Here is a 45,775-nt window from a genome sequence, read left to right as displayed (position 1 = left end):
CCCCCCCCCCGCGTTCCGACTATAACCGATTTGATTTGTAATGATCATCGAGGGAATGCTGATAGTGGGAGAGCGGCTGATGTGCACGAAGGGAATGAACGATCATGGATCGATCACAAGAATCCAATCTCCCGATCAAAAAAAGACCGCAAAGCGTTTCTTAAAGAAAGCTTTGCGGCCTTCTCTCCTTTCCCCCGTGATTAAGTTGAAAATTTCGTTTAAATAGTTTAAAATTTCGAATGGTTAAAGATGTCTGCGCAGCATTCCTTATACTCTATTCCAGATTGGCGTGTCTTTTGAACATGGTATTGGAGTCCAATCCTTTTTTCTCCATGCATCTTAATATGACCGCATCATAAAACAGCAAGAGGGTTTGCTCAAAAAGCGATCCCATCGGCTGTATCGTTTTGTATCCGTTATCTGACTGGTCTTTAGGCGAGCCAGGCAATTTGACCGTGATATCAGCCAATTGTCCAATGGTCGATTCAGGGAAAATGGTCACTAACGCTACGGTTGCCCCTAAGCTTTTCGCTTTTTCAGCCATGGAAACTAAACTTCTCGTTTCCCCTGAACCCGATCCAATGATCAAAATGTCGTCTTGTTCTAGGTTAGGGGTGATGGTTTCGCCTACGACATAGGCGTCTAGCCCCATGTGCATCATTCGCATCGCAAAAGATTTGGACATAAATCCAGATCTGCCTGCGCCAGCTACAAAAATTTTCTTTGCTTCGAGAATCTCATTCACCAATTTTTCCGCTTCTCCCGCGGCGATTAAATCGGCTGTCCGATTTAACTCTTTGATGATTTCTCCTAAATATTGCGTAGCTTGCATCATTCATTCACCTTGTTGGATCATTTTTTTCATTTCAGCAGCTACAGCGCGTTTGTCTTCTTGGCCAGTAATACCGCCGCCTACGATGATAAGATCAGGTTTTGCTTTAATGACTTCAGGCAATGTGTTTAATTTAATGCCGCCTGCGATCGCAGTTTTTGCGTTTTTCACGACACGTTTGATTGTGGCAAGGTCTTCAAGAGAGTTTTTGCCGACTGCTTGAAGATCATAACCTGTGTGTACGCAAATATAGTCGACTCCAAACCCATCTACTTCTTTCGCTCGTTCTTCTAAATTTTTAACCCCGATCATGTCCACCAATATTTTTTTGCCTTGTTTTTTAGCTTCTTCCACAGCACCTTTGATGGACAAATCTTCAGCAACTCCAAGTATCGTGATAATGTCGGCTCCGGCTTCGGACGCTTTCATGACTTCATATGCGGCGGCATCCATGATTTTTAAGTCTGCCAATACTTTTAAGTGAGGAAATTCTTGTTTGATTTCTTTTACAGCTCTAAGACCTTCATTAATGATAACTGGAGTGCCGATTTCTACAATATCCACATACTCCTCAACTTCTTTTACTAATTGTTTCGCTTCTGGAATGTTTACGAGATCCAATGCTAATTGTAATTCCATGAATCCTTCACCTCTCATAAAAATTTTGCAGGTTGCATAAGCAGTAGTATTTTTATGTGTTTATCTCTTACACACTGATGAGTATACTATGTATGTTTTGTCTTTAAAAGTACGCACTTTATTTTTACATAGTATCAAAAAATACACTATTGTTCATTATGTATACTATTTGGGAAAGAGTGGCTCTCCATTTCCAGACAAATTTTATTTTGAAATGGCCCAAAAATAAGAAAAGCAATATGCTATCCATTGCTTGTGGCATTAACTGAAGAACTGTTTCTTTGTCAAGCCATATGTAAAAAGGGCTATCTCATCTTTGTGAGACAGCCCTAAAACGCCGGATTTTATTTCCTGAGTTCGACAGTTTTGAGGCCATTTCAGGCAAATGAACATGGCCAAAATGCTGTGATATCGCGGTAAAGCTGGCCGTACGAAATGCCCGTCAGCTCAAGCAGTTCTTTTTTCGAGATCAATTCTTGTTCCATGAGCCGCACACCCCCTTCCTTTTGTTAATTGCAACATAACATTGTTACATTACAAAGAGAGGCGAAAACAACAGCGCCATACGCATGGCAAAAAACGAACCAAAGCGGTTGACAACTTGTCAGCTGGCTCATTACAATGAAACCAATTTCCGCCGATGATCAGGCGATGGACATGAGGAAAGGAGAGTCAGCAGCATGAATTCGATCTTACAAAAACAGCTAGCCACCGCAGCGAAACAAACCGAAGCGGATCTCGTTGTCAAAAACGGGAAAATCGTCAACGTGTTCACGCGCGAAATCATCGAAGGAGACCTCGCCATTGCGGAAGGAATGATCGTCGGCATCGGGCGCTATGAGGGAAGGAAAACGATCGATGCCGAAGGGCGTTATATATGCCCGGGGCTGATTGACGGACACGTGCATATCGAATCGTCGATGGTGCCCCCGAGCGAATTCGCCCGCGTCGTTCTCCCGCATGGCGTGATGACCGTCATTGCCGATCCGCACGAAATCGCCAATGTCGCTGGCGTCCGCGGCATACAATTTATGCTCGACGATGCGAAACGGACGCCGCTCGATGTGTATATGATGCTGCCGTCGTGCGTGCCCGCCACTTCGTTCGAACATGCCGGAGCCTCCTTATCCGCTGCGGAACTGGCGCCGTTTTTCAACGATGAACGCGTTCTCGGATTGGCGGAAGTGATGGACTATCCGTCATTAAGGGAACAACACTCGTCGATGCTCGACAAACTGGCGCTCGCGGCAAACGCCAACCGCCTCATCGACGGCCACTTGGCCGGCCTTGATGCCAACGCCATCAACGTCTACCGAAGCGCCCGCATCCATACGGACCATGAATGCGTCACCGCCGACGAAGCGCTTGAACGCGTTCGCCGCGGCATGTACGTGCTCATTCGCCAAGGTTCGGTCGCCAAAGACCTCGAAAAGCTTCTTCCTGCCGTCACGGAGTACAACGCGCGCCGCTTTTTGTTTTGCACAGACGATAAACATCTCGACGACTTATGGTTCGAAGGCAGCGTCGACCACAACGTGCGGCTCGCTGTTCGCGCCGGTCTCGACCCGCTTCTTTCGATCCAAATGGCCACTTTAAACGCCGCCGAGTGCTACCGGTTGCCGACGAAGGGAGCTGTCACCCCGGGGTATGACGCCGACTTTTTGTTCGTTGAGGATTTGGAAACGCTGAAAATCTCTCACGTGTTTAAATCCGGAAAACAGGCGGCCGAGCAGGGGCAGGCCACATTCCGTTCCGAACGATCGGCTTGCGGCATTGAACCAACATTGCGGCAATCCATCCGTTGCCAACCGGTCACCGAAGCCGATCTTTGCATTCCGATGCGGAAAGGAAACAAAGCCCATGTCATTGAGATCATCCCAAACCATTTGCATACGAACCATCTTGTCACCGAAGTCGATGTCCGGGACGGGGCCTTTTCCCCTTCGGTCGAGCGGGATTTGCTGAAGCTTGTTGTCGTCGAACGCCATCGCGGCCTCGGCATTGGCCTTGGCATCGTCCGCGGTTTCGGATTCAAAGCAGGCGCCATCGCTTCTTCCATCGCGCACGATTCGCACCACACCATCGCCGTCGGCACAAACGACCGCGACCTCATCGTCGCCATTGAACAGCTCCGCCAACAACAAGGCGGGCTTGCCGTCGCCAAAGACGGAGCGGTGCTCGCTGGATTACCGCTTGAGATCGGCGGATTGATGACAAGAAAAGATTATACTGAAGTGTTAAATGGATTGAAACAGATCCATGAAGCGCTGGACTCGCTCGGCTCAAGCCATGCCTTCAACCCGTTTATCACACTGTCCTTCCTCGCCTTGCCGGTCATCCCGGAGCTCAAGCTGACCGACCAAGGGTTATTTGATGTGAACAAATGGGAATTCATTCCTATTGAAGCGGTTTAAACCCTCCTATTTGTGCTGACGCTTCGAAGCGATAAGATTTGGCGAGCACCCGCCTTACAGAAAGCTGCCACTTAAAGCCGACCCGCCAAAAAACCAAGTCCCTTCATCTCCTCCATTTATCAGCCAAGGGGATGAAGGGATTTTCTTCGCCCCGCCTATTTTTCTCTTTTTTACAGCGCCATGCGGCATTGGCATAAGCACATTCCTGCATGATTGTAAAGCAGCAACATGGTCGAAAGGAAGGTGCAAGGAAATTGATCACCATCAGCCTTTGCATGATCGTTAAAAATGAAGAAGATGTCCTTGCCCGCTGTTTGGACAGCGTCCGACATCTCGTGGACGAGATCGTGATTGTGGATACAGGGTCGACCGATCGCACGAAAGAAATCGCCCGATCCTACACCGCACGAGTCATCGACTTTCCTTGGAGCGATGATTTCTCTGCGGCGAGAAATTTCTCCTTTTCCCACGCCGCAATGGACTATATTTTTTGGCTGGACGCAGACGATATCCTGCCGGCAGAAGAGCAAACAAAATTTCTCACACTGAAGCACACCCTTCCGTCTGACATCGATTCAGTCACCATGATTTACAGCCTTGCCCAAGATGAATATGGGAAGACGATTTCGAGCGTCCGTCGAAACCGCCTCGTCAAACGGTCCAACCGCTTCCGATGGCATGGGATGGTTCATGAATATCTAGAAGTATGGGGAACGATTCTCAACAGCGATATTACCATTATTCATCAACCGAACCGCTGCGCTTCAGATCGAAATTTGCAAATTTATGAAAGGCAGTTGGCACAAGGAGCAGAATTTTCGCCAAGAGATCTCTTTTACTTCGCCAACGAACTGTTCGACCATCAACAATACGAGCGGGCCATTCAGTATTATGAACAGTTTTTGCAGACAAAAAAAGGGTGGGTGGAAGATTGCATCGCCGCCTGCGGAAAGTTGGCAGACTATTTTTACGCACTTGGTGATGAAGAACAGGCATTTCGATATGTGTACCAATCTTTCGAATACGATACCCCTCGGGCTGAATGCTGCTGCCGGCTCGGCTATTACTTTCTTCAGCGCAAGCAATATCGGCTTGCCGCATTTTGGTACCATTTAGCCACTCAGCTCACAATGCCTTCCGACAGCTGGGGATTTGTTCATCATGCTTGTTGGACTTGGCTTCCCCACTTGCAGCTTTGTGTATGTTACTTTTACATGGGCGAGTACGAGTTAGCATACCAACATAACGAAAAAGCCAAACAATACGTTCCTCAGCATCCCGCAGTGTTGCACAACGAATGCTTGCTGCAATCCATTCTCGCCGCCGAAAGCACGTTCCACCAAGCCGATGAATCGCGATGAAAGGAGGTTATGCCGCTTGTCTGACCGACGTCCTATTCGAGTAAAATGTCTTTCCCCTTTATGCGGAACATGGCCGCCGATTGTAAAAATCTATACCGGACCAACAGGACCGACGGGGCCTACAGGACCCACCGGACCTCAAGGACCCACGGGACCCATCGGACCCCAAGGACCCACCGGACCTCAAGGACCGACTGGACCTACGGGGCCTGCTGGAGCAGGAGCCATCATTCCATTCGCTTCTGGAACAACGGTTGTGTTGACCGCCACTATAGCTGATTTGGCCGACACCGCAAGTTTGATCGGATTTGGCAACGCTGCTTCGAGCATCAGCTTAGTAGGGGGAACGATAAACCTTGGCGGGACATCGAATTTTTCCTTTACCGTCCCGCGTTCAGGAATCATTACTGCTGTCGCAGCGAATTTTTCCGCCACAGCGGGCACAGCGCTTTTAGGAACGGCTACGATCCGCGCTCAATTGTATATCGCCACTTCTCCATCCAGCAACGTATTTTCGCCTATTCCCGGCACGCTCATTACATTAACGCCGTCGATCACCTTTCCCATCTCCCTAGTCCAAAACGCCAGCGGCATTGTCACAGGATTAAACGTGCCTGTTAATGCTGGCGACCGGCTGCTCATGGCGTTTTTCACCACCACTTCCGGCCTTTCAATCGCCGCTTCCGTCATGGGGTATGCGAGTGCAGGAGTGGCGATTAGTTAGCGCCTCACTGTGATACCAGGGATGCGCTCATTGGAGCGCTCAACTAAGGCCGCTGCAAACAAGCGGCCTTATAATCCCTCTCCGTTCAGATTAAACAAACATTAGAACAAAAAGGAATTTTCCTTTTTGAAAATTTAAATCCCTCTCCGTTCAGATCAAACTTGTGAAGGAGACGAATCATGAATTTGAGGCAACGCACTTTAAATCCCTCTCTGTTCAGATCAAACCCTATCAGTTACAAAATAATATTTATTGATGTAGCAAGCAATTCACGCTAATGCCTACGCATCAATTATACCGTATTTTGCAGTAAAGTAATAATCGTGTTTTTAATGTTACGCAAATAATGAAGCACTGCCCTTGATAAATCAAGATTTCTCCCATTCGTCCGCTAAAATACGGTTCACTGCAAATTCTTAAAGCTTAGAGGACTGGTGAAAAACGACCGATTTCCCCGAACCCGTTGCTTTCGGCTGAAAGAGAAACGTTGATTTTACAGGACTTCTCAATTTGAGAAGAGGCTTTGTTTTCTGCAATTTTTCACTAAATCACCAGTCTTCTAGAATGCCGGTGACAAACTGCTGTCACGAGCAAATCAACGGTATTTCGCCAAAAAGAAGGCTGATTCCACAGTTTTTCTCTAATTGAGAAACATGTGGAGATGGGAGTATTTTGTACTAAATCACCAACCTCTTAGTTCATCAAGCCTTCCTTTTTCTCAAAATACACATGCAACCGATACTCGCAAATCTCTTTTGTCCAGTTGTACAATATTTCTTCGTGTTCGCGCGCAATGGAAAACTGGAGAGCAAACACGTTGTTTTCAAAGGAAATCAGCCCCCTTGAACTGCCGCTCCATTTCGTCATTGGCATGCGGGCGATCAGTTTGCTCACCTTTTCCTCGTCGTACTGCCAAAGGCGTTTCGTTTCCCCATCGGAAAAATCAATGCGCTTCCGATATTCTTTTTCCGTTAAGTACCGGTGAAAGAACGCCGCCGCTTGTTGCGGGGTAATTGGCTCATGCCAGCCCGATGACCCGCGCTCCAGCATAGCTTTTAGGACCACCATTTTGTAGCTTTTCGACATCACCGTGCGCTCCACTTCAACAAGCCATGGTTCGTATTTTCGGAACACTTCCTTTTCCAGCTCCGACAACTCCCCTGCCCAATATAAAAAGCCGACATAAGATCCGAACTCTTGTTTGTATTCCGCTGCTTCACTTCGGCCATGGAGATGCAGTTCCAAATACGTCGGCCGTCTGCCAAGCTCCTGTTTCAGCTCCCGATAATCAGCAAGCAGCCGTTCTTTGCGCGGCTGGCGTTTTTTCTGCATCTCTTCGAGAAGATGGATGGCTTGTATATCAAGATGCAGTTCGCACGTTTCTGGAACGGTTGGCACAATGGGTTCCCGCGCCTTTTTCTTTGTCTCATCTCGCCACGTATCAAACAGACGCAGTTTGACATCCGCATTGCGGTAGTTTCCGATTAAGTCGATAATGACGCAATAGTCTTTCCCTTCATACAGCCGCAGCCCGCGCCCGACTTGCTGGGTGAAGACAGTTAATGATTCCGTCGGCCTTACAAATAAGAGCGTATCAACGGAAGGAATGTCCACTCCTTCATTGAATAAGTCCACGGTGAAAATAGCGTCCAATTCACGGCGCTCCAACATGGCAATGGCCTGCTGGCGCGAAATGACCGTCTGCTTTGAATGAAGGCTGACCGTCCGGTAGCCGCGGCGTTGGAAATATTCGGACAGGAAATCAGCTTGCCTGATCGATGAACAAAAAACAAGCGTCCTTGTTTTCTTATACTTCTCCCACGCTCGCAAAATCTTCTCTGCCATCTCCTCGCGAAGCTGCACTTGAAGCAATTCTTCCTCATCATAGCGATTGCCAAGCCACTTGATTTGCGAATAGTCTGTGTCGTCGTAGACCCCGTAATAATGGAAGGGAGCCAACCAACCGCGCTGCACCGCTTCGATAAAATCGATGCGATACGCGACATTTCCGTCGCAAAGGGCGTATACGTCTTTGTTGTCGCTCCGATCTGGAGTAGCAGTGATGCCAAGCAAAAATTTCGGCTGAAAATAACAAAGGACGCGGTCGTACGAGCGGGCCGCCGCATGATGGAACTCGTCGACAACAATCAAATCAAATGCGTCCGAGCGAAACGAATGCAAATGTTTTTTCATGCTCAACGTAAAGATCGAGGCAAATACCATGTCGGCATCTCTGTCTTTTTGGTTGCCATCGTACAGTCCTGCTGTCCGATCAGGAATCACGCGTTCAAACGAGCGCTTCGCTTGACGAAGAATTTCCTCACGATGGGCGATAAACAGCACCCGCGAAAAGCGGCGGGCAAAAAAGGCGGCCAAGTATGTTTTCCCGAGCCCAGTCGCCATGACCACCATCGCTTTGTCGTATCCTTCTTCATAGGCTGCTTCCAGCCGCTCCAACGCCTCAACTTGGGCAAAGCGCGGCTGGATCATTCCGTATGGCGCCGCCGCTTCATGGACAACATCGGTCTTGTCCGTCATCTCCTTCTCTTGCTTCTTCTCCGTTTCCGTCGGAAGCATCAGCTCAATTTCCTCAGTCTCCGCCCATATGCGGGCCAAATTGGGGTGCCGCTGATGGCAGCTTTGATACTCGTTTTCATAGTCAGCAACCGTTTCTCGATTGACCGGCACGGTTTCCGGGGCGTAAAACAGCTTTAAAAACTGCTCCATTGCTTCGGCAAATACATCCTCATCAACGCTCTTATCCAATCCAAGGTTCCACTCGACACCTTCAGTGAGCGCTGAACGGGACAAGTTGGAAGAACCGACAATGAAGTAGCCGCCTTCTGCATCTTCAAACAGGTACGCTTTCGGATGAAAGGATATGCCCTTGCTCCGATACAAGCGAACTTCAATGTCTGGATGGACGGATATGAGCTCGCGCAGCGCCTCTGGCTGGGTGACAAACAAGTAATCACCAACGCAAATTTTGATATCCGCCTCCCGCTCTGCAGCTGCCCGCAAACTGTCCTTCAACAGGTGAACGCCGGACTTCATGGCAAACGATGTCAGTATGTATATCGTCGACGAGCGTCCTATCTGTTCCTGCAACTTGTCGAGGAGGCGGTTGGAAATCAACTCCACCTTACTCATCGTGAACCTCAATCAAGAAAATTTTCTCCCGAAAGCCGCCGCGCTTCTCTGCCTTTTGGGCGCGGATTTGTTCCACTTGTTCGATCGAAGCGCCATGGCATTGGGCTAAAGCATGAATAATTTCCAATACATCTGCGAGTTCTTCAAGAGCCGCCTCATCCGTTTTCGCTTGGACGTATTCCTCAAGCTCCTCAAACGCTTTTTTCTGCAGTTCCTTTCGGTACTCTTCATCACCAAGTATGCGGGCGGTGAACGTTTTTCCTGACTGTTCAATAATGGTGGGAATGCGGTCACGGACGAGTTTGTTGTATATTGGCATGTTCATTCCTCCATTTACAAAACTATACTACTATTTTACAAAATTCCGCTTTTTTTTCATAGGACAGAACATACAGGAGACCATCATTTCTAAGTCCTATTGCGCTGTCGCAAAATGAAAACACGAAAAAATTCACATACTCCCCCCTCCCTCATCCCATACTAAAGAAAAATCGACATCATTCGCATCCAGGGGGCGATCATGGAACAATGGATTCTTTGGCTGCTTGCTGCGCTAGGCATCGGTTTGTTGGGGCTCAGCTTCCGTTTTCTTCCAACAAGGGAAGGTTCGATCGTGGCAGGGGCCGGGCTGCTCGAGTATCCGGTCCGTTTTTTTTGCTTCTTATACAAATAACAGCGTCATTTTTGAATATCTTCTCTATCCGGTTGTCAGTGTGTACGTCTATGCCACCTCGCGCCGGGCGCGCTGGCCGGGTGTGGCGGCGCAATGCGCGGGGTATGCGGCGGTGCTGACGGCCCTTGAGGTTGTCTTTGAACGGCATACGGATTTGATCGAATATCATGGTTGGAAGTGGGAATACTCACTCGTTACAATGTTTCTGTTGACGTTGGCCGTTCGGTTGCTCGCAGGGCGAATGCTGAGACGAAATGAGTGAGCCAGCATGTCTATTTTTGCCCATTTGGCGCTATACATATAGTATCATGTCCAAAAGGAGGCAAACGGGATGGTGCTGTTTGACATCAAACACCGCCTGTATTATGAAGCCATCAATTCCGCGCGTCCAAAAATGGCGCCGATCCGCCAAGACCGGGCGTGGGGGTATGTATGGAAGAACGTAAATGGCGAGCGGGTGAAGTTTTGGATCGATTTCCAGCGCGGACAGTATCTCTATTTTGAATATGGACGAAAATGGTATCGAGTGAAGTATTTGCAGGCGAACGGGCGGAAATCAGGCGAAGACATATTGAACGGGGCGATGATCGATTTGACGGTGGATGGGCATCGGCTACTGTTCATGAAAGGGCGCATCGGCCGTGAGACGGCGCACGCGATGTAAACGGGGGCTGCGCCTTGGGTGCCCTGCATGAATCGGTCTACAGCCGCGCTTGCGCCCATGCCTGATCAAACGCCCGGTGGATCTATGACATTCTGATCGGCCGCACAGCACAGGCTGGACAACAGAACCCCTGACAGGAGAGGATGAAGACATGGATCGAATCCACTTATGGGTGTTGCTGGCGCTGGGCCTCATCCTATTGGTTTTCAGCTTGCGCAAACCGCCCATTAAAGACGTGATTCTCGTGTTTTTATTGAAAGCTTATTTTTCCACCTTTTTCGGTGTCATTGTGGTCGAAAAGCATTTGCTCGACTATCCCGTGAGGTTTTTGGGGCAATACTTCGACACGAGCATCTTGTTTGAATACTTTCTGTATCCGATCATGTGTGTGTATTTTTATCGAACATCGTACCATTCGAGCTTTTTCGGCATTGTCGGACAATGCGCCTTGTATACAGCCGCTTTGACATTCGTGGAAGTTCTTTATGAAAGGCATACCAATTTGATTCGATATCATGCGTGGACATGGATGCATTCGTATGTAACCATTTTCCTTCTATCGTTTTCTGTTCGGATGCTGATGAAGTGGATCAACCGCCGGGAAGAGTCCGTCCACTGGCGTCCATGACCTCACCAAAGCGCCCGAACGGACAAGAGGCAACGACGGCTTCCCGCCAGAAACCGTTTGCGGCTGGACGAATGTCCGTATGCGAACACGCGAGATCCTCTTGGCGGCAGATGTCAAAGCAAGCATACAGGCGGCAAAGAGCGCCTCGGTCTCCTTGCCGCCTTCTTTTTATGCCCACCACATCTCCGGCAGTTCTTCTTTGAACAACACCTTTTTCAAGAGGGCGACGGCCTTTGACAGCCCTTCATCGATCGAAGCGAGCATATCTTCGTGTTCGATTGACAGCACGTAGTCGTAGCCGACGGCGCGCAGGGCGCTGACGATGTCGCGCCACATTTTTTCGCTTTGCCCGTAGCCGACGGTGCGGAACACCCATGAGCGATCGAGAATTTGGCTGTAATGTTTCGTATCGAGCACGCCGTTTTTGCGGATGTTCGCTTCATCTAAGTACGTGTCTTTCGCATGGACGTGGAAAATCGCTTTTTCGCGGCCGAGCAGTTTGATCGCCTCAACCGGGTCGATGCCTTGCCAAAGCAAGTGGCTCGGGTCAAAGTTGGCGCCGATCGCTTCACCGACGTGTTCGCGCAGTTTGAGGAGCGTTTCCGGGTTGTAGACGACGAAGCCCGGATGCATTTCAAAGGCGATTTGCGTGATGCCGTGCTCCTTGGCGAACGCTGCTTCTTCACGCCAGTACGGGATGACGACTTCTTCCCATTGCCATTTTAAAATTTCCAAGTAATCCGGCGGCCAGGAGCACGTGACCCAGTTTGGGTATTTGGCGCCGGGATGGTCGCCCGGGCAGCCGGAGAAGGCGTTGATGACCGGGACTTCAAGCTGCTCAGCGAGCCTGACCGTTTTCCTCCATGTATCATGCGACTGTTTCGCGAACGCTTTGTCCGGATGAAGCGGGTTGCCATGGCAGCTTAAGGCGCTGATCACAAGGCCGCGGTCGGCGACGGCTTTTTTCAGAGCTTTGATTTTTTCCGGCTGGTCCAAAAGTGCATCAGGATCGCAATGGGCGTTGCCCGGGTAATTGCCGGTGCCAAGCTCAACGGCCTCAATGCCCATGGCGGCGACTTTGTCGAGCATGTCTTCCAACGGCAGCTGTTGATACAAGACGGTAAATACGCCTACTTTCATCTCGTTCTTCTCCCCTTTCTAGCGGTGTGAAGCCGGCCGGTCGGCGGCCGGCCCCCCCGTGTCGTTTTGTTTTGGCGCGCCGTTCGCGCCCGTGCTGGCCGCGCTGACGCCGCTTATTCCGCCACCCGCACCCACCGTTTGGTGCGATGGCTTTCCAAAATGGCGTCAACGATCGCCATCGTGCGATGGCCGTCGGCGATCGTCGCAAACGGCAGTTCCCCGAGCGCCTCGCCGCGTTGTTTCCGGATGATGGCGCTGTAAAAATCACGGAACAGGTTTTTCAGCCCGTCCGGCCAGCCTTCCTCATGGCCGCCCGGATAATGGGCGTAAGCGGCGGCTTGCGGCGACAAGAGTGCTGGGTCGCGGACGATTTCTTCGTTCGGGCCGTTGCGGCGCCCGACCCAGAGGCGGTTCGGGTGCTCTTGGTCCCAGGCGAGCGTCATGGCATCGGCGGCGATTTCAAAATAGAGCCGGTTTTTCCGGCCGGCGCTCACTTGGGAAATCGTAAACGCCCCATGGGTGCCGTCGTCAAAATGGACGAGCACGCTGCCGCCGTCTTCGGTGTCAATCTGGACTGGCTCCGCGTCTTGGTTGTTGCCGGATGTAAACGTGCTCCCTTCCTGTTTCGGCTTGTAGCGAACCGGATGGACGGTGCGCAAGTCGGCGAACACTTCGACGATGCGTTTTCCGAGCACGTATTGCACTGTGTCGCACCAGTGCGAACCGATGTCGGCGATGGCGCGCGACGGGCCGTTTTGCGCCGGCTCAAGCCGCCAGTTGTAGTCGGTGTCATACAAGAGCCAGTCTTGCACATAGCCGCCGTACACGAAATGGACGCGCTTCGCCTCACGGGCAAGCCGCTCTTTCACCTCGACAACGAGCGGGTAGTGGCGGTAGTTGAAGCAGACCGCGCTAAGGCTTTCGCTTTGTTCAGCGAGCCGCTTCAATTCCGCCGACTGTTCGCTGTCCATGGCGAGCGGCTTTTCCGACAATAAATGTTTTCCCGCCTCAAGCACCGCCTTGTTGATGGGAAAATGCGAAACGTTGCGCGTGCAGTTGTGAACGGCTTCGACGTCCGGGTCGTCAATTAAAGCGCGGTAGTCGCCGTATGCTTTCGGAATCCCGAACCGGCGCGCGGCTTCCTCTGCTTTTTCTTGGCTGCTTGAGGCGATGGCGACAATGTTCACCAACGGCAGGCGTCGAAGCGCCTCAATATGGGAAGAAGCGGAAAAGCCCGTGCCGATAATGCCGACGTTGATCGGTTTCACTGCGTCACTCCTCCTTGTTTCGCTTTGATCGGCTCCAGCGGCTTGACGTTGCCGAAGACGATTTCCCCGCGGTTGACCGGCGCGGCCCAGCTTACGGCGTTGGCGATCACTTTCAGCACATCCGGATGATGGTACGTCGGGTACGTTTCATGGCCAGGGCGGAAGTAGAAAATTTTCCCTTTCCCGCGCGTAAACGTGCAACCGCTGCGGAACACTTCTCCGCCTTCAAACCAGCTGATGAAAATCGTTTCGTCCGGCTCTGGGATGTCGAAAAACTCGCCGTACATTTCTTCCTGCTCAAGCTCGATGTACGGTCCGATTCCTTCCACGATCGGATGGCCCGGGGCGACGACCCAGAGACGCTCTTTTTCATCGGCTTCGCGCCATTTCAAATTGCATGTCGTCCCCATCAGCTTTTTGAAAATTTTCGAGAAATGGCCGGAATGAAGGACAATGAGCCCCATTCCTTCCAGCACGCGGCGGTGGACGCGTTCGACAACCTCATCTTTCACTTCATCATGGGCGATATGCCCCCACCAGACGAGGACGTCGCACCGGTCGAGCACCTCGTCGGTCAAGCCGTGCTCCGGTTCGTCCAAGACAGCGGTCGCGGCGTCAAATCCCGCTTCAGCCAGGTAGCGCGCGATGACAGTATGCATGCCTTCCGGATAAATGGCTCTTACCTGTTCATCTTTCTTTTCATGGCGAAATTCGTTCCAAACGACGACGCGGATCGGTGTGGTCATTCGCTGATCCCCCTGGTTCTTTCGGCCTGCCTGTATGCGGCTAGGCCGAGTGTTTTTTGGAATGTTTCTCCATGTTCGCGGCTCGTTGGGATGCCAGTGCGATTCATGGAGCGTTTCTCACCATTCGATGCGGACTTGCCGCCCTTGTTCAGATGATTCGTAAATCGCTTCCAACACTTTAGCGATCGTAAGCCCTTGTTCAGCGGTGCAAAGCGGCGGCGTGTTCTCGGCGATGCTCGTCAAGAAATGGTCAAGGAGCGCCACCCGCTCGCTCTGGTCATCAAAATGGAGCGTGACATCGGCCGGAACGCCGTGTTCGTTGCGGAACCATTTCACTTCTTGGCGGTTTCCGGCGATATTCCACTCCCAGCGCACGCCGCCTTCCGTGCCAAGAAACTCGACATATGCCCGCTCTTCTTCAATATGCGACGCCCAGCTCGTCTCAAGCAGCACCGTCGCGTCGTTTTCGAGCTGGATGAACGCCGAGGCGAAATCTTCGACCGTATAGGCGGCATCAGGCGCAAACGATGTTCCCGGCCATGCCCCTTGGCGGCGCGGGCCGAACTTCGCGTACGTTTTCCCCGTCACCGCGACCGGGTTCGGGTTCCCGAGCAGCCAAAGCGTCACATCGAGCATATGGACGCCCAAATCGATGAGCGGGCCGCCGCCGGAGCGTTCGCGGTCAAAAAACCACGCCCCCCATGCGGGAATGCCGCGGCGGCGCACCCAACCCGTTTTCGCGTAATAAATCTCACCGAACGCGCCAGATTGGATTCGCTCATGAAGCCATTGCGCCGCTTGGCGGAAGCGGTTGTTCAGCGCCACCATAAACTGCTTGCCTGATTCGTCTCGGGCGCGGATGATGGCGTCCGCCTCTTCCGCTTTGGTCACCATCGGCTTTTCGCAAAGAACGTGTTTTCCGGCCCGCAAACTGTCGACCGACACTTGGGCGTGCAAAAAATTCGGCACGGTAATGATGACGGCATCGACATCTGGTGAAGCGAGCAGTTCCTTGTAGTCGCAATACACTTCACGGATGCCGTACGTTTTCGCTTTTTCCACAGCCGCTTGTTCATTGACGTCGCAAATCGCCTGCAAGACGGCGCGCTCCGAAAGGTTTAGCGCCGCCTTGATGTGTTCATTGGAAATCCCTCCGGCTCCGATCAAGCCGAGGCGGATTGGAAGTGTGTTTCCCATGTCCTTTTCCCCCTTGCGCTCATTTGTTTTCTCTGTCCCATATGCTCCACCGATTCGCCGTCCGTTTTCTAAGTGATGTAATCGATTACATCACCATGCTAAAAAATCCGCCCGTTCCCCCGCACCGGACAGAGAGCGCTGTCAGCCCCTTTGCCCAGAGCGCTCTCCTCCACACGAATCGCGAATGACGAGCCGATCGGGAAGAACAAGCTGACGCCGCCGCGCGCTCGTTCCTTCAATGAGCGCAAGCAGCAATTCCATCGCCTTTTGCCCGATCTCAAACATCGGCTGGGCGATCGTCGTGAGGCTCGGTTCAAAAATCGAGGCCATTTGAATGTCGTCAAATCCGACAACGGCCACATCGTCGGGAACGCGTCCGCCTCGATGGCGAACCGCTTTGATCGCCCCAATCGCCATCTCATCGTTGGCGGCGAAAATCGCTGTCGGCGGCTTCTCAAGAGCGAGCAGCTTCAATGTCATGTTGTATCCCGATTCGTAGGAAAAGTCGCCTTCTTGCACAAGCGCGGCATCGACGTCGATGTCATGCTGCGCCAATGCTTGGTAGTAGCCGCGCAGCCGGTCGCGGCTTAAAATGATGTTCATTGGCCCGGACAGGTGGGCAATGCGGCGATGGCCGAGACGGATCAAGTGTTCTGTCGCCTTGCGGGCGCTGCTGATGTTGTCGATCGAAACGGTCGGGATGTCCGCCCCTTCCAAATACTCGCACGCCAAGACGATCGGAAACTGCCGCGCCATCTCTTCCACCAGCTCTTTGCGGATGCGGGCGGTCAAAAAAATCATCCCGTCGACTTGCCGCTGCGGCAGCAAATTCAAATACTGCTCCTCAAGCCGGACATCGTTTTGCGTATCGCCAAGCAGCACCTGATAGCCGTGCTCGAGGGCGACCGCTTCAATGCCGCGCAGCACCTTCGAGAAAAACGGATTCGTAATATCGGGCACGACGACGAGCACCGTCTCGGTCTCCATCCGCCGCAAATACCGGCCGAGCACGTTCGGCTGGTAGTTCAGCGCTTCAATGGCTTCGAGCACGCGCTGCCTTGTCTCTTCAGTGACGTTGCCCGCGTTGCGCAGCACGCGCGACACGGTGGCCGTCGATACGTTCGCCCGTTTCGCCACGTCTTTTATGCTTGCCATTCGTTATAGTCCTCTCAGTTATGTAATCGATTACATTTTCATCGTATATGAAAGACAGGGCGGTTGTCAAGCGTTGTTTTTTCGATCCGTCTTAGACATGGTTTGCCCCTTTCTCATATAAAGAAATGGATTTTTATCATCCCGCACCGGGAAGACCTCCACTTCCACGCATAAGCGTAAGTATGGGATGAATCGATGCCCCCACCTTCAAGCGCAAGCGCAGGTGGGACAGCGTTCAACACTTCGTCTCTATAAAAGACGTATCACATGATGAATCCAAGCATTGTCCAAGACTAGCGCACCCCCGCTCTTTCGACAAGAACCAAAAGTTCAGGAACATTTGTGGTGCTGGCAGGTCGGTGCTTGGATGACGGGAAGCCAATACAAAACAGAATCTTGGCAAAATGGGGTATACTGAAAATGAGAAAGTCGAGTTGAAAAAAGAGTTTTTGCGCATGTTGGTGCGATTGGAGCTGGATGAAGCGAGGCAGCGGCTGCTCTTGGGCTTTTTTGAAACGTATGTGAAGTTTGTCGGAGGAGGAAGAACAGCAACTGCAAAGAGAGGTGAAGGCGATGGAAACGAAAGAAAGAGAAAAAGTGTTGGAGCTGATCATTTCCTATGAGCAAAAAGGAAGGAAAGAAGGATTGGAAGAAGGGATCAAACGCGGGATTCAACAAGGGATCAAGCAAGGAATGAAACAAGGAATGAAGCAACTAATCCGCAACATGGCGCGCAAAGGAATGACGGTGGAAGACATTGCCCGGTTGGTGGATCTTCCAGAGAAAGATGTTCGGGGATTGCTTGAAAAGTAGGGAAATCAAAAGCAAGTGGATGGCCCTGGAAAATACCCAAGGAAGACGGTTGGCGGCGACAAGCGGCCAACCGATCGTCGTACGAACGGCATGGCCTAAAGATGCCCGGAGACCGCCGTGGTTGTGAAGACCGTGACTTTCGAAGATCCAGTGCTTAAAAAAAGCCTAACCAACAATCTATGAATAGTTGGGAGAGGGGAACTCCATGGAAATTAGAAAACCAAACGATTCGGAATACAAAAAGATTTTATCACTTACACCACAAGCATTATTCGAAGGCACATTAGGCGAAGCAAAACCGTCAGATGAAAAAGTCAAACAACTGATTGAGCCATTATTGCAGAAAGGGAGCTATTATTTGATCGCAACGGAAGACCATCATCTCATAGGTTGGATTTTAATCGGAGCAAGCCAAGACCCACTTAGTGAGAAAAGATATGGATTCATCTACGAGTTGTTTGTGTTAGAAGAATTTAGAGGAAAGGGAATTGCAAGGAAATTAATAGAAACCGGCATCGAACATCTGAAACAAGATGGATATTCAGAGGTTCGTTTGCGTGTATATGCAGGGAATCAAGCGATGAAACTGTATGAAACATTCGGATTCAAGCAGAAAACCATAATCATGAGCATGAACGTATAAGGCAAACATATCCGTCCATCGGCATCCTTAGCAGGCGACAGGAAGAAGCGCCCTTGCCTGAACGCAAAGGCGCCCATAATGGAGTTCAGTCTGATTAATCTAATCAATCGCCTGGCGCGCGCGGTCTTGAAGCATTTTCACCCCAGCCAGCGAAATCAAGCCCATGACGACGATATAGAAGGAGATGGCCGTGGCGCTGCCGTATTTGTGCAAAAGCCATGTGCTCACGAGCGGCGCTGGGCCGCCGGCGATGATCGATGCCAACTGGTAACCGAGCGAAGCGCCGCTGTAGCGCAAGCGCGTCGGGAAGTTTTCCGCGATCATGGCCGCCTGCGGGCCATACAGCATGCCGTGGAACACCATGGCCACGACCGTCGCCAAGAAGATCAGCCCGACACTTTTCGTATTGACAAGCCAATAATACGGAAACGCCCAAAGCATCAACAAAATCGTGCCCGTCATGTAGACGCGGCGGCGGCCCCACCGATCGGATAAATGGCCGGAATAGACGATCGAAAGCGCGTTGATCACCGCAGCGATAATCGTCACATTGACGAAAACGCTTTTTTCCATCCCCAAAAATGTCGTCCCATAGCTGACGATAAACGTGACAAAAATGTAGAATGACCCGTTTTCAATCACCCGCGCAAGCGCTGACCATAGAATTTCGCGCGGATGCTTGACCAGCACCTCGCCGACCGGCATCTTGCTCGTTTCTTGTTTTTTCATCGCTTCTTGGAACAGCGGCGATTCGAGCACTTTCAGCCGGATGTACAGCCCGATGGCGATGAGAAGGAAGCTTATGAGAAACGGAACGCGCCATCCCCACGCATAAAAGCTGTCGCCGCCCGCCGCAAGCATCAGCGTCGTCACAAGGGAAGAGGACAACAGCCCGAACGGCACGCCCATTTGCGGCAGCGAGGCCATAAACCCACGCCGTTTGCCTTCTTCCCACTCCATCGCAATCAAAATTGCGCCGCCCCATTCCCCGCCGACCCCGATGCCTTGAATGAGACGCAGCGCGGTCACCAGCACCGGCGCCCACAGGCCGATTTGCTCATAGGTCGGCATCAGGCCGATCAGCGCGGTCGCCAACCCCATCAGCAACAAAGTGGCCACCAACGTCGCCTTCCGCCCGATGCGGTCGCCGAAATGGCCGAAAATCGCGGCGCCGACCGGCCTGGCGATAAATCCTAACGCAAAGGTGGTAAAGGATTGCATCAGGGCGACGTACGAATCTCCCTCTGGAAAGAATAATTGTGGAAACACGAGAGCGGCCATCGTCCCGTAAAGGAAGAAATCGTACCATTCAATCGTCGTACCGACCACACTGGAAATCGCCGCCCGCTTTTTTTTGACGCTTCAATTCCACCGTATCCATCATCGTTACAGCCATTCACAACACCCCTTTCACGCAATCAAAGTGCGCGCATCTCATGGAAACGGAAAAACAAATGGATGATAGCAAAAAAACGAACATAATGTTAGCGCTTCCAAAAACAAACCGTCATGGACTCGTTTCTTTGTCAGACCGTCATGACGTTTCACAAGCCCGTCATGGAGCTTTCCCTTCCCGCGCTACAAGCACATGCACAACGGCATCAACGACCGTTTCTTCCCGCTGGTTGACAATCCGCTGATGCACCGTGACGAGCCCGGCTTCCTCGCCCCGTTCCGTCAACCGCTTCACTTCCGATTCCACGTAAATCGTATCGCCGATTTTCACCGGACGGACGAAGCGGAGCGCGTCGATGCCGTAAAAAGCGAGCACACATCCCGGCTCCATCACCCATAGTCCCGTCACCACCGACATTGTCAGCATCCCGTGGGCGATCCGTTCGCCAAACCGCGTCTGCCGTGCGTACTCGCGGTCGAGATGGAGCGGATAAAAATCACCGGAAACGCCGGCAAACTGCACAATATCAGCTTCGGTAATCGTCCGCCCGCGCGAACGGTGGCGCTCGCCAAGTGCATACTGTTCAAACGGACGGTCAAATCGCACGCCTTCCCCTCCTCTTGATTGGTCCAAAAAAGAGTAAAATGAAATTCCACCCCCTTCCGGTCTGACAGCTATATTTTTATAATATTCAGAATATTGTCTGTGTAGATTTTCCTTTGCGCATCCCTCCCCGTTAGCCGTCTGTCATTAACATATGAACGGAGTGGAGCGGATAGAACTGCTCCTCCTCTGTTTCGTGTTTCAAAATGGGCATTACCCCAAAAAACAAAAGGATGCTCGCTTGGCATCCTTTTTCACGTTCGTTCCTTATTCTTTTACCGAGCCGGACGTGAGCCCAGAGACGATGCGGCGCTGGAACAACAGCACCATGATGACGAGCGGGATCGTCACAATCACGGTGGCCGCGGAAATTTCGCCCCACGGGATCGTATACTGGCCTTGGAACATGGCAATGCCGACCGGAACGGTTTTGTATTTTTCCGCCGTATTGATCGTCAAGGCAAATAAAAATTCGTTCCATGCGGCAATGAAGACGAGAATGGACGTCGTAAACACCCCTGGCACAGCGAGCGGCAAAATGATTTTAAAATACGTCTGCATCGGCGTCGCCCCGTCCATTTTCGCCGCTTCTTCCAAATCAAACGGAATCTTGCGGAAAAAGGTGACCAACAGCCAAATCGACAACGGCAAGGCAAACGTCGTATACGGAATGATCAATCCCAAGTAGCTGTTCGTCAACCCGAATTTTTTCACAAACATGTAAATCGGAGAAATGGTGGCAATTTGCGGAAACATGGATACAGCCAACACCAAGCCGAGAATGACCGTCTTGCCTTTAAATTCAAGGCGCGCAATCGCATAAGCCGCAAACGCGGCGACAAAGACCGTATACACCGTCGTAATGGTCGCCACGACCGTGCTGTTCCATAAATAGCGCAAAAACGGGTAATTGACAAAGACCGACACATAGGATTTTAAGGTCGGATGGCTCGTAAACCAATCGAACGCTTTGTCGCCAAACAATTCGCTAAGCGGCTTAATGGAACTGAGCAAAACCCATAAAAACGGAAACATCACAAAGAACACAAACAGGGCCAAAAACACGTAAAAGAACGGACCGGCTTTTTTTTGCATCGTCTCACCCCTTCGTTATCGTTTGACGCTGGAGCCATCAGACAACAAATCTTTCCCAAGCCAGCGAATATAGATCATGGAAATCACCGCCACGCAGAGAAACACGATGACAGCGAGCGCCGATCCCGCACCGAAATTCGTCTGCGAGAACATGACTTTATACGCTAAAATGGAAATCGTTTCCGTCGAGTTCGCCGGCCCTCCGCCGGTTAAGACATAAATCAAGTCGAACACGCGGAACGCATCGAGCGTGCGGAACAACAACGCGACTAAAATGCTTGATTTTAACAGCGGCAGCGTGATTTTTGTGAATTGCTGCCATTTGGTGGCCCCGTCGATCGAGGCGGCCTCATACAACGAACTCGGGATCGTTTGCAGCCCGGCCAGCAGCAAAAGCGCCATATAAGGGGTTGTCTTCCATACATCGGCAAAAATGACCGCAAACATCGCCCCCGCTTCCGTCGTCAACAAATCTCCCATCCGGTCGACCAAACCGATTGTTTCAAAATAATGGGCGACAATGCCGTTTTGTCCATCATATAAAAATTTCCACATCAGCGCCGATACGGCAGTCGGAATCGCCCACGGAATCAAAATCGTCGCCCGCACCAACCCTCGTCCAAAAAAGGCCTTATTGATGAGCAACGCAATTCCGAGCCCTAACACCAGCTCAATGGCGACCGACACCACCGTAAAGAACGTCGTATTCCATAACGCTTTCCATAAGCGCATGTCGCTGAAGCTGTCCTTATAATGCTTGAGGCCGACAAAGTTCGGCTCGATCACAACCCCTTCGAGCCCTTCGGCCAAGCCGACGACTTTATCCGCCTGCTGCAGTTCGCCCGCTTTTTTCATCTCCTTAAGCGCTCGGACGACATCATGAACCGTGTCGGTCAGCCGCTCGGCCGTCTGTTTGTCCAGCTCGGCGATCTTCAGCTCATCGCTTGGCGTCTCGAAATTGTCGAGCACTTCGTTCACTTTGTCATATTGCCTTGCCACTTGATCATTCGAACGGATCGCCGCATCCAGTTTCGCGAGCTTTTGTTCGATTTGCGCCAACGTTTGTTTCGTTTGTCCATCCGCCGCCGCTATCTCCTGCTTAAGAGCGCTTTTGAGGAATGGATAGTTTTGCAGATATCCTTCCAGATCGAGGCTGTAACTCCAGTGAATCGACGATTTGGTCGGGTCGTTGAGCCGATAGTCGAACAAGCTGTAATAAAAAGACTGAATGACAGGCCAAATGGCAATCGCTAAAATGAGCAGCATGGCCGGTGCGACAAGCGAATAGCCTAATAGGCGCTCCATTCGCTTTTCATTCCTCATCGCTGTTCTCTCCCTTCTGCTTGGAAAAGGATATTAGCCTTCAGCACCGGGCAGATGACGGCCTGAAGGCTAATGAACCGAAAGTGGTCAAACAACGTGTTTGGCTGATGGGGGATTGGCCGGCGTTGGCCGGATTCAGATCGGCCACAAGCGCCGACCCAGTCATTCGCCTTACTTATTCAAGGCTACTTTCATTTCTTTTTCCATATTGGCCACGGCTTGTTCGACCGTCAGCTCCCCGGCCAGCGCTTTCGATACGTTGATTTGGATGATTTCGGAAATTTCCGGATAGTTCGGGACGACCGGGCGAGGCACAGCGGCGTTCAACGCATTGACAAATCCTTCTTCCGCAAAGAACGGATTGGCTTTTAAGACATCTGGATCTTTAAACAATTCCGGAAGCGTCGGCGCTAAGCCGCCATAAATCGCGGAAATTTTTTGCCCCTCCGGCCCCGTCATAAATTTGACAAATTCCCATGCTTCTTTCGGATGTTTCGAATATTTGTTGATCGCGGTCATCCAGCCGCCCAGCGCGGCAGCCGAACCTTTGTCTCCGGCCGGAAGCGGAGCCACGCCGACTTTGCCGACGATTTTCGATTGTTCTTTGTCGTTCGCTAGCGCGTATTGATAAGGCCAGTTGCGGATAAACGGCGATTGTCCTTCAATGAACGCGGTATGCGATTCTGGTTCAGTGAAGGTGGTGATGTTGCTCGGCACAACATCGGACTTGACGATTTCCACCATTTTCTTCAGCCCTTTGATCGTTTCCGGGCTGTTGATCATGACATTCCCGTTTTGATCGACGATTTGCCCGCCATAAGAGGCGATAAATTCAACCGCGTTGCACACCAATCCTTCATATTGTTTGGCCTGCATCAAATAGCCGAATTTCGTGCCGCCTTTTCCTTTCAGTTCTTTGGCCTCTTTTAAGAGTTCATCCCATGTTTTCGGCACTTTGTCCTTTGGCACCAGGTCGGTGCGATAGAACAGCATGCCGGCATCAATGAATTTCGGCATCGCCCATTGCTTGCCATTGAAGTTGCCGGCTGCGAGCGCCCCTTGGTTGTATTTACTGAGGTCAATGCCGTCTTTCTCAATAAAGCGGTCGAGCGGCAGCGTATAACCCGCTTGAGCAAACTCAGCCGGCCAAATGACGTCAAGATCCATGACATCGATTTCCGACGACTGCGCATTTAACATCGTGACATACGCATCATGCTGCTTTCCAGTGTCAGCCGGCATTTCGCGAAATTCCACATCGATGTTCGGGTGCGTTTTCTCGAACGCTTCAATGATTTTTTCGGTGGCTTTCGTGGAATCTTGGCCGCGGGCATAGACAATTTTCACTTTTTCAGACTGGCTCGTTTTCCCTTCTTCGTTTTTGCTGTCTTGACCCGTCTGGCTCTCGCTTTGGCCGCCGGAGCATGCCGCGAGCCCCATCGTAAGCGCTAACAAAACAGCTGATGTTTTTAACGTCTTTTTCATCGTCATTCTTCCCCTTTTAATTTTGGATTTGTCAAACACCGCATGGCATCGCGTATAGTGGTTGCTTCGACTGCCCCAATCACCTCCTGGACATGACATCGATTGACTTTTGACTTGGCATCCCCCACTGCTTGTCTATGCATCGATTGTTTGTAATCGATTACATAAAAATGGACGAACCATCCTCGTTTTCGCCTATTCTGTTCTTTTCTGGCCAAAGCCGAAAAGGGGACACTGTCTATCCGTTTCTCCTTTCAATGAAGACAACTTGTCTATCATCATCGCGCCCCTTATCCGCTTTGTCGTCTTCCTTTCACAAACTCCGTTATGTAATCGATTACAAAACCATCTTACATCGCCGTAAAATCGTTCGTCAAGCCCCTAAATTCTTTTTTTGTCTTATAAACAAAGAACCCCAAGCCGTTTGGCTTGGGATATGCCTCACACCTCCACCGTCTTCCCTTCCTCGACGATATGATAAAGCAAATGGGCTAAATGGTGAATCGGGCCGTATTCCTCTTCGCCGTCTTCCGTCATTTCTTCTTCTTCCGCGAATTCGAGGTCGTTTAAGTAGAGCGCCATAAACTCATAAAAGTCTTTCAGCTCAAAGCTGTAGCACGCGCTCGGATCTTCGTTGTCCTCCTCGTACTGAAGCATTAAGTAAGATACCTTGCCTTCGTTGTCCTCGGCGTCAAAAAAGACGAAATAGCCGATGTTCGTGTCAAGGTCAAACAGATGCCGCGTCCCGCCTTCGGTCGCCTTGTCAAAATCCTCTTGGCTCAACTTGCCGACGTTCATCGCTTCGACGTCGTCTTCGCGGTGAAACTGGACCGTAAATGTTTTCATCGTGATTTCCTCCTTAGAAAATGCTTAATGAATACGTTTTTGACAGCCGCTCGAGCAGTTTCACCCCGGTCAAGCTGTTCCCTTTGTCGTCAAGCGCCGGGCCGAAAATGCCGATGCCGCACCGCCCGGGCACGGCGGCGAGAATGCCGCCGGAGACGCCGCTTTTTGCCGGAATGCCGACCTTGATGGCAAATTCACCCGACGCATTGTACATGCCGCACGTGACCATGAACGTTTTGCAAATGCGGGCGACATCCAACGGCATGAGCGGCTCACTCGAATGCGGATCGCGGCCGTCAAGCGCGAACACCAAGCCGATGCGCGCCAGGTCGATGCACGTCATTTCGATGGCGCACTGTTTCGTGTACAAATCCATCAGCTCTTCGACATCTTCGTCAATCATCCCGTGCTGCTTGAGAAAATAGCAAAGCGAACGATTTAAAAACGCTGTTTCAAATTCGGAGCGGGCCACTTCGTCGGAGTACGAAATGCGTTCGTTGCCAGCGAGACGGCGGACGAACGCTAACAGCCGTTCCAGCCGTTCGGACACCGAGCCGCCTTGAATCATCGACGTGACGACAAGCGCGCCGGCGTTAATCATCGGATTCAGCGGCTTGGCAGGCTTTTCCTCTAATTTGGCAATGGAATGAAACGGATAATCCGTCGGCTCCATGCCGACTTTATGGAACACCTCATCCTCGCCCCGGTCGATGAGCACAAGGGCGAGCGCAATAATTTTGGAAATGCTTTGCAGCGTCACTTTCACCGTCACATCCCCGGCGCTTACCACCTCGTCATCCGGCGTGTAAATGGCGATCGACAGCTCATTCGGGTTCGCCTTGCCTAAGGCGGGGATGTAGTCAGCCACTTTTCCGTAGCGGGCGTACTGTTTCGCTTCTTCGACAAAGCGGACCAATTGTTCTTGACTGTACACAGGCATCACCGATCGTTAGTATCGCCTGTTTTTTCCTTTTCTATGCCCAAACGATTCAAACAGCGACAGTTTCAGACAGGGGACGCTTTGCCCTCAGCGGACCGCCGGCAAAAAACCGCCCCACTCCCCTCAAGTCTGCAGCCTATATAGATGCAACGAAATCGTTTAACATATCCTTGGCGGAAAAGTGGCTCATCCATTTTTGACTGTCGAAGGCAAGCCATAGGCTTGCCTCCGTCACGCTAAGGCGTGACGGAAGACCGAACAACGACTCGCTTCCAGACCCATTCATGGGTCTGGAAGCGGGTGTTGTTCGGTCACTCGACATTCGGATGAAATGACCGGTAAAAACGAAAAATGTTAAAGCTTTAAATTGCATCTATATAGGCCTGCTGCAACTGTTTTTCTTATTCTTCTTCAGGAAACACGTTTTTTAATTCGATCGCAAATCCGGGAAACATGCGAACAGGAATCGTATCATCGCGGACGTACATTCCTTGATGGCGGAATCTCCCTTCTTCCAGCACATAGACATCAATCGTCTCATTCATCGGATCGACAATCCAATATTCTTTCACCCCTGCCCGCTCGTAACGGTGAAATTTGACGATTTTATCCTTGCGCACCGTCGATTTTGAAATAATCTCCACAACGAGATCCGGCACGCCAACAATTCGTTTTTCGCGAATTTTGCTTTTGTCGCAGACAACGACAAGATCTGGCTCAATCCATTCGCGAATTTGTTCCGGATCATCCCGATCCGCCAAACAAACATCGATCGGAGCGCCAAATACGGTGCATGTTTTTCCACGCAAATAGGCCGCAAATTCCACCAGCAATTCACGCTGCACAGCCTGATGTTTCGGCGTTGGAGCGGGAGACATGTTGAAGACTTGGCCGTCAATGACCTCATAGCGTACATCTTCGTCAAGCATCATATATTGCGCATAAGTAAACGGCTGCCCTTTTTCCGGCGCTGGCATGAAAACGGCCTCCTTTCCTCTTTTCTTTTTAGTATACTTGAATACCGCCTGGCAACCTAGCGTTTTCTTTTTCTCAACAACCCGTTGTAGGCAAGGGAGACCGGTTTCAAGTATAATGAAAAAGAAATGAAAAAGAGGTGAGGAGCATGCAAGAAGCCATCAACATGTCCCCGTCCCCGTCATGGGAACATCAAATCGTTTGCGACAATCTTGTTTCCATGATCAAAGGAAAAAGCCCATGTCAACCGATTTCAAACTTGTCCGTGAAACTCGAAAAGAACGGAAAAGTGATGAACGAGTTTATCCAGCCGGATGTCGCTGTCTATTGCGAACGGCCTGAAAAAATCATCGGCGGCTATAAGGGGCGGCCGCTCATTGTCATCGAAGTTGTCAGCCCGTCAACCTACAAAATCGATGTGACGCTGAAAAAAGATTTGTACTGCGCCTACGGAGTGGAAGAATACTGGATCGTTGACCCATACAACAAAACGATCCGTCAGTGCACACTCGAACATGATCGATACGCCGAGACGATCATCGCCTGCGGAGAAACGTTCGATTCTGTGATCGGAACGATTGACACCGCGCTCGTTTTCCAAGGCGTGTAGAAGACGGGGAAAACCATTCTTTTCGGCCTATCGGCGGTTTTTGTGGCGGAAGTCGAGTCGATTTTGCAAAGTTCCTCAACTTAAAAAGAGTCTCTGCTGAACAACTCGTTTCCAATCACGAGTTCTTTAGCGGGACATCTTGCATGCTTTGTCGTATAATCAATGGCGAATTCTCTGTCGCAAAAGCAGGGGCGGACAGACAGAGGAAGATACGTTCAAAGGAGCATGAAAACAGAAAAAAACAGACTTGTCAGCAACAAGGATGCCGCTAGTCTTTCAACGGCATCCTTTTCCAACTCAACGCAAAATTCGCCATTGATTTTGTCCTGCTTTTCTTGTATAATCGGAAATGTCTCACCATCCATTTCGGGATGTAGCTCAGCTTGGTAGAGCACACGCATGGGGTGCGTGGGGTCGCAGGTTCAAATCCTGTCATCCCGATCGAAGGAAACCAGCCGAAAAAACGTTCGGCTGGTTTTTTGTTTTTCTTCCCCCGCGTTCCATCAGTTCCATCATTATGATGCTGTTTCCTCCTACGAAATCAGTCCAATCCGCTTCCCCGCCAAAGCGATGCAGTCAACGGCCATATCAATGTCTTCTTCCGTCATCGCGGCGGTGATGGAAAAGCGAATGCGCGCTGTCCCCTCAGGGACGGTCGGCGGCCGGATGGCGACGGCCGCGATGCCAGCTTCTTGCAGCTGCTCGCTCATGGCCACGGCCCGGTCGTTCGGACCGACGATCACGGGAACGATCGGCGTCTCGCTGCCGCCTGTGTCAAACCCAAGCCGCTTCAGCTTGGTGCGGAATCTTTCGCTTAGGGCGTGCAGCCGCTCGCGCCGCTTTGGCTCAGCTTGGACAATATGAATGGCAGCCTCATTGGCGGCAAGGACCGATGGCGGCAAGGCGGTTGTAAAAATCAAGCTGCGGGCGCTGTTGATCAAATAGTCGACCAGCCACGGCTCTCCCGTTACATACGCGCCGAAGCTGCCAAGCGCTTTGCTGAAGGTGCCGATGGCGATCACATCCTCTTCCTTCTCAAGCCCGAAATGGTGAAGCAGCCCTTCACCGTTCGGTCCGAACACGCCGCCGCTGTGCGCTTCGTCAACGAGCAAAACGGCACGGTAACGCCGCTTCAACTCAACCAGCTCCTCGAGTGGCGCCATATCGCCGTCCATGCTGAAGACGGCATCGGTGACGATCCATTTCCGCTTCGCGGGCGGAGATTGCTTCAACAATGATTCCAACTGATCGATGTCATTATGTCGATAGCGGAAACAGGCGGCTTTGCTCAAGCGGATGCCATCAATTAAACTCGCATGGTTCAACTTATCGCTAAAGACAAGATCATCTCGGCCAATTAAAGCTGTCAACACGCCGATGTTGGCCGTGTAGCCGCTGTTGAAAATAAGAGCCGCCTCTGCTTTTTTCCACTGTTTCAACGCGGCTTCCGCCCGCTCATAGAGCGGATGATTGCCGACGACGAGCCGCGACGCGCCCGCTCCGGCCCCATATGCCCTCATCGCCTCGCAGCCCGCTTCGATGAGCCGCCTATCATCCGCCAACCCTAAATAATTATTGGACGCTAAATTCAACATCGGCTTTCCGTTCAGGATGACCGTAGCGCCTGAAGCCTCTGCCCGGCGCAGCTGGCGTTTTTGCGCTTTTTGTTCCCATTCGTGCAGTTTGACGGTCAGTTCGGTTTTCATCCCTATCCCCCTTGTATGTAAACTGTTTATAAAAAATAGTTTACATTAAAACCCGCAACTCGGCTAGGAAAAGATGATCGGTTTTGTTAATTGATTATTTAGCACATTGTTTTGGAAATTATTCTTTTCCACCCTCGACCGCATGCATAGTTCAATCGCAGACATGTCATACTATACGTGTTATCAGCAAAAAGGAGGTGTTGGAAATGGATGTCCGTCGGGCGCAAGAAATCGCGTCGTCGCCGGTGATGGCAAACGTCACGTACAACGGCCAGCGCATTTACATTGAGCATGTCGACCAGCAAAAAGGCGTAGCAACGATCCACCCGCTTGACAACCCAAATCAAAAGCAAAGCGTGCCGGTCGCAAGCTTAGAGGAGCATTCGTAACGAAAAAAGCGAGAGAAAGGACGCGTCCTTTCTCCCGCTTTTTGATTTAATCGGCCGTCAGCTCTTCCCGCTGCTTGTAGGCCTCTTGCACCGTTTGTTCCTTCATCGCTGTCCGGCCTGCCGTCCGTGTGTCGGCGGCGCGGGCCGGATGCCCGGCGCGTTGGTTGTCCGGTTTCCGTTTCATCGCCCTCCCCTCCTTCATCCCTAGCATGCCCCGAATGAGACGGGTTTACGATAGCGAAGGGGAAAGAGAGCATTCTCGCCTCAAACACTATTTTACCTTATTTTTTCCAACAGCTCGATCCGGTTGCGGAACGGATCGCGAAACGAAAACCGCTTCACCCCTGGGATCGGTTTTTCGTCTTGCGTCGCGACGCCGTGCTCTTCCAAATAACGGCGCGCCGCTTCCACATCTTCCACTTCAAAGGCTGGGTGGCTTTTGCTGTTGTAGCCGTCGCGGTTTTCTGCTCCGATATGGAGCTCGATATCGCCGACTTTGTACCAAAGTCCACCGTTTCCTTTCAGCGATTCCGGCTTTTCGATTTCTTGAAAACCAAGCACACCGGTGTAAAAGGCGCGCGCTTCGTCTTCGGCGCCAAACGGAATGCAAATTTGCACATGGTCAAGCCGTTTTACACGAATCATCGTTCCTCTCCCCCCTGTCCGAATGCCGGTTTGATCCGGCGGATGAACGAAACTGCAGCAACCGCCCAAATGAGCAGCACTCCCTCGACCACCCAAATGTTTTTGACCACTTTCGCTTGATAAAGCGCAGGCAAGACGTCCATCGCCGCGTGAAGCAAAATCGCGTACAGGACATAACGGAACTGCCGCTGGCGCACGCCAAGCAAAACGAGGAGCGACAGCGCCACGTGCACTGTAAGCGCAAACAGCCGTTCCAAGCCGCCCAACACGTACATCGCAAACGGCGTGTGCAACACTTGCTCCTTGATCAGCTCCGCCTGTCCTGCCGGAAGCGATGGGGCGATCGTTTTGTCGAATGATCCGGATTGAATCAGGCTCGCAAGCACGATGACGTTGACTGCGCCAACCACCCCGAGCAATACCGCTTCCGTCCCGCCGTGCCCAAGCCCGAATGATAAACCATCGCCATATCCGCGATGTTGCTTTAGCAGCCAACGGAACCCGACATAGCGGCCAAGTTCTTCAAACACGCCAGCGGCGAGCGCGGCGTACAGGACAAAGAGCCAAACGCTGTCTGTTCCTTTTAACGCTGGCCGGCCCGGTTCGAGCACAGCGATGTGCAGCGCTTTTTCCAATACTTGTGAGAAAACGAGAAACACAACAGCCCCGACGCCGAGCGCTTTCCATGAAAGCCATCCTTTTTTTCTCCCGTACCATGCGAGACCAACAGGAACAAGCAGTGAAATGGCAAGCTGCACCGCCGCACCGATCATTCCCACGTCCCTCTCCCCCCTGCCGCTTATTTATGAACGGTTGCGCTGTTCTTGCTGCTCATAAAGAAACGATTGAACGATGAGATACAAATTGCCGACAACGATGATGACGAGAAACAAAACAGCCCTCATCTCTCCGCGCCAAAACGCGGTGAGCATCGACAAAATCCCCATCGCGATAAACACCTTGCCGCCAAGGCGGTGCGTTTTGTTCCAAACGGCCTCGCTTTCCAACGTCCACGGCGTGCGGATGCCGATAAAATAATTCGGTTTGATTTTCGGCATGTAGTTTCCCAACACGATGAACAGCACTCCGACACCAATCGGCACAAGCCGTCCAACATCGACCGGAACTCCGAGATTGTACGCCAATGTTGCGATATGCAGGAGCAAGAAAAAGAAGGCGAGCGCCGCGTTGACAATGCGATAGCTTTTTTGAAAACGGCCGTAACTTTCTTTTTTCGGGTCAAACTTCGGCAACACTCCCATCAACATGATGAGAAGTGTCATCAATAAGGGGGGAAGGAAGGCACCCAACCATTTGTTGCTGAAGCCGTCGGCTTCACCCGCTGCGTTCCAGTGAATGGCCACTTGATCCGGCAAATAAGGAATGGCAGCCAGACTGATGACATAGGCGAAAACTGTAAGCATGATCGCAAGCCGATTACTCTTCCACATGTTTCTCTCCCCTTTCGACAAAATCGTAAAACCAGCGCAGCAAATCTTGAAACACCGTCGTGTTCAGAGAGTAGTAGATATGCTGTCCCTCACGCCGGTCTTGCACCAAATCAGCCTGTTTGAGAATTTTCAAGTGATGCGAGACGCTCGGTTTTTGCATATCAAAATGCGAAGCGATCTCCCCTGCTGTCAACTCCCCGTTCCGCAACAAGGATAAAATTTTCCGGCGCGTCGGGTCGGCGATCGCTTTAAACGCTTCGTTGAATGACAATGGCGATCCCACCCTGCAAACGAGTTTTCGTTGGATGAACCGCTGAGGGGCATCTTTCGTTTATCACAGCTTCGTACGCGGCACATGCAAACGATTTTTCATGCCGGTCTATAGTTAGACATTTAGGAAATTATCTAAATACGGACAAAAACATTCGATATTTAGACATCTTTCTAATTAAAGAATATTCCATTTCCATTGGATTGTCAATGTATTTTTCGACTTTTCACCTCTCACATGCGGCATCCGACCGCTGCCCCTCGATGAAAGAGAAACAGCCCAGCGCCACCCCCTCCGCCACTGGCGGAGGGGGATTCCCCATTAACTTCCATTAAACCCCCGTCGGCCAAGCGGCGAGCAGCCGCTCGCTTTTTTCGCGCTTCGATGTCAGCAAATATTCAAGTGTCTGGCAAAGGAATTTCCGCGTCTTTGCTGGATGGATGACGTCATCGATCAAATGTTTGCGCGCCGCTCCATACGGCGAGCTGTCAAACGACCACTGCTTGAGCAGCTCCTGACGCCGCTCGTGCGGGTGGTCGGCGCGTTCAAGTTCGCGGCCGTATACGACGTTGACGCCGACTTCCGGACCGGTGAAATTGATTTCCGCGCTCGGCCAAGCGACAACAACATCCGCTCCCATCCCCGGCCCGCACATATTGCCGTACGCCGCCCCGATGCTTTTGCGGATGACAACCGAAATTTTCGGGACGGTTGATAGAGCAAGCGCCTGATTCCACACCATAATTTTCGTTGCCATTTTCGCTTTTTCCGCCTCGACGCTGATGCGGAAGCCAGGCGTATCGTGCAAAAAGATGAGCGGAATATGGTACGAGTCGCACAGGCAAATGAATTCCGTCGCCTTTTGGCATTCCTGCGGTCCGGGCGCTCCTGCGTATTGGTTGGGCTGATTGGCGATGATGCCGACGACATGGCCGTTTAAATGCGCCAAAGCGGCGATCAGCGCTTTGCCGAATGATTTCTGATACTCAAAATAATCGCCGTCATCGACAAGACAGGCGATGATTCGCCGCATATCATAGACGCGGCTTCGTCTGTCCGGCAAAATCGAAAACACTTCCTCCACCATCCGGTATGGATCATCGTCCGTCTTCCGCAGCGGCGGCCGCTCGTTCGCGTTTTGCGGCATGTATGAAAAAAATCGTTTCAGCTGCCCGATGCATTCCTCCTCTGTCTCGCCATCGGCGTCAATCTGTCCGGTGTATTGATGGTGGATGTCGACGCCGCCGAGCTCTTCCGGCGCGACGCGCTGCCCGTTGGCCAACTCAAGCATGCGCGGTCCAGCGATCGCCATGCACGTCCCCTTCAGCTGCGTGACAAAGTCGCAGCTGACCGCCGTCCATGTCGGCCCGCCGTAGCTGTCCCCCAAAATTGCCGCCATCGTCGGCACTTGCCGGTGGTGGGTGAGCAGCTCGCGAGGAAACAATTTGTCGCTGATCCCGTCCGAGCCCATCCCATCCGGCATGCGCAACCCGCCGCCTTCATGGAGAAAAAACATCGGCAAGCCGTTTCTGACAGCCAACGCATGCATTTGCCGCGACTTGCGCAAATGAACGCTCCCCTCCGTTCCCGCGAGCACCGTTTTATCCCCGGCGATGATGACCGCCGAGCGGCCATTCACTTTGCCGATGCCGGCGACAAGCCCGTCTCCGTACGTCGTTTCTTCCAAGCCGGGCTGGTCGGATGTGTTCAGCTGTCCGAACTCGATAAACGTTTCGGCATCGACAAGCAGGTCGATCCGCTCTCTAGCCGTCAGCAGCCCTTTCTCGTGCTGCTTGGCGATTTTCTCCTCGCCGCCGCCCAGCGCAGCGCGCGCCTTTTTCGCCATCAGTTCGTCTGTTAATTGCCGCAAATTCTCCATCGTGATCCCCCTTTTCCAGAAAAAGGCGGGGCGGCCCGCGCCAAAACCCCGCCGCGATGTTATTCCCTCGGAAGCAGCTTTCGCAATACTTTGCCTGACGGCGTCGCCGGCAGTTCATCGATGAACTCGATATAGCGCGGATATTTGAACGCCGCCATATGCGCTTTCGCCCATTCGATCAACTCAGACGGCGCCACCTTTCCTTTGTGCGAATCATGAAGCACGACAAACGCTTTCGGCACTTCCCCTTTCATCGGGTCAGGCACGCCGATGACCGCACATTGCTTGACGGCCGGATGTTCGTTCAACAGCGCCTCGACGTCTTCCGGAAAGACGCTGTAGCCGGACACTTTGATCATTTCTTTCAACCGCCCTTGGAAATACAAATAGCCGTCTTCATCAACATACCCGATATCGCCCGTGTACACCCACCCGTCTTTCAGCGTCTCGTTCGTCGCGTCATCGCGCCGGAAGTAGCCTTTAAAGACACCTGGATTTTTGACGACAATTTCCCCCGACTGCCCAGGCCCAAGCTCCCGTTTCGTTTCCGGGTCGATGATGCGAATGTCCGTCTCATATGTCGGGATGCCGCACGATCCAAATTTCACACGGTCATCCGGCATAAACGTGTCGCACGTATGCGTCTCGCTCAACCCGTAGGCGGCTTCGTACAACAGGCAGCCGCCGGTCGCTTCCGCCCACCGCTCGGCAAGGTCTTTCGTCACCGGCAGACCGAAGCTGGTGGCCAAATTGCGCTTTAAACTTGACACATCAGCCGAAGTCGTAGGCAGCACTTGCAATATAGCAGCGTTCATCGGCGCGATGCTGTACCAGGCGGTCACCTTGTACGTTTCGATGGCCTTGATCGTCGCCAACGGGTCAAAGCGGGTGAACAGCACGCACGGGTGGCCGGTATACACCGGGGTATTCAACCCCATCACCATCCCGGCAATATGGCAAAGCGGCGAATGGGCCATCAGCACTTCCGCTTTTTCCGTCAGCCGGTTCGCCTGCGCGGATGCAGCCGTCTTAAACAGCGCGTTGCCGTATGTCAGCATCGCTCCTTTCGGCCGTCCGGTCGTCCCTGAGGTAAAAATGATCAGCCCGACATCGTTCCATAAGTCAATAGGGGCGGCTTCATCAAACGGCAAATAAGCGGCGATGATGGCGGCGAACTCATCCACGCCTTCACACGCCTGCTTCGGTTGCAGCACCTCCTCGCAAAGTGGGATCTCTCCAGATGGATCAGGGTACTCGCCGTAATGGCACGATACGGTAAACGACAACGGCGCTGTTTGTTGTTCCGCTTGTCGAACGCGCGGCACTCCTTCCTCTCCGGCGATGATGCCGGCAAGCGGCACTTCAGCGAAAAAATAGGCGAGCTCGGATTCGCGGTACATCGGGTTGAGCGGGACGACAATGCCGCCGAGCTGCTGAACGGCAAAGTGAGCGATGATGTATTGCGGGCAGTTTTGCATGTACAAAGCGACATAGCTTCCTTTCCCCACCCCTTTTTCCCGCAAATAGCGGGCAAAACGGTGAACGTGATCGAGCAAGGTTCCCCACGTGATCACCTTGTTATAGAAAATGTACGCCGGCTCGTTTTCCTCGCGTTCGCCGCGATGGCGCAAATAGCCATAGAGCGGCTGTTCGCCGAGCTCATAGCGGAGTTCCTTCGGCAGCCCGCTCGGCCAGTATGGGCGTGTTTCATTCATTCGTTTCACCATCCCTTATAAAAAATACTGAACGGTTAGTATGTTACCTTGCAGAAAACGCTTTCAAATACTTGTTCATGTCTCCTGCTTCATCCATATGCATATCATTTCGCCGTCATTCGCCAAATTCCTTTCTCGAACAGCCAATCATTTTATCCGACGCGGCAAACGACCACCCCCTTCCACGTTGGAGAAGGAGCGGCCGTTCGGAAAAGGAGGAAGCCTGAAGCAGCGCATGCGGCTTGGTGACGGTCATTGATGCGCTGCGGCCGGTCGGTGTGGACGATGCGTTTTATCCCTCCACCAGTGGCGGAGATATGGCAGCACCCAATGATCCAAGCCGTATCGTCCCGCATTGGCCCCGGCGACGAGGAGAAAGACGGTAAGAAGCACCATTTGCGGGTTCGTGCTCGTCGTGCCTGAGAACATGAAGGCGAAGTTCATAACAGCTCCCATGAGGGCGGCAAACGTCGTAAACAATCCGAGAATGAGCGCGATCCCGACGAGAAATTCACCCCATGGCACAAGAACGTTGAACAATCCGACATTCGGCAACGCCACGTGTTCGATAAACGCCGCCCACCAGCTTTGCACGGCCGGATGTTCCCCAGCGGCTTTCGCCAACGCTCCTTTTAAAAATCCGGTGGCGTCAAACCCTTGCGTGATTTTCCCCCATCCCGCCATTACCCACTCATACCCTAAATACAACCGGAACACCATCATCAACCACGACGCTGTGACGTGCTCGCGCAACCATTTGACAACCATCGTATTTCTCCCCTTTCGTTTTAGAAAATGTTCTTTACACTTTTATCTTAATCGTTTTTTTCGTCTGGCGGAGCATATTTGCTCACCATTTCACAATATATTCAAAAAGTTATGGTGGAATTATGACTACGAGATCCATTCACAATATTAAGCATTAGGTCTTTATCCATAGGAAAACGGATTGACCGGCATCGCCAACCGCCGTTCATTCGATGAGCGCCTCGCCAGCGAGTGGGAACGCACAAAGCGGCAGAAAGCGCCGTTTGCCGTCATGATGGTCGACATCGATGCGTTCAAACGGTTCAACGACACGTACGGCCATCAATGCGGGGACGACTGTTTGCGCAAAGTTGCCTTGTCGCTTGAACAAACAGCCAAGCAATACGGCGGGACGGCAGCGCGCTATGGGGGTGAGGAATTTGCCGTCATTTTGCCGCACACTTCGCCGTCCGAAGCAGCGGCTGCCGCTGAGGCGGTGCGGGCAAACGTCGAACGGCTCGCCATTCCGCACGATTCCTCCCCTGCTGCTTGTGTTGTTACGGTCAGCGTCGGAGCCGCCGTCGCCGTCCCACAGCCAAATGAAGGCGCGGAGTCCCTTCTTTCCCTTGCCAATCAGGCGCTTTATCGGGCCAAGCAAAACGGGCGCAACCGGACGGAAGTAGCCTGTTTCGTCCGTGAATGAATCCCTCCCCTTTTTCCTAGGCGCGCATACAATGGTCATAAACGGCTTTTACGGAAAAAGGGGATGGAAACTATGGCCATTATTAACGGAACCCAATATATCGAGCGCATTGACCATCTTCGGTCCAATGTATGGATCAACGGCGAGCGGGTCGTGGGAAAGTTGTCGGAGCACCCGGCCTTCGCCGGCGCGATCCGAAGCCAGGCGCGTCTATACGATGCCCAGCACGACCCAACGAAGCAGCCGGTGCTGACATTCCACACATCAACGGGGGAACTGGCCGGCGCATCGTTTTTGCGGCCGATGACAAAAGAAGATCTCGAACACCGGCGCTTGGCGTTTCAGGAATGGGCACGCCTGACCGCCGGGATGATGGGGCGCTCTCCTGATTACATGAATACCGCGGTGATGGCACTTGCCTCTGCGGCTGACTTTTTTGGACAGCAGCACCCGTCCTATGCCGAGCATATCGAGCGTCTATATGAGCGGGCGGTCGCCAATGACTTGTCCTTTACCCATACGTTCGTCAATCCGCAAGTGAACCGCTCCCTCGGCTATATGGAAGAAGACGGCGGGCCGATCGCCGCCAAAGTCGTCCGTGAAACAGCGGACGGACTCCTCATCAAAGGCGCCCGCCTGCTCGCCACCCAAGGCGGCATGACCGATGAACTGCTCGTTTTGCCGGCCGGCGGGACGCTTCTTGGCGATGAATACATGTACGCCTTTTCCATCCCGAGCAATACGCCGGGGCTGAAGTTCGTTTGCCGGCCGCCGTTGGCTGCAGGAACTTCGTCGTTTGACGCCCCTCTTGGCTCGCGCTTTGATGAAATCGATGCCATGGTCGTATTCGATGAAGTGCTTGTGCCCTGGGACCGGGTATTTTTCTACAAAAACGCCTGGCTTGCCAAAGAACTGGATGAGGAAACCCACCTGTCCATTATGCTGCTGCATCAAGTGTTGGCGCGGCGCATTGTCAAAACCGAGTTTTTCCTTGGGGCGGTGGAACTGCTTAGCGAGGCGATCCAAATCGGCGGGTACCAGCATGTGCAGGAAAAAATCGGAGAAATCGCCGCTGCTTTGGAGGCGCTCAGGGGAATGCTCCTTGCCTCGGAACTCCATGCCAAACCAGACCGGCGCGGCACAATGGTGCCGGACGCCGCCCCGCTTTACGTTGCTGCCTTTTTATACCAGCGCCTGTATCCACGCTTTGCCGACATCATTCAACTGCTTGGCGCCAGCGGGCTTGTCTGCCTGCCGACGGAAGCGGACTTTTCTTCCCCGCTCCGTCCAGATTTGGATCGGTACTTGCAAGCGGCGACGCTTCCCGCCGAACAACGGGTGCGGCTGTTCCGCTTCGCCTGGGATATGGCGATGAGCGCCTTCGGGACGCGGCAAACGCTGTATGAGCGGTTTTTCTTCGGCGATCCGGCTCGGTTTGCAACGACGTTCTACCACCGGTACGACCGAGAGGCATGCGCCGAGATCGTGCGTCAGTTTTTGGACAGCGAACAGCCATGACGGCGATGCCTCCCCCTGACGCGCGGGGGAGGCATCCGTATCAGCCGCGTGGCAGGCTACTTCGTCCGTTGCCGGTCAGGGAACAACAGGCTAAACAGCACCCCGGCCGCCAGCGCAATGGCAAATGTCGTAAACCGCGAGCTAACGATGGCCTCAAGCGGAGAAGAAATCCAAATGACCGTGCTGACAAAACCGGCCACAATCGTTGCGATGACGCCGACGCCGGAATACCGCTTCCAGAAGAAAGAGAGCAAAATCGCCGGCGACAACGTGCAGCCGATCCCTGCCCATGCCCAACTGACAATGAAATACACAAGCGACTCAGATGTCATCGCCAGCACCAAGCCAAGCAGCCCGGCGATGACCACCACCGCGCGGGAAAGCGCGACAAGCTGTTTTTCCGACAGGCGAAGGCGCAGCGAGCGGCGGACAATATCTTCGCTGATGGAGCTCGTGATCACGAGCAGCTGCGAATCGGCCGTTGTCACGATGGCGGCCAAAATACCCGACAAAAGCACTCCCGCGAGCCACGGCGGCAGCAAGTCGAGCGCCATGTGCGGCAACACCGTTTCAACATCGGCGAAAGATTGATTTTGATAAAGCGCAATCGCCGCCAGACCAATCAAAAACGCGCCACCATACGCCAACAGCGTCCAAACGATGGCGACCGTCTTCGCCGTTTTCGCCTCACGGGCGTCTTTTAGAGCCATAAAGCGGACGCTCAGCTGCGGCTGGCCGCCTAGATAGCCGAAAAACCAGGCAAAATTGTTAAACAACAATAGCCCAAGCGCAACACCGGTCACTCCCCCCGTCCATGAGTCGAGCCCTGGTTTCGCGTGATGGAGCGCTTCACTGATCGACAACCCGCCGCTATAAATTTCCACGAGCGCCACAATGGGCAAAATGACGAGCGTGGCCAACATGAGCACACTTTGAATCATATCCGTCCAGACGACGCTGACAAATCCGCCGGTGTACGACAAAAGGATGACAATCACCGCGCTGATGACCATGCCAAGCTTCGGATCGATATGAAACACGGCAAACAACGTCTTGCCCGCTCCCGCAATTTGCGCGCTGAAGTAAAACATCATAAAGCTAAAAATAAGGACGGTCGAAAGCCATAAAATCGTTTGCCCGTGGGCGCCGAACCGCTTGGCTAAATAGCCGGGCAAGGTCAGCGCTCCATGTCGCTCTGCCTCTTGGCGGAAACGGTCCGCCAAAAAGAGCCAGGCGCACACAATGCCGATGACAATGCCGACGGCCACCCAAATGGCAGAAAGGCCGCTTGCAAACACAAAACCCGTGTAGCCAAGCAGCAGCCATGCCGATTCGCCTGTCGCCCGCTCGGAAAACGCGAGCGCCCAACCGGGAAGTTTTTTTCCACCAAGCAAAAAGTCGGAATGGCTCATCTCCTTTTTCCCATACCAATAGCCAAGCGCCGCCATCACAAGACAATACAGCACGAGTTCCGCCAAGATGATGCCATTCATCGCTGTTCCTCCCTGTTTGGTATGGTTTTGCACAGGCGCACACCTGATCTGTCAGTCCGTCCCTCTCTTTTTGCTCCGCCATCCCACCCCCTTTTCATAAAAATGGCACTATCATCAGGCTGCGACGATAGTGCCGGTGACAACGACAGTTGGTGGTCTTCACCATGGAACCTTCTTTACTCTTTACATATGTGTCAACCCATCCTATTATTCCAATATGAGGCGCGTCCTACATCGGAACGTTTCGCTCTCGTCCGGACAGCATCCACATGTAAAGCTCCCTAAGTTGCGAGGCGGCGGGAATTATAATAAAGTGGAGATGAGTCAGTCCAAAAAAGGAGTGAGGAAGATGAACCGTTGGGAGAAGGAATTGGACAAATACGCCGAACTGGCGGTGAAAGTCGGGGTGAACATTCAGCCCGGGCAGACGCTGTTCGTCAACGCCCCGCTCGAGGCGGCGCCGCTCGTCCGCAAAATCGCCAAAACGGCGTACGAAACCGGGGCAAAGCATGTGTATGTCGAGTGGAACGACGAGGCGCTTACATACATTAAATTTCACCACGCCCCAGAGGAAGCGTTTTCCGAATATCCGATGTGGCGGGCAAGAGCGATGGAAGAACTCGCCGAACAAGGCGCTGCCTTTTTATCCATTTACGCCCCGAATCCGGACTTGTTAAAAGACGTCGATCCAAAGCGGATCGCGACCGCCAATAAAACAGCGGCGCAAGCGCTCGCCAACTATCGGAGCGCCATTATGGCCGACCGGAACTGCTGGTCGCTCATTTCCGTCCCCACACCGGCGTGGGCGCAAAAAGTATTTGGCGATCTGCGCGATGAAGAAGCCATCGACAAATTATGGGAAGCGATTTTCCGCATCACCCGCATCGATCATGACGATCCGATCGCTGCCTGGCGCGAACATAACGACCGGCTCGCCCGCATCGTCGATTACTTAAACAACAAGCAATACAAACAACTCGTTTATGAAGCGCCCGGCACCAATCTCACAGTCGAGCTCGTCGACGGGCACGTCTGGCACGGCGGCGCGGCGACGAGTCAAAGCGGCGTGCGCTTCAATCCCAACATCCCGACCGAAGAAGTATTTACCATGCCGCATAAAGACGGCGTCAACGGCACGGTGCGCAACACGAAGCCGCTCAATTACAACGGCAACGTGATCGATCGGTTTACGCTCACGTTCAAAGACGGTCAAGTCGTCGACTTCAGCGCCGAACAAGGATATGAGACGCTTAAGCACTTGCTTGACACCGATGACGGGGCGCGCCGCCTCGGGGAAGTCGCCCTCGTGCCGCACCAATCGCCGGTGTCGCTGTCCAATCTCATTTTTTACAACACGCTGTTTGACGAAAACGCCGCTTGCCATTTGGCGCTCGGCAAGGCGTATCCGACCAATATCGAGAACGGCGCTTCATTGTCCAAAGACGAACTCGACCGTCGCGGCGTCAACGACAGCCTCGTCCACGTCGACTTTATGATCGGCTCAGCTGATCTGAACATTGACGGCGTGACGAAAGACGGGAAGCGAGAGCCGATTTTCCGCAGCGGCAACTGGGCATTCGAACTGGCGTAATCGGTTTCGCCAGCTCTAAACAATAAGGCTGCGCCAAACGAGCGGCCAGACCCGACCGTTGGCGCAGCCTTATTCCGTTCAAGCACGGTTTTGCACGGAACCATTAGACCGAACGGATTGGTTTGTTTTCGTCCTGCAGCAAGTGCACAGCGGCAGATGCCGCCTGCGCCAGCTGCTCGCATTGCCGCAAACGAATGCCAAAGAGCACGAGCGGGTCGCGGTACGCCTCAGGGTTTTTGCGCATATGTTTGAGCTCGCCTTCCTGGGCAGCGATCTCCAGCTCCAGCCGTTTCAACGTTTCATCGAGCGCCGTCAATGGCGCATGGAAAAATTGAGTGACATCACGCTCAAGCGATTTGGCAAACCATTCAAACGGCAGCAACAACTGCTGGATGATCGCCTCCACCACCTCAGCGTAATCTTGCGTCTGGATCAACTGCTTATACTTTTGCGCCAGCATCGCCTTGTTTTGCGCAAAGGCACCGAGCAGTTTGCCCGCCCCTTTCAACAGCAGCTGGCTTGGCGTTCTCCGCAAGAAAACGTTCACCTTGTCTATTTGCACCCCGCTGATCAACCGATCCGTATCGCGCCGCCAATCGGCGAGAAGGCGAAAATCGCATTCGAGCTTGAGCCGTTCCTGGCCGAACATGGCGTTAAACCCTTCGCCCATTTCATGCAAAAACACCTGGCATTCGTTGAATTCGTCTTCCGTCGCTGCAATCCACTGTTCCATAGCAACTCGCAGCTTTGGCAACACCTCTTCGTTGAGATAAGCGCGAAGCCGTTCATTCGCTTTGTCGTTCAGCTCAAGAGGCAGGCGGGAAAAATCGCTGTCTTCGCTCACAAGATCCGCCATGTTGCGCAACAGATCGGGAATCGCCGTCAACAGCTCACCCCGCATGTCCGCCAAGACGGTGTGGAACGACTTTGCCGTTTTGGCCGTTTTCTCCTCTTGCAGGTCGCCAAGCTGATGAATGGCGCCGCTCAGTTTGGCCGCCATTTCTTTTTTCCATACGACCAGCTCCGCCAGTCGACTTTCCGCCTCGGCTCGCTGCCGGAACAAATGAGCGATGAACTGGCGGATCGTCGTTAAAATTGCTTCCTCGCGGCGGACAGGGGACACGCATCGGCGCATCTCCTCCAGCAAGCCGATGAGGGCTTGCTGCTGCTTGCGGTTTGGCGCATGCGGGGAATAGACGATGACACGGGCTTCCGGAACGATCGTACGAACGTGCGCTTCCACTTCCTCCACCATTCGCGCCGTCTCCTCTTCATCCACCATCCCGTCGCCCGGAGGAAGCAGCACGTACATCGGCGCATGCGGCGCCCGCTCATGAAGCCGCAGCAACAGCTGCTCATCAGCGCTGGAAAGCGGATCCTCGCCGTTCAGAAGAAAAAGAACGCTGTCAGCGAGCGAAAACGATACGAACGCTTCATGGTCGAATGAAGCGCGCCCGCCGAGCGGCCCGATATCCAGCAAGACAATCCCTTGCGGCACGAGTGAGAACGGAGCCGCACATTCAATGACAACATCATCAGGAAATCGGTTGGCGCGTCCTCCCGCCGCCTGTTGAAATTCATCAATGCTCGAAAAAACGGTAAACTGGTCGTCGCTGATTTTCGCGACTTCCATCTCCCCGCCGTTTCTCCACGCAAGCACCGGCGCAGATGGCGCCGCCAACGCTGCCTCGCCGACCAACGTCCGCAAAAACGCCAACCGCTCATGGCGCGACGCCCCAGCGACCAAAACGAAATGCGTCCGCGAATCAGACAGCTGCCGCACGAACCAGCGGAAGCGGAAATGCGAGCCCGCCCGCTGCTCTTCCGCCCAATCGGCAATTTCTTCAAATAGCGACACACCCGCTTCCCCAGCTTGCCGTTTCGCATGGACGAGCCGCTTAGCGGCGTCGTTGACCGTCTCTTCTTCAAACGCCTCAGGAAATTTCTCACTCCACGCCAACAAGGCAGCCGCGGCCACCGCTGTCTCCGGACCGTCGGCTAAACTCACCCAGCTTTTGACAAGCGGTGGCACCACTTCCACCAACTCTTTCAATCGGTACGGACCTTTCATCAATCCTGCATAGGCTTCCCCTAAAAGGCCAGGAATTCGCTTCCAGTCGTAGTCGCGGCCGATCGACAACTCATCATAGAGGCGATTCCACTCCGCGAGCCACGAAAAATAGAGGTCACCATCCCGATAACCGTTCCATAGCGCCTGCACAAGCCGTTCAAACTTCACCCGATCCGTTTCGTACAACAGCGCCAGGCAGCGTGAAAACCGCGCAGGCGCCATCGTTCGCGCATGTCCTTGTTCCACATAACCGGTCAAGATGTCCGCCCAGCGGCGCGCCGACGTCCGCACCGCCTCTCCTAAAGCAAGCTCGACGGCGCTTTCCCAATCACCTTGCTCCTCGAAAAAGGCGCGCGCCCATTCGGTCATGTTCGGATAATCCGGATACAACGTCACACCGCGCTTAATCATATCATCCGCTTTCGCGTTTTCCCCCAACTCACGGTAGAGCGAAAACAGGCGCAAAATGATTTCCGCATGCAACGTTTCGCTTTCCGTCTCAATCGAACGGTACAGCTCCTCGGCCAGCTCGAGCCGTCCAAGCTCATAGTAGCTGTCGGCGATATTTTTTTGCGCCCACGGGCGCAAATCGTCGTGATGGACTTGTTCCCATTTAAAGATCGCCGCTTCGTAGTCGCGGCGGTGGAAATACACTTCCCCTTGGGCAAAGCGAATCGACGACAAATCAGCGCCATCCCGATGCGCCGTGAAAAAAATATCGCCAAGCGCGCTGACAACGTCGCGTTCCCCCGCCTCGACGAGCGTCTCGTAAAATGTTTTATGAACAAGTTGCTGTTCAAACCCCATGTCGATCACCTGACTCGTATATTTGCCATGCATGTTCATTGTATGGCACGTTTTATGATTTTATTTCTATCCTATACATTTTAACAAACTTTCGCCGAAAGGAACGTTTCAATTTGTTTTCATTTGCAAGACAAAACACAGCTGTTCCATTAACGAGAAAATGCTTCTGCGATCGCAGTAAGCGTGCGATGCCAAAAGAGAGAAAGGTCGGCAAGCCCGGCCCAGACAAATAGAGGTTCTATTGCGTACGGAAGAAAAAAATCTCCCATCACAATTCAGCTAAACCGCGATAGGAGATTGATTTCCGTGCGATTTCGCCGTATATGTTTAATCAAAAAACGAAAGTCTCCTATCACAGCGCCCTCTGATCCGGCGCTCGCAATAGGAGACTTTTTTTCACGCTACTTCGTGCGTTCCTTCCGTATGTAAATGGCGTCCCAGGAGAGACTCGAACTCCCGACCGACGGCTTAGGGCCGCTGCCCCTTCCTCTACAAGCCGATTCGAAGAAGCCCGATGCGTCGGGGCAACTCGCAGTTGTTTCAAAGAAGCTATTGCTCGTTGCTCTATCCTGCTGAGCTACTGGGACATCATCGACAGAACACTCCAATATTCCCACTGTCGGCTCTTATAACCAAATAAAAAATTCCCCTCTCGCACATGGAATCAATCTTCTTTCCTGGCGATCGGAGAACTTCGTTCCAGCGCCTTTTGCGCGTTCTTTTTGTATGGAAATGGCGTCCCAGGAGAGACTCGAACTCCCGACCGACGGCTTAGAAGGCCGCTGCTCTATCCTACTGAGCTACTGGGACATAGCAATCATGATGACACTCTCATTATTCCGCTGTCCCTTCCTCTACAAGCCTACTCAAGGAAGCTTGGTGCGTCGGGACAACTCGTAGCCATTTCAAAGATGACTTTGCTCGTTGCTCTATCCTGCTGAGCTGCTGGAACAATATCCATACGATATTCACGATAAAATAAAGGAAAGCGGGTGATGGGAATCGAACCCACGACTTCAGCTTGGGAAGCTGAGGTTTTACCATTAAACTACACCCGCATGATCAATATCATTAGGACTTGTCTTAGAAACGACTGCAATAAAAATATAATCGCTAATTGTTTTTTTTGTCAATATCTTTTTTTGAAGTTAGTTAATAAACGCGCTCGAGAGGATTCGAACCCCTAACCTTCTGATCCGTAGTCAGATGCTCTATCCAATTGAGCTACGAGCGCATGATGGAAAAGCGGAAGACGGGACTCGAACCCGCGACCCCCACCTTGGCAAGGTGGTGTTCTACCACTGAACTACTTCCGCATCATGAGAAGAATTCATTCCTTCAAAACTAGATAACCGTCGGAAGAAGCCGCTTATAGGTCAAGCCCTCGATCGATTAGTATCCGTCAGCTCCACGTGTCGCCACGCTTCCACCTCGGACCTATCGACCTCGTCATCTTCGAGGGATCTTAC

41 protein-coding genes, 5 tRNA genes, 1 rRNA gene and 3 pseudogenes are annotated in these 45,775 nt (G+C 52.5%); 16 read left to right on the top strand and 34 right to left on the bottom strand.

The window, feature by feature from the left end; translation table 11 throughout:
• On the top strand, positions 1–204 hold a 204-nt coding region (locus JCR24_RS15435), incomplete at its 5' end, for a hypothetical protein (protein WP_238980926.1).
• 70 nt (positions 205–274) lie between these two features.
• Here the strand turns inward: JCR24_RS15435 and hxlB are convergent.
• The 3 genes and pseudogenes from hxlB to JCR24_RS15420 all read right to left on the bottom strand — a co-directional run.
• Complete coding sequence (gene hxlB, locus JCR24_RS15430; protein ID WP_238980925.1) at positions 275–832, bottom strand: 6-phospho-3-hexuloisomerase; 558 nt, start codon at positions 830–832, stop codon at positions 275–277.
• A 3-nt stretch (positions 833–835) separates the two neighbouring features.
• Entirely contained in the window at positions 836–1,471 is a 636-nt protein-coding gene (gene hxlA, locus JCR24_RS15425) for a 3-hexulose-6-phosphate synthase (RefSeq protein ID WP_015375155.1), read from the bottom strand.
• 413 nt (positions 1,472–1,884) lie between these two features.
• Positions 1,885–1,956 (bottom strand): annotated as a pseudogene (locus tag JCR24_RS15420) (DUF4004 family protein); the annotation flags it as partial.
• Positions 1,957–2,151: 195 nt separating this feature from the next.
• Between JCR24_RS15420 and ade the strand changes: the two are divergent.
• From ade to JCR24_RS15405, 3 genes are all read left to right on the top strand, one after another.
• A complete protein-coding gene (ade, locus tag JCR24_RS15415) occupies positions 2,152–3,885 on the top strand; it encodes an adenine deaminase (protein WP_238980924.1) in 1,734 nt (577 codons plus the stop codon).
• A 254-nt stretch (positions 3,886–4,139) separates the two neighbouring features.
• Entirely contained in the window at positions 4,140–5,246 is a 1,107-nt protein-coding gene (locus tag JCR24_RS15410) for a glycosyltransferase (RefSeq protein WP_238980923.1), read from the top strand.
• Positions 5,247–5,502: 256 nt separating this feature from the next.
• Positions 5,503–5,970, top strand: a complete 468-nt coding sequence (locus tag JCR24_RS15405; protein ID WP_238980922.1) for an exosporium glycoprotein BclB-related protein — start codon at positions 5,503–5,505, stop codon at positions 5,968–5,970.
• A gap of 693 nt (positions 5,971–6,663) precedes the next feature.
• On the opposite strand, the gene JCR24_RS15400 is transcribed toward JCR24_RS15405, so the two are convergent.
• Positions 6,664–9,120, bottom strand: a complete 2,457-nt coding sequence (locus JCR24_RS15400; RefSeq protein ID WP_238980921.1) for a DEAD/DEAH box helicase family protein — start codon at positions 9,118–9,120, stop codon at positions 6,664–6,666.
• Positions 9,113–9,439, bottom strand: coding sequence for a nucleoside triphosphate pyrophosphohydrolase (locus tag JCR24_RS15395; RefSeq protein WP_238980920.1), 327 nt, complete (start codon positions 9,437–9,439; stop codon positions 9,113–9,115). The genes JCR24_RS15400 and JCR24_RS15395 overlap by 8 nt, the downstream gene beginning before the upstream one ends.
• A gap of 201 nt (positions 9,440–9,640) precedes the next feature.
• On the opposite strand from JCR24_RS15395, the gene JCR24_RS15390 reads away from it, so the two are divergent.
• The 4 genes from JCR24_RS15390 (at position 9,641) to JCR24_RS15375 (ending at position 11,085) form a co-directional block, all read left to right on the top strand.
• Positions 9,641–9,793, top strand: a complete 153-nt coding sequence (locus JCR24_RS15390; RefSeq protein ID WP_231925947.1) for a hypothetical protein — start codon at positions 9,641–9,643, stop codon at positions 9,791–9,793.
• Positions 9,759–10,055: a CBO0543 family protein gene (locus JCR24_RS15385; protein WP_370643381.1), complete on the top strand. Its 297-nt coding sequence runs from the start codon at positions 9,759–9,761 to the stop codon at positions 10,053–10,055. The genes JCR24_RS15390 and JCR24_RS15385 overlap by 35 nt, the downstream gene beginning before the upstream one ends.
• Before the next feature lie 69 nt (positions 10,056–10,124).
• Positions 10,125–10,457 (top strand): hypothetical protein, encoded by a 333-nt coding sequence (locus JCR24_RS15380; RefSeq protein ID WP_069304350.1) that lies wholly within the window; start codon positions 10,125–10,127, stop codon positions 10,455–10,457.
• Positions 10,458–10,608: 151 nt separating this feature from the next.
• Positions 10,609–11,085 (top strand): CBO0543 family protein, encoded by a 477-nt coding sequence (locus JCR24_RS15375; protein WP_238980919.1) that lies wholly within the window; start codon positions 10,609–10,611, stop codon positions 11,083–11,085.
• A 168-nt stretch (positions 11,086–11,253) separates the two neighbouring features.
• Here JCR24_RS15375 and JCR24_RS15370 read toward each other — a convergent pair whose 3' ends face one another.
• The 5 genes from JCR24_RS15370 to JCR24_RS15350 form a co-directional block, all read right to left on the bottom strand.
• Entirely contained in the window at positions 11,254–12,225 is a 972-nt protein-coding gene (locus JCR24_RS15370) for a sugar phosphate isomerase/epimerase family protein (RefSeq protein WP_013144983.1), read from the bottom strand.
• A gap of 113 nt (positions 12,226–12,338) precedes the next feature.
• Positions 12,339–13,493, bottom strand: a complete 1,155-nt coding sequence (locus tag JCR24_RS15365; RefSeq protein WP_238980918.1) for a Gfo/Idh/MocA family protein — start codon at positions 13,491–13,493, stop codon at positions 12,339–12,341.
• Complete coding sequence (locus JCR24_RS15360; protein WP_238980917.1) at positions 13,490–14,239, bottom strand: ThuA domain-containing protein; 750 nt, start codon at positions 14,237–14,239, stop codon at positions 13,490–13,492. The genes JCR24_RS15365 and JCR24_RS15360 overlap by 4 nt, the downstream gene beginning before the upstream one ends.
• A gap of 117 nt (positions 14,240–14,356) precedes the next feature.
• Positions 14,357–15,436 carry a Gfo/Idh/MocA family protein gene (locus JCR24_RS15355; RefSeq protein ID WP_238980916.1) on the bottom strand — a complete coding sequence of 360 codons (1,080 nt, stop codon included), beginning with the start codon at positions 15,434–15,436 and terminating at the stop codon, positions 14,357–14,359.
• Between the two features lie 141 nt (positions 15,437–15,577).
• Complete coding sequence (locus tag JCR24_RS15350) at positions 15,578–16,591, bottom strand: LacI family DNA-binding transcriptional regulator (RefSeq protein ID WP_238980915.1); 1,014 nt, start codon at positions 16,589–16,591, stop codon at positions 15,578–15,580.
• Positions 16,592–16,986: 395 nt separating this feature from the next.
• On the opposite strand from JCR24_RS15350, the pseudogene JCR24_RS15345 reads away from it, so the two are divergent.
• Both JCR24_RS15345 and JCR24_RS15340 read left to right on the top strand, forming a co-directional pair.
• Positions 16,987–17,404, top strand: a pseudogene (locus JCR24_RS15345) (RpnC/YadD family protein); the annotation flags it as partial.
• 205 nt (positions 17,405–17,609) lie between these two features.
• Positions 17,610–18,047, top strand: coding sequence for a GNAT family N-acetyltransferase (locus JCR24_RS15340; protein WP_238980914.1), 438 nt, complete (start codon positions 17,610–17,612; stop codon positions 18,045–18,047).
• A 99-nt stretch (positions 18,048–18,146) separates the two neighbouring features.
• Here the strand turns inward: JCR24_RS15340 and JCR24_RS15335 are convergent.
• The 8 genes and pseudogenes from JCR24_RS15335 to JCR24_RS15300 all read right to left on the bottom strand — a co-directional run bounded on the left by JCR24_RS15335 (position 18,147) and on the right by JCR24_RS15300 (position 26,712).
• Positions 18,147–19,443: pseudogene (locus tag JCR24_RS15335) on the bottom strand (MFS transporter).
• A gap of 159 nt (positions 19,444–19,602) precedes the next feature.
• Positions 19,603–20,049 carry a MaoC/PaaZ C-terminal domain-containing protein gene (locus JCR24_RS15330; RefSeq protein WP_238980912.1) on the bottom strand — a complete coding sequence of 149 codons (447 nt, stop codon included), beginning with the start codon at positions 20,047–20,049 and terminating at the stop codon, positions 19,603–19,605.
• 264 nt (positions 20,050–20,313) lie between these two features.
• Positions 20,314–21,141, bottom strand: coding sequence for a carbohydrate ABC transporter permease (locus tag JCR24_RS15325; RefSeq protein WP_011231606.1), 828 nt, complete (start codon positions 21,139–21,141; stop codon positions 20,314–20,316).
• Between the two features lie 15 nt (positions 21,142–21,156).
• Positions 21,157–22,464 (bottom strand): carbohydrate ABC transporter permease, encoded by a 1,308-nt coding sequence (locus tag JCR24_RS15320; RefSeq protein WP_238980911.1) that lies wholly within the window; start codon positions 22,462–22,464, stop codon positions 21,157–21,159.
• A gap of 171 nt (positions 22,465–22,635) precedes the next feature.
• Positions 22,636–23,949, bottom strand: a complete 1,314-nt coding sequence (locus tag JCR24_RS15315; RefSeq protein WP_197501134.1) for an ABC transporter substrate-binding protein — start codon at positions 23,947–23,949, stop codon at positions 22,636–22,638.
• Between the two features lie 441 nt (positions 23,950–24,390).
• A complete protein-coding gene (locus JCR24_RS15310; protein WP_238980910.1) occupies positions 24,391–24,795 on the bottom strand; it encodes a cytosolic protein in 405 nt (134 codons plus the stop codon).
• A gap of 13 nt (positions 24,796–24,808) precedes the next feature.
• Positions 24,809–25,735, bottom strand: a complete 927-nt coding sequence (gene glsA, locus JCR24_RS15305; RefSeq protein WP_238980927.1) for a glutaminase A — start codon at positions 25,733–25,735, stop codon at positions 24,809–24,811.
• A gap of 401 nt (positions 25,736–26,136) precedes the next feature.
• Positions 26,137–26,712 carry a Uma2 family endonuclease gene (locus JCR24_RS15300; RefSeq protein WP_069304364.1) on the bottom strand — a complete coding sequence of 192 codons (576 nt, stop codon included), beginning with the start codon at positions 26,710–26,712 and terminating at the stop codon, positions 26,137–26,139.
• Between the two features lie 146 nt (positions 26,713–26,858).
• Here JCR24_RS15300 and JCR24_RS15295 point away from each other — a divergent pair, with 146 nt between their 5' ends.
• Positions 26,859–27,320 (top strand): Uma2 family endonuclease, encoded by a 462-nt coding sequence (locus JCR24_RS15295; protein WP_015731726.1) that lies wholly within the window; start codon positions 26,859–26,861, stop codon positions 27,318–27,320.
• A gap of 367 nt (positions 27,321–27,687) precedes the next feature.
• A tRNA-Pro gene (locus JCR24_RS15290) sits at positions 27,688–27,761 on the top strand.
• 92 nt (positions 27,762–27,853) lie between these two features.
• On the opposite strand, the gene bioF is transcribed toward JCR24_RS15290, so the two are convergent.
• Positions 27,854–29,026, bottom strand: a complete 1,173-nt coding sequence (gene bioF, locus JCR24_RS15285; RefSeq protein WP_238980909.1) for an 8-amino-7-oxononanoate synthase — start codon at positions 29,024–29,026, stop codon at positions 27,854–27,856.
• 206 nt (positions 29,027–29,232) lie between these two features.
• Here bioF and JCR24_RS15280 point away from each other — a divergent pair, with 206 nt between their 5' ends.
• Entirely contained in the window at positions 29,233–29,415 is a 183-nt protein-coding gene (locus tag JCR24_RS15280) for a small acid-soluble spore protein H (protein WP_011231614.1), read from the top strand.
• 46 nt (positions 29,416–29,461) lie between these two features.
• Here the strand turns inward: JCR24_RS15280 and JCR24_RS15275 are convergent, their stop codons facing one another.
• The 8 genes from JCR24_RS15275 to JCR24_RS15240 form a co-directional block, all read right to left on the bottom strand.
• On the bottom strand, positions 29,462–29,599 hold the full coding sequence (locus JCR24_RS15275; protein WP_013524074.1) for a hypothetical protein: 138 nt from the start codon (positions 29,597–29,599) through the stop codon (positions 29,462–29,464).
• Positions 29,600–29,691: 92 nt separating this feature from the next.
• Positions 29,692–30,060: a VOC family protein gene (locus tag JCR24_RS15270; protein WP_096225016.1), complete on the bottom strand. Its 369-nt coding sequence runs from the start codon at positions 30,058–30,060 to the stop codon at positions 29,692–29,694.
• Positions 30,057–30,839: a YhfC family intramembrane metalloprotease gene (locus tag JCR24_RS15265; RefSeq protein ID WP_238980908.1), complete on the bottom strand. Its 783-nt coding sequence runs from the start codon at positions 30,837–30,839 to the stop codon at positions 30,057–30,059. Before JCR24_RS15265 ends, JCR24_RS15270 begins: the two co-directional genes overlap by 4 nt.
• A 24-nt stretch (positions 30,840–30,863) precedes the next feature.
• A complete protein-coding gene (locus JCR24_RS15260) occupies positions 30,864–31,511 on the bottom strand; it encodes an SdpI family protein (RefSeq protein ID WP_015375227.1) in 648 nt (215 codons plus the stop codon).
• Complete coding sequence (locus JCR24_RS15255; RefSeq protein ID WP_015375228.1) at positions 31,498–31,782, bottom strand: autorepressor SdpR family transcription factor; 285 nt, start codon at positions 31,780–31,782, stop codon at positions 31,498–31,500. The genes JCR24_RS15260 and JCR24_RS15255 overlap by 14 nt, the downstream gene beginning before the upstream one ends.
• A gap of 331 nt (positions 31,783–32,113) precedes the next feature.
• Complete coding sequence (locus JCR24_RS15250; RefSeq protein ID WP_069304367.1) at positions 32,114–33,661, bottom strand: acyl-CoA carboxylase subunit beta; 1,548 nt, start codon at positions 33,659–33,661, stop codon at positions 32,114–32,116.
• 59 nt (positions 33,662–33,720) lie between these two features.
• Positions 33,721–35,376 carry a class I adenylate-forming enzyme family protein gene (locus JCR24_RS15245; RefSeq protein ID WP_238980907.1) on the bottom strand — a complete coding sequence of 552 codons (1,656 nt, stop codon included), beginning with the start codon at positions 35,374–35,376 and terminating at the stop codon, positions 33,721–33,723.
• Between the two features lie 252 nt (positions 35,377–35,628).
• The gene (locus JCR24_RS15240; protein WP_060788197.1) at positions 35,629–36,144 is read right to left on the bottom strand and encodes a DoxX family protein; all 516 of its coding nucleotides are present in this window, start codon (positions 36,142–36,144) and stop codon (positions 35,629–35,631) included.
• 181 nt (positions 36,145–36,325) lie between these two features.
• Between JCR24_RS15240 and JCR24_RS15235 the strand changes: the two genes are divergently transcribed.
• Positions 36,326–36,826 carry a diguanylate cyclase gene (locus tag JCR24_RS15235; protein WP_238980906.1) on the top strand — a complete coding sequence of 167 codons (501 nt, stop codon included), beginning with the start codon at positions 36,326–36,328 and terminating at the stop codon, positions 36,824–36,826.
• A 72-nt stretch (positions 36,827–36,898) separates the two neighbouring features.
• Positions 36,899–38,344, top strand: coding sequence for a 4-hydroxyphenylacetate 3-monooxygenase, oxygenase component (gene hpaB / locus JCR24_RS15230; protein ID WP_238980905.1), 1,446 nt, complete (start codon positions 36,899–36,901; stop codon positions 38,342–38,344).
• A gap of 56 nt (positions 38,345–38,400) precedes the next feature.
• Here the strand turns inward: hpaB and JCR24_RS15225 are convergent, their stop codons facing one another.
• Positions 38,401–39,837 (bottom strand): sodium/proline symporter, encoded by a 1,437-nt coding sequence (locus JCR24_RS15225; protein ID WP_238980904.1) that lies wholly within the window; start codon positions 39,835–39,837, stop codon positions 38,401–38,403.
• A 349-nt stretch (positions 39,838–40,186) separates the two neighbouring features.
• Between JCR24_RS15225 and JCR24_RS15220 the strand changes: the two genes are divergently transcribed.
• Complete coding sequence (locus JCR24_RS15220) at positions 40,187–41,428, top strand: aminopeptidase (RefSeq protein WP_069304369.1); 1,242 nt, start codon at positions 40,187–40,189, stop codon at positions 41,426–41,428.
• Between the two features lie 103 nt (positions 41,429–41,531).
• Here the strand turns inward: JCR24_RS15220 and JCR24_RS15215 are convergent, their stop codons facing one another.
• The 6 genes from JCR24_RS15215 to JCR24_RS15190 all read right to left on the bottom strand — a co-directional run.
• Positions 41,532–44,345: a tetratricopeptide repeat protein gene (locus tag JCR24_RS15215; RefSeq protein WP_238980903.1), complete on the bottom strand. Its 2,814-nt coding sequence runs from the start codon at positions 44,343–44,345 to the stop codon at positions 41,532–41,534.
• A gap of 694 nt (positions 44,346–45,039) precedes the next feature.
• Positions 45,040–45,116: transfer RNA gene (locus tag JCR24_RS15210), tRNA-Arg, on the bottom strand.
• Between the two features lie 177 nt (positions 45,117–45,293).
• Positions 45,294–45,364 (bottom strand) — tRNA-Gly (locus JCR24_RS15205).
• 102 nt (positions 45,365–45,466) lie between these two features.
• Positions 45,467–45,540: transfer RNA gene (locus JCR24_RS15200), tRNA-Arg, on the bottom strand.
• 10 nt (positions 45,541–45,550) lie between these two features.
• Positions 45,551–45,622 (bottom strand) — tRNA-Gly (locus JCR24_RS15195).
• 56 nt (positions 45,623–45,678) lie between these two features.
• Positions 45,679–45,775, bottom strand: a 23S ribosomal RNA gene (locus JCR24_RS15190); the annotation flags it as partial.

Origin of the sequence: Geobacillus sp. YHL, from assembly GCF_022341265.1 — a bacterium.
GTDB classification, from domain to species: domain Bacteria; phylum Bacillota; class Bacilli; order Bacillales; family Anoxybacillaceae; genus Geobacillus; species Geobacillus thermoleovorans.
Note: the sequence above shows the minus strand (reverse complement) of the source record. Positions and strands in the feature narration are given on the sequence as shown.

Bases quoted from the DNA above. Each gene is read 5' to 3' on its own strand.
- hxlB (WP_238980925.1), bottom strand. From the start codon at position 832: ATGCAAGCTACGCAATATTTAGGAGAAATCATCAAAGAGTTAAATCGG.
- hxlA (WP_015375155.1), bottom strand. From the start codon at position 1,471: ATGGAATTACAATTAGCATTGGATCTCGTAAACATTCCAGAAGCGAAA.
- ade (WP_238980924.1), top strand. From the start codon at position 2,152: ATGAATTCGATCTTACAAAAACAGCTAGCCACCGCAGCGAAACAAACC.
- JCR24_RS15400 (WP_238980921.1), bottom strand. From the start codon at position 9,120: ATGAGTAAGGTGGAGTTGATTTCCAACCGCCTCCTCGACAAGTTGCAG.
- JCR24_RS15395 (WP_238980920.1), bottom strand. From the start codon at position 9,439: ATGCCAATATACAACAAACTCGTCCGTGACCGCATTCCCACCATTATT.
- JCR24_RS15390 (WP_231925947.1), top strand. From the start codon at position 9,641: ATGGAACAATGGATTCTTTGGCTGCTTGCTGCGCTAGGCATCGGTTTG.
- JCR24_RS15380 (WP_069304350.1), top strand. From the start codon at position 10,125: ATGGTGCTGTTTGACATCAAACACCGCCTGTATTATGAAGCCATCAAT.
- JCR24_RS15375 (WP_238980919.1), top strand. From the start codon at position 10,609: ATGGATCGAATCCACTTATGGGTGTTGCTGGCGCTGGGCCTCATCCTA.
- JCR24_RS15370 (WP_013144983.1), bottom strand. From the start codon at position 12,225: ATGAAAGTAGGCGTATTTACCGTCTTGTATCAACAGCTGCCGTTGGAA.
- JCR24_RS15360 (WP_238980917.1), bottom strand. From the start codon at position 14,239: ATGACCACACCGATCCGCGTCGTCGTTTGGAACGAATTTCGCCATGAA.
- JCR24_RS15355 (WP_238980916.1), bottom strand. From the start codon at position 15,436: ATGGGAAACACACTTCCAATCCGCCTCGGCTTGATCGGAGCCGGAGGG.
- JCR24_RS15350 (WP_238980915.1), bottom strand. From the start codon at position 16,591: ATGGCAAGCATAAAAGACGTGGCGAAACGGGCGAACGTATCGACGGCC.
- JCR24_RS15340 (WP_238980914.1), top strand. From the start codon at position 17,610: ATGGAAATTAGAAAACCAAACGATTCGGAATACAAAAAGATTTTATCA.
- JCR24_RS15325 (WP_011231606.1), bottom strand. From the start codon at position 21,141: ATGCAAAAAAAAGCCGGTCCGTTCTTTTACGTGTTTTTGGCCCTGTTT.
- JCR24_RS15320 (WP_238980911.1), bottom strand. From the start codon at position 22,464: ATGAGGAATGAAAAGCGAATGGAGCGCCTATTAGGCTATTCGCTTGTC.
- JCR24_RS15315 (WP_197501134.1), bottom strand. From the start codon at position 23,949: ATGAAAAAGACGTTAAAAACATCAGCTGTTTTGTTAGCGCTTACGATG.
- JCR24_RS15310 (WP_238980910.1), bottom strand. From the start codon at position 24,795: ATGAAAACATTTACGGTCCAGTTTCACCGCGAAGACGACGTCGAAGCG.
- glsA (WP_238980927.1), bottom strand. From the start codon at position 25,735: ATGCCTGTGTACAGTCAAGAACAATTGGTCCGCTTTGTCGAAGAAGCG.
- JCR24_RS15300 (WP_069304364.1), bottom strand. From the start codon at position 26,712: ATGCCAGCGCCGGAAAAAGGGCAGCCGTTTACTTATGCGCAATATATG.
- JCR24_RS15295 (WP_015731726.1), top strand. From the start codon at position 26,859: ATGCAAGAAGCCATCAACATGTCCCCGTCCCCGTCATGGGAACATCAA.
- bioF (WP_238980909.1), bottom strand. From the start codon at position 29,026: ATGAAAACCGAACTGACCGTCAAACTGCACGAATGGGAACAAAAAGCG.
- JCR24_RS15280 (WP_011231614.1), top strand. From the start codon at position 29,233: ATGGATGTCCGTCGGGCGCAAGAAATCGCGTCGTCGCCGGTGATGGCA.
- JCR24_RS15275 (WP_013524074.1), bottom strand. From the start codon at position 29,599: ATGAAACGGAAACCGGACAACCAACGCGCCGGGCATCCGGCCCGCGCC.
- JCR24_RS15270 (WP_096225016.1), bottom strand. From the start codon at position 30,060: ATGATTCGTGTAAAACGGCTTGACCATGTGCAAATTTGCATTCCGTTT.
- JCR24_RS15260 (WP_015375227.1), bottom strand. From the start codon at position 31,511: ATGTGGAAGAGTAATCGGCTTGCGATCATGCTTACAGTTTTCGCCTAT.
- JCR24_RS15250 (WP_069304367.1), bottom strand. From the start codon at position 33,661: ATGGAGAATTTGCGGCAATTAACAGACGAACTGATGGCGAAAAAGGCG.
- JCR24_RS15245 (WP_238980907.1), bottom strand. From the start codon at position 35,376: ATGAATGAAACACGCCCATACTGGCCGAGCGGGCTGCCGAAGGAACTC.
- JCR24_RS15240 (WP_060788197.1), bottom strand. From the start codon at position 36,144: ATGGTTGTCAAATGGTTGCGCGAGCACGTCACAGCGTCGTGGTTGATG.
- hpaB (WP_238980905.1), top strand. From the start codon at position 36,899: ATGGCCATTATTAACGGAACCCAATATATCGAGCGCATTGACCATCTT.
- JCR24_RS15225 (WP_238980904.1), bottom strand. From the start codon at position 39,837: ATGAATGGCATCATCTTGGCGGAACTCGTGCTGTATTGTCTTGTGATG.
- JCR24_RS15220 (WP_069304369.1), top strand. From the start codon at position 40,187: ATGAACCGTTGGGAGAAGGAATTGGACAAATACGCCGAACTGGCGGTG.
- JCR24_RS15215 (WP_238980903.1), bottom strand. From the start codon at position 44,345: ATGAACATGCATGGCAAATATACGAGTCAGGTGATCGACATGGGGTTT.